The organism is Clostridioides sp. ZZV15-6597, assembly GCF_020657815.1.
Lineage (GTDB): Bacteria > Bacillota > Clostridia > Peptostreptococcales > Peptostreptococcaceae > Clostridioides.
The window spans coordinates 1-45235 of sequence record NZ_JAGWCT010000028.1 but is presented as its reverse complement, the minus strand read 5'-3'; the positions used below and the strand labels follow the sequence as shown (position 1 = coordinate 45235).

At 28.1% G+C, this 45235-nt stretch carries 42 protein-coding genes and 1 riboswitch; of the genes, 9 read left to right on the top strand and 33 right to left on the bottom strand.

Annotation, left to right across the window (positions count from 1 at the left end; genetic code table 11):
* Positions 1 to 53: 53 nt before the first annotated feature.
* Entirely contained in the window at positions 54 to 779 is a 726-nt protein-coding gene (locus KGF52_RS08645; protein WP_227839834.1) for a pentapeptide repeat-containing protein, read from the top strand.
* A gap of 174 nt (positions 780 to 953) precedes the next feature.
* Here the strand turns inward: KGF52_RS08645 and KGF52_RS08640 are convergent, their stop codons facing one another.
* The 8 genes from KGF52_RS08640 to KGF52_RS08605 form a co-directional block, all read right to left on the bottom strand.
* Positions 954 to 2150 (bottom strand): ABC transporter ATP-binding protein, encoded by a 1197-nt coding sequence (locus KGF52_RS08640; RefSeq protein ID WP_227839833.1) that lies wholly within the window; start codon positions 2148 to 2150, stop codon positions 954 to 956.
* Between the two features lie 2 nt (positions 2151 to 2152).
* A complete protein-coding gene (locus tag KGF52_RS08635) occupies positions 2153 to 3178 on the bottom strand; it encodes an iron ABC transporter permease (protein WP_227839832.1) in 1026 nt (341 codons plus the stop codon).
* A gap of 73 nt (positions 3179 to 3251) precedes the next feature.
* A complete protein-coding gene (locus KGF52_RS08630; RefSeq protein ID WP_227839831.1) occupies positions 3252 to 4382 on the bottom strand; it encodes an ABC transporter substrate-binding protein in 1131 nt (376 codons plus the stop codon).
* A gap of 202 nt (positions 4383 to 4584) precedes the next feature.
* Positions 4585 to 4765: riboswitch (cobalamin riboswitch) on the bottom strand.
* Positions 4766 to 4887: 122 nt separating this feature from the next.
* Positions 4888 to 5781, bottom strand: a complete 894-nt coding sequence (locus KGF52_RS08625; protein ID WP_227839830.1) for a dihydrodipicolinate synthase family protein — start codon at positions 5779 to 5781, stop codon at positions 4888 to 4890.
* Between the two features lie 83 nt (positions 5782 to 5864).
* Positions 5865 to 6767 (bottom strand): fumarylacetoacetate hydrolase family protein, encoded by a 903-nt coding sequence (locus tag KGF52_RS08620; RefSeq protein ID WP_227839829.1) that lies wholly within the window; start codon positions 6765 to 6767, stop codon positions 5865 to 5867.
* Between the two features lie 52 nt (positions 6768 to 6819).
* The gene (locus KGF52_RS08615; protein ID WP_227829600.1) at positions 6820 to 7980 is read right to left on the bottom strand and encodes a UxaA family hydrolase; all 1161 of its coding nucleotides are present in this window, start codon (positions 7978 to 7980) and stop codon (positions 6820 to 6822) included.
* Between the two features lie 175 nt (positions 7981 to 8155).
* A complete protein-coding gene (locus KGF52_RS08610; RefSeq protein WP_227433922.1) occupies positions 8156 to 8461 on the bottom strand; it encodes a UxaA family hydrolase in 306 nt (101 codons plus the stop codon).
* Positions 8462 to 8538: 77 nt separating this feature from the next.
* Complete coding sequence (locus tag KGF52_RS08605) at positions 8539 to 9513, bottom strand: 2-keto-3-deoxygluconate permease (protein ID WP_227839828.1); 975 nt, start codon at positions 9511 to 9513, stop codon at positions 8539 to 8541.
* A gap of 571 nt (positions 9514 to 10084) precedes the next feature.
* Between KGF52_RS08605 and KGF52_RS08600 the strand changes: the two genes are divergently transcribed.
* Positions 10085 to 10861, top strand: coding sequence for an IclR family transcriptional regulator (locus tag KGF52_RS08600; RefSeq protein ID WP_227829603.1), 777 nt, complete (start codon positions 10085 to 10087; stop codon positions 10859 to 10861).
* A gap of 262 nt (positions 10862 to 11123) precedes the next feature.
* Positions 11124 to 12269, top strand: coding sequence for an iron-containing alcohol dehydrogenase (locus KGF52_RS08595; protein WP_227839827.1), 1146 nt, complete (start codon positions 11124 to 11126; stop codon positions 12267 to 12269).
* 143 nt (positions 12270 to 12412) lie between these two features.
* On the opposite strand, the gene KGF52_RS08590 is transcribed toward KGF52_RS08595, so the two are convergent.
* From KGF52_RS08590 to KGF52_RS08560, 7 genes are all read right to left on the bottom strand, one after another.
* On the bottom strand, positions 12413 to 13282 hold the full coding sequence (locus KGF52_RS08590; RefSeq protein WP_227829605.1) for a L,D-transpeptidase family protein: 870 nt from the start codon (positions 13280 to 13282) through the stop codon (positions 12413 to 12415).
* Positions 13283 to 13363: 81 nt separating this feature from the next.
* Entirely contained in the window at positions 13364 to 14077 is a 714-nt protein-coding gene (locus KGF52_RS08585; RefSeq protein ID WP_227839826.1) for a DUF434 domain-containing protein, read from the bottom strand.
* A 236-nt stretch (positions 14078 to 14313) separates the two neighbouring features.
* A complete protein-coding gene (locus KGF52_RS08580) occupies positions 14314 to 15696 on the bottom strand; it encodes an FAD-dependent oxidoreductase (RefSeq protein WP_227839825.1) in 1383 nt (460 codons plus the stop codon).
* 92 nt (positions 15697 to 15788) lie between these two features.
* The gene (locus KGF52_RS08575) at positions 15789 to 17087 is read right to left on the bottom strand and encodes a cytochrome c biogenesis protein/redoxin (protein WP_227839824.1); all 1299 of its coding nucleotides are present in this window, start codon (positions 17085 to 17087) and stop codon (positions 15789 to 15791) included.
* A gap of 125 nt (positions 17088 to 17212) precedes the next feature.
* On the bottom strand, positions 17213 to 17545 hold the full coding sequence (locus tag KGF52_RS08570; RefSeq protein ID WP_227829609.1) for a winged helix-turn-helix transcriptional regulator: 333 nt from the start codon (positions 17543 to 17545) through the stop codon (positions 17213 to 17215).
* A gap of 517 nt (positions 17546 to 18062) precedes the next feature.
* Complete coding sequence (locus tag KGF52_RS08565) at positions 18063 to 18758, bottom strand: flavodoxin (RefSeq protein ID WP_227839823.1); 696 nt, start codon at positions 18756 to 18758, stop codon at positions 18063 to 18065.
* A 22-nt stretch (positions 18759 to 18780) separates the two neighbouring features.
* Positions 18781 to 19641 (bottom strand): aldo/keto reductase, encoded by an 861-nt coding sequence (locus KGF52_RS08560; RefSeq protein WP_227839822.1) that lies wholly within the window; start codon positions 19639 to 19641, stop codon positions 18781 to 18783.
* A 118-nt stretch (positions 19642 to 19759) separates the two neighbouring features.
* Between KGF52_RS08560 and KGF52_RS08555 the strand changes: the two genes are divergently transcribed.
* Positions 19760 to 20155, top strand: a complete 396-nt coding sequence (locus KGF52_RS08555; protein WP_227839821.1) for a MerR family transcriptional regulator — start codon at positions 19760 to 19762, stop codon at positions 20153 to 20155.
* Between the two features lie 59 nt (positions 20156 to 20214).
* Here the strand turns inward: KGF52_RS08555 and KGF52_RS08550 are convergent, their stop codons facing one another.
* The 4 genes from KGF52_RS08550 to KGF52_RS08535 form a co-directional block, all read right to left on the bottom strand.
* Positions 20215 to 21162 (bottom strand): TDT family transporter, encoded by a 948-nt coding sequence (locus KGF52_RS08550; RefSeq protein ID WP_227839820.1) that lies wholly within the window; start codon positions 21160 to 21162, stop codon positions 20215 to 20217.
* Positions 21163 to 21386: 224 nt separating this feature from the next.
* The gene (locus KGF52_RS08545) at positions 21387 to 22337 is read right to left on the bottom strand and encodes a DUF1848 domain-containing protein (protein WP_227839819.1); all 951 of its coding nucleotides are present in this window, start codon (positions 22335 to 22337) and stop codon (positions 21387 to 21389) included.
* A gap of 122 nt (positions 22338 to 22459) precedes the next feature.
* The gene (locus KGF52_RS08540) at positions 22460 to 24034 is read right to left on the bottom strand and encodes a ClC family H(+)/Cl(-) exchange transporter (RefSeq protein WP_227839818.1); all 1575 of its coding nucleotides are present in this window, start codon (positions 24032 to 24034) and stop codon (positions 22460 to 22462) included.
* Positions 24006 to 24188, bottom strand: coding sequence for a transposase (locus tag KGF52_RS08535; protein WP_227839817.1), 183 nt, complete (start codon positions 24186 to 24188; stop codon positions 24006 to 24008). Before KGF52_RS08535 ends, KGF52_RS08540 begins: the two co-directional genes overlap by 29 nt.
* A gap of 159 nt (positions 24189 to 24347) precedes the next feature.
* On the opposite strand from KGF52_RS08535, the gene KGF52_RS08530 reads away from it, so the two are divergent.
* Together KGF52_RS08530 and KGF52_RS08525 are read left to right on the top strand one after the other, a co-directional pair.
* A complete protein-coding gene (locus KGF52_RS08530; RefSeq protein ID WP_227839816.1) occupies positions 24348 to 24794 on the top strand; it encodes a MarR family transcriptional regulator in 447 nt (148 codons plus the stop codon).
* 2 nt (positions 24795 to 24796) lie between these two features.
* Positions 24797 to 26092 (top strand): MATE family efflux transporter, encoded by a 1296-nt coding sequence (locus KGF52_RS08525; RefSeq protein WP_227839815.1) that lies wholly within the window; start codon positions 24797 to 24799, stop codon positions 26090 to 26092.
* A gap of 221 nt (positions 26093 to 26313) precedes the next feature.
* On the opposite strand, the gene KGF52_RS08520 is transcribed toward KGF52_RS08525, so the two are convergent.
* From KGF52_RS08520 to KGF52_RS08490, 7 genes are all read right to left on the bottom strand, one after another.
* A complete protein-coding gene (locus tag KGF52_RS08520; RefSeq protein ID WP_227839814.1) occupies positions 26314 to 26991 on the bottom strand; it encodes an epoxyqueuosine reductase in 678 nt (225 codons plus the stop codon).
* 67 nt (positions 26992 to 27058) lie between these two features.
* Complete coding sequence (locus KGF52_RS08515) at positions 27059 to 27805, bottom strand: DUF2087 domain-containing protein (RefSeq protein ID WP_227839813.1); 747 nt, start codon at positions 27803 to 27805, stop codon at positions 27059 to 27061.
* 369 nt (positions 27806 to 28174) lie between these two features.
* Complete coding sequence (locus tag KGF52_RS08510; protein ID WP_227839812.1) at positions 28175 to 28645, bottom strand: PTS glucose transporter subunit IIA; 471 nt, start codon at positions 28643 to 28645, stop codon at positions 28175 to 28177.
* Positions 28646 to 28668: 23 nt separating this feature from the next.
* Positions 28669 to 29268, bottom strand: coding sequence for a KpsF/GutQ family sugar-phosphate isomerase (locus KGF52_RS08505; RefSeq protein ID WP_227829622.1), 600 nt, complete (start codon positions 29266 to 29268; stop codon positions 28669 to 28671).
* A gap of 19 nt (positions 29269 to 29287) precedes the next feature.
* Positions 29288 to 30469 (bottom strand): MalY/PatB family protein, encoded by a 1182-nt coding sequence (locus KGF52_RS08500; RefSeq protein ID WP_227839811.1) that lies wholly within the window; start codon positions 30467 to 30469, stop codon positions 29288 to 29290.
* Positions 30462 to 32039: a PTS transporter subunit EIIC gene (locus KGF52_RS08495; RefSeq protein ID WP_227839810.1), complete on the bottom strand. Its 1578-nt coding sequence runs from the start codon at positions 32037 to 32039 to the stop codon at positions 30462 to 30464. The genes KGF52_RS08500 and KGF52_RS08495 overlap by 8 nt, the downstream gene beginning before the upstream one ends.
* Positions 32040 to 32472: 433 nt before the next feature.
* On the bottom strand, positions 32473 to 33309 hold the full coding sequence (locus KGF52_RS08490; RefSeq protein ID WP_227839809.1) for a PRD domain-containing protein: 837 nt from the start codon (positions 33307 to 33309) through the stop codon (positions 32473 to 32475).
* A 908-nt stretch (positions 33310 to 34217) separates the two neighbouring features.
* Here KGF52_RS08490 and KGF52_RS08485 point away from each other — a divergent pair.
* A complete protein-coding gene (locus KGF52_RS08485; protein WP_227839808.1) occupies positions 34218 to 34745 on the top strand; it encodes a GNAT family N-acetyltransferase in 528 nt (175 codons plus the stop codon).
* Positions 34746 to 35021: 276 nt separating this feature from the next.
* Here the strand turns inward: KGF52_RS08485 and KGF52_RS08480 are convergent, their stop codons facing one another.
* The 6 genes from KGF52_RS08480 to trxA form a co-directional block, all read right to left on the bottom strand.
* On the bottom strand, positions 35022 to 35702 hold the full coding sequence (locus KGF52_RS08480; protein WP_227839807.1) for an ABC transporter ATP-binding protein: 681 nt from the start codon (positions 35700 to 35702) through the stop codon (positions 35022 to 35024).
* Between the two features lie 16 nt (positions 35703 to 35718).
* Complete coding sequence (locus KGF52_RS08475) at positions 35719 to 37089, bottom strand: FtsX-like permease family protein (protein WP_227839806.1); 1371 nt, start codon at positions 37087 to 37089, stop codon at positions 35719 to 35721.
* Between the two features lie 60 nt (positions 37090 to 37149).
* Positions 37150 to 38211 carry a sensor histidine kinase gene (locus KGF52_RS08470; RefSeq protein ID WP_227839805.1) on the bottom strand — a complete coding sequence of 354 codons (1062 nt, stop codon included), beginning with the start codon at positions 38209 to 38211 and terminating at the stop codon, positions 37150 to 37152.
* Positions 38199 to 38870, bottom strand: a complete 672-nt coding sequence (locus KGF52_RS08465) for a response regulator transcription factor (protein WP_227839804.1) — start codon at positions 38868 to 38870, stop codon at positions 38199 to 38201. Before KGF52_RS08465 ends, KGF52_RS08470 begins: the two co-directional genes overlap by 13 nt.
* A gap of 763 nt (positions 38871 to 39633) precedes the next feature.
* On the bottom strand, positions 39634 to 39759 hold the full coding sequence (locus tag KGF52_RS21435) for a hypothetical protein (RefSeq protein WP_255606358.1): 126 nt from the start codon (positions 39757 to 39759) through the stop codon (positions 39634 to 39636).
* A 170-nt stretch (positions 39760 to 39929) separates the two neighbouring features.
* Positions 39930 to 40247 (bottom strand): thioredoxin, encoded by a 318-nt coding sequence (gene trxA, locus KGF52_RS08460; RefSeq protein WP_227839803.1) that lies wholly within the window; start codon positions 40245 to 40247, stop codon positions 39930 to 39932.
* Between the two features lie 430 nt (positions 40248 to 40677).
* Between trxA and KGF52_RS08455 the strand changes: the two genes are divergently transcribed.
* On the top strand, positions 40678 to 41424 hold the full coding sequence (locus KGF52_RS08455; RefSeq protein WP_227839802.1) for a helix-turn-helix domain-containing protein: 747 nt from the start codon (positions 40678 to 40680) through the stop codon (positions 41422 to 41424).
* Complete coding sequence (locus KGF52_RS08450; RefSeq protein ID WP_227839801.1) at positions 41417 to 42298, top strand: PhzF family phenazine biosynthesis protein; 882 nt, start codon at positions 41417 to 41419, stop codon at positions 42296 to 42298. The genes KGF52_RS08455 and KGF52_RS08450 overlap by 8 nt, the downstream gene beginning before the upstream one ends.
* A 203-nt stretch (positions 42299 to 42501) precedes the next feature.
* Here the strand turns inward: KGF52_RS08450 and KGF52_RS08445 are convergent, their stop codons facing one another.
* Positions 42502 to 43857, bottom strand: coding sequence for a peptide MFS transporter (locus tag KGF52_RS08445; RefSeq protein ID WP_227829633.1), 1356 nt, complete (start codon positions 43855 to 43857; stop codon positions 42502 to 42504).
* Positions 43858 to 45235 lie beyond the last annotated feature (1378 nt).

Below are 45235 nucleotides of genomic sequence, written 5' to 3'. Positions count from 1 at the left end.
TATGACTATTTTTCTACTAAATATATAAAAATAAATTAGTGAAGGTGATTTTAATGAAAACTGTTTCTAAACAAGAATTAGAAAAAATACTTGATAAACATTATTTGTGGCTTAAAAATAATAATGATGGAGAAAAGGCAGATTTAAAAGAAGTAAGATTAGAAAATATGGATTTAAGAGGATATTGTTTAAGTAATATTGACTTTTCATGGTCTGACCTAATCAATTTAAATTTAGAAAAGGCAGATTTAGAAAACTCTAGCTTTAAGAATTCTTATTTTTCAGATTGTTCATTAAAAAATTCTATATTAAAAAATGCAGACCTAGGCGGTGCCAATTTTAGATTTTGTGATTTATCTAACTCAGATATTAGAGGAACTAATTTAGAAAATTCTAATTTGGAATATGCTACATTGGATGGAGTAGTATCAGATGAAAGTACTCGTTTTTTTAAATTGTACTGTCCTGAAACAGGTGCATTTGTAGCTTATAAAAAATGTTTTAATTTTAGAATGGTACAATTATTGATACCAAGTGATGCAAAAAGAGTATCTGCTACATCAAATGCTTGTAGATGTGACAAAGCAAAAGTACTGTCAATTACAAGCATCGATGGTAAAGAATCTTTTAAAAGTGCTCGTGCATATGCTGATGAAAATTTTATATATCGAGTAGGAGAAATGGTGGTAGCTGAAGATTTTCATGAAAATAGATGGAAAGAATCAACTACAGGAATTCACTTTTTTCTAACTAGAGATGAGGCTATTGGTTATCTATAAAGTATTATTTTTTTATTTAAGTGTGTAGTTGAAAATACATAGTAAAAAAATGTATCACTAAATAAACAATTTCTAAAAAAGAGTATCTAGAGATTTTAAAAATGCACTTTAAAAATCTACTTACGATACTCTTTTATATATTTTATCATTCCTAAATATGCCATAAATTATAATTTACAGTAAATTATTTTTATCAATACTATCCACTATTTTAGAAACTTTATCTACATATTCTATATTATCACTCAAATGCTTATAATACTTATTACTCTCACTTTTAGTTCTAAATGAATAAACTTTTTTGTCCAATTTTAAAGCCTCTTTTATAATGTCTATATTTCTTTTATTTGTTTCTCCTACGCTAAATCCTGTGTCTATTATAATCTTAGAATTATTTAAATTTCTAATGGCCAAATCGAAACTTTCATCACTTATTGACTCAAATGGCTTTTCTGTAAACAACTTTATGCCCATAGTCCTACCAATTTCATAATCAACATCATTTTCATGTATTATGCCAGAATATATACCTATACCTCTTTTAGTAAAAGCTCTGTAGATTGGTGTTGCTTTGCCACCTCCACCAATTATAAAAACTTCATTTTTTGATTTATTGCTAATTTCTACTGCACCTAACAAACTGTTAAAATTTTTATCCTCTAATTCATAAAGTGAATTTATCATATTTTCATCTACCATATCTTCTGGCTGACCATACGCTATAACCTTGTTGTTTTTCACAAGAACAACCTTATCACAACTTTTTAGCGCTATATCTATTTCATGTAATGAAAGTATTACTGATATTGATTTTTCCTTACTTAGTTTTTTTAGTATATTCATAAGTTCTAATCTATGCTTTATATCCAAATGAGTTGTAGGTTCATCTAATATTATTATTTCTGGCTCTTGAACTAATGCTCTTGCAACCAATACCTTTTGTTTTTCACCATCACTAAGTTCATCAAAATATCTTTTTTTTAAATGAAGTGCATTTACAGATTCTAATGAATCATCTACCATTATTAAATCTTTTTTAGATAGATTTCCAAAAAATCCTGTATAAGGGTATCTTCCCATATTAACTACATCTTGTACAGTCATTAAATCTCCTAATAATCTATTTGTAAGTACTAAAGCCATCTTTTTAGATAATGTCTTTCTGGAGATATGATTTATATCTGCATCATTTAAATATATTTCACCTCTTATTGGTGTTATGAGTTTAGATAGAGACCTTAATATAGTAGTTTTACCAGCACCATTACTTCCCAAAAGACATAATATTTCTCCATTTTTTACCTCTATGTTTATGTCACTTACAACTACTTTTTTATCATATCCAACACTTAAATTATTAGTTCTCAACATGTCTAAGCCCTATCCTTCCTTTTCATCAATAACATTATTACAATTGGAGCACCTAATAATGAAGTTATTGCACTTATTGGTAGTTCTATTGGCGACAAAATTACTCTGGATACTAAATCACAAAGAGCTGTAACTATACTTCCTAAAAGAATTACTACTGGTATCAATACTCTATTGTCTGATGTTCTAAATATCAATTTTGCTATTTGTGGTACTGCAAGACCAATAAATCCTATAGGACCTGCAAATGCTGATACTATTGCTGCTAGTATACTAGATATAAATACTACCAAAAATCTAAAAAATTTTATATTTACACCAATACTCTTTGCATACTCTTCCCCTAGTAAAAAAGCATTTAGAGGTTTTATTATGAATATAGTCATCAAAAGACCTAATATGCTGACTAACATAAGTATTTCTACTTTTTCCCATGTAAATCCTGAGAAACTTCCCATAGACCACATAGTAAATTCTTTTAATTTTTCATTATTTGCAAATGATTGTAATATATTTGTTATTCCACTACATACATATCCAGTCATAATTCCTATAACCAAAAGCGTTGTTATATTTTTTACTTTGCTGGCAAATAGAATAACTATAGACATTACAATTAAAGCTCCTACAAAGGCTGCTATAAATATACTCATTGAATTTATACTTTCAAACCCTAATGTATATCCGCCTAAAATCATCAGTGCTACTGATAAAGTGGCACCTGAAGACACACCTAAGATATATGGTTCAACTATTGGGTTTTTGAAAAATATCTGTAGTAAAATACCAGATACTGCTAAGCAAGCACCTCCTACCATAGTTGCAAGAACTCTAGGAATCCTTATATTATAGATTATTTTATAGTGTTCTGTACTATCTATTCCTCTTAATACAACATCTATTATTTCTTTAAATTCGATTTTTACAGAACCAAATGCTACACATATCAAAAAAGTAAGTATTATGCCTACAATTAAGGTTATAAATATAGTAGTATTTTTAATTCTGCTTTTATTGATAAAGTCCATCTATATACTCCTCTTATTAAAAACTACATTAACTCAAATTTATAAAGTTTACTTGTTAATTTAATCTTATCTATTACTTATCATAATTTACATAATGCTTAATTTTTTCACCAGTAGTACCTGGGTGAAACATTTCAACCAAATCTACTATTAATTCATCTGTCCTATCCACCGATTGATAATAATCTGGAGCAAACACCCATAAATTCCCTTTTTTCACAACATCTAAATCAGATAACACTGGTGCACTAGATTTTATAGACTCTAAATTTGGTGCATAATCTGAACTTGATGAGTACACAAATATATCTGCATCTTTTGCCACTTCGTGCAATTGCTCAATACTTACTCTCCCTTCATTTGAATCTATTGAGGCACAAGCATTTATTCCACCTGCCATGTTTATCATATTATCTACATATGAATTTTTAGGTGCTATATAAGCATTACCTTCATATACAGACGCCCATACAACTTTAGGTTTACTTTTATTTTTTATTTTTTTACTAATTTCTTCTATTTTTTGTACTGTTTTATCTAATTCACTAGTAGCTATATCCTCTTTATCATAAAATGCAGCTATTAAGCTTGTCCACTCCATTCTTCCAAATGGATTTTGTTCTTTATATTCATTATCTACAACATAGTTAAGTCCCAATTCTTCTAACTTATCTATAAATTTTGTATCTGCTTCTGATAAACCACTACTTACTATAGTCAAGTCAGGATTTAAGTCTACTATTTTTTCATAGTCTGGTGCTAAATTTGAACCAACATAATGTATCTTTCCATCTTTCATTAAATTTTTAATTTCTTTGATAGTCCAATATTGTTCTTCTGTTGTTACTGCTTTTATACTATCTAACTCACCTATCGTCCTTAAAGAGCAAGCTTGTGTTGTAGATGCTATCAATACATTATCCACAGGTGTTCTAACTATATTTGCATTCTTGTATTTTTCAGGTATTTTTATCTTTTTAGGAATCAAAATTAGTTCTCTATTATCTCCATCAACAACCTTTTTAATTCCATCTTCTAAATTCTCAACACTAAACCCACTTGCATATTTTAATTCTAGTTTTTCACCACTATTAACTTGTTCATTGTTGTTATCTTTTTTGCTACAACCTACAATACCTCCTACGAAAAAAACTACCATTACAATTAAGAAAAACTGCTTTAAAACATTTGATTTAAATTTCATTACTTTCACTCCATTATTTTATTTTTTATGAGTGGCTACATATACTTTAAAAAGACATTTTACTAAAATTAATTTTATAAATATAACTTTTTAGTAAAATAAAAAACTTCTCCTAAATTAGCAAGGAGAAGCTTCTATATCAATTTTATAAAAAATGAATTGATATCTCATTTTATTATAAACTACAATCTCCACCCTAAATTGTATTTATGTAATACTGGGCAGGTCTCCTGACTCACGGCTTTTCCTCCATCAACCTTCCCAAAATTACTATGAATCTCAGTGGATTTGATTTTGTATCCGTATACAGTAGCGGGGGCTGTAGTGAATTTACATCACTTTCCCTATTAAACTAAAATAGTACCCTAGTATTATTTATATTTAATTTTTCATTAAGATAATTGTAGTTTATTGTTAATTACTTTGCAAGGTTGATTTAATATATCCACTCAAAAAGAGGGCTTAAAATGACTATAAAAATCAATTTAAAACCCTCTTTATCTTCCTAGTTTATATTTAATTCATCCATCAAATCTTTAATTTTACATACTTGATTTTCATTTGGCTTTATAAATGGAGCAGTTGCATAATCACTTATTTCTAATCCTCTAATATTCATAGCTTTCTTCATTGCTGGTATAAATGGATTTGTTATTGAATAAAAATCCATTGCTTTATTAATATATTTTTGAATTTCAATAACTTTGTCCATATCTTTATTATTATAAGCTTCAGCCCATTTAGAACATACTTCTGGAATTAGATTTGATAATCCTCCTATACATCCTGCTCCTCCAGACATTAAGTTGTGTATAAAATTTTCATCATATCCACTATATATCTTAAAATTTGGGAACTCTGTTTTCATAGTATTTATTAAATCTCTAGTATGTCCCATTAAAGTTACTGTATCTTTATATCCAACTATGTTTTTATGCTTTCTTGCAAGCTTTAATGTAAGTTCTGGACTTAAATCATAACCAGTTCTATCTGGATAATTATATAGGTATATTTCTGCATCTGTGTTTTCAGCTATCTTACTGTAAAAAAGTTCAATACTATTATCATCAAGTGAGAAATAATAAGGACTTATTATCATAACTCCATCTGCTCCACTATTATGTGCATAATTTGAAAGTTCTATAGACTCATCTGCACACATACGACTTGTACCTATAAACACTTTAACTCTCTTATCGACATGATTAACTACTAAATCTATAAGTTCTTTTTGCATATCCATAGACATATTGAAGAACTCTCCAGTACTTCCCATTATAACTAGACCATCTACTCCCCCATCTATAAGGTAATCATATACTTTTTTGTTTCCTTCTCTATCTAAATTTCCGTCTTCATCAAATATTGTAACAACTGGTGTCAAAAATTCTGCTTTCATAATTTAAACTCCTAAAATTTATTTTGATATGTTCATTTAATATGTTTATAGCCTATGTTTTAAAATTATATATAATAAAACATTTACTTAACATAATTTTTCAATATTCCAATACTTTCAATCTCACATTCAATTACATCTCCACTATTCATATATCGAGGAGGAGAAAAGCCCATCCCTACTCCAGAAGGTGTTCCAGTAGCTATAATATCTCCTGCCTCTAAAGTCATCCCTTTTGAAAGTTCTGAAATTATATCTGAGATATCTGATATGAATAACTCTGTATTAGAATTTTGTCTTTCTTCATTATTTACTCTACTATATACATTAAGTTTTACTGGAAAAGAAATTGCACTTTTATGTAAGATACATGGCCCTAAAGATGTAAATGTATCTAATCCCTTTCCCCTAAACCATTGAACATGTTCTTTTTGCAACTTTCTAGCAGAAATATCATTTATCACAGTGTAACCAAAGATATAATCTTCTACATCTTCTTTTTCTATATTAACACCTGTTTTACCTATTACTACTCCAAGTTCAACCTCATAATCCAACTGATTATTTATATCAAAATGAGCATCTATCTCGTCTTCTGGACCTATTGCCTTTGTCACACGTTTTGTAAAATATACTGTTTTCTCAGGTTCTTCAAAGCTACTATCAAAATGAGTTTGAGTTTCCTCAAGATGTTTTTTATAGTTTACTCCTACACATAAAATGTCATGTATTGGCTTTTCTATAGGAACATGTATAGTACATTTTTCTCTTTTAAAAACATTATAGTCATTAAATGATTCTTCACTTATAATATTTTTTAACTTAATAATATCATCCTGAGATACGCTTTGAATTAAATCATTTACATCTATAAAAAATTTACTAAGACTTATGGAATTGACATCGATAATAAACAATTCATCCTTTGATAGAATTCCTACCTTTTTAGATGTATCTTCAATACTACTAAAACTAACAAACTTCATACTATCACCCTTTAGTAAAATTCTAAATTCATATCTTTTTAAGTCCTATATTTTATACATAATTACACACTCTAGCTATTGCCATTTCAGTATATCCCAGTGATTCTGCTTTTGATTGCTTACCATTTGCTACATCTACAACTAGATTTAATAAATCATCTGTCAATTCTTCCATTGTCTGTGGTCCATATATAACTGGACTAGCATCAAAATCCATATTATCTTCCATATTTGCAAAAGTTATTTTATTTCCAGTTATTTTTATTACTGGAGCTATTGGATTTCCTGATGGAGTCCCTCTCCCTGTACTAAATACTACGACTTGAGCTCCTCCGGCAACCATACCTGCAACAGATGAAGCATCATTTCCTGGTGTATCCATTATTACAAGACCCTTCTTATCAATTTGCTTTGCATAATCATATACTTCACTTATTACTCTGTGCCCACCTTTGTGTATACAGCCTAGTGATTTTTCTTCCAAGCTTGTAAGCCCACCAGCTATATTTCCAGGAGATGGATTTCCTTCTCTAACTTCTTCTCCAACTAATTTTAATGAATTTTCATATCTATGTACTATATGTAGTATTTTTTCTTTTACCTCTTCATTTACTGCTCTTCTAGCTAATATATGTTCTGCTCCTATAAATTCAGTAGTTTCACTTAAAATTGAAGTAGACCCTAAATCAACAAGTCTATCACTTAATTCTCCTATTAGCGGATTAGCAGCTAGCCCACTTGTTGGGTCAGACCCTCCACATTCAGTCCCTAATATAAGTTCAGATATTGGAAATTCTTCTTTTCTAAGTAAAGAAGCTTCTTGTGCCATTTCTCTAGCATAACGAACAGCTTTTTCTATAGTTTTCAAAGTTCCATGCTCTTCTTGTATTACAAGAGTCTTTATTGGTTTATTTGTTCTCTCTTTTATTGCATCAACTACCAAGTCATTTTGACAATTTTCACAACCTAAAGATACAACTATCACACCATATACATTAGGATTTGCTGCATATCCAGCCATAACATCCATAGTTAATTGTTGGTCTGAACTTACTTGAGAACATCCATTTTGATTATTAAAAGTAACAGCCCCTTGAACTTGTGAGGCTATAATTCTCGTTGTATCTGATGCACACACACTTGTAGGTAATATTAATATGTGATTTCTTATACCAACTCTTCCATCTGGTCTTTTATATCCATAAAATTTCATATTGATTTCCTCCTAAAATAGTCTCTTTATCATACTTTATGTGATTTTCTTGTACTATAAATTTTATTTTTATTGCTAATTAGCTAACTAAAATCCTTCTTATTCAATCATTCAACACAAAATACTTTAATCATTTAATACTAAATACTACTTTGCTTGAATTATAAATGTTACTTTATATGTTCGATACAATTTGTTTATCTAAATCTTCCCTAACACTTTTAACATTGTGAATATGTACATGTTGACCAATTTTTATTTCTTGATTAGCTTCTCCGATGTGTTCTCCATATTTAGTAACTTTATCTCCCTCAGCCATATCCTTTATAGCCAATTTATGATAAATAGTTATATCATCTAAAGCTGTTATTGTCTTTATTGTTTTATCTTTTAATTTAAAATTAATTTCACTATTCTTAGATATTGCCTCAATAGCTACTGCAACATTATCTTTTTCATCAATTATCACTGCATTTATCATTATCTTTGTTCTCCTTTATAAATAATATAATTTTATTAATATACAAAATCATCTTAGTAATTATATATCTGTATTCATCAGGCTACTATTGTCCCATCATCTTTTTGTTTTGGGAATTTAGGACATCCATGCTTCTTGGCCCACCAGCTAGTTATAAGAGGAACTAATATCGCAGTAACAACTACTGCAGCTGCTACTTGAGTTGTAGCTGTTGCAACATATGGCTGCCATGTTGGGTCAACTAATGCAACAGCAGCAGGAACAGCAATTGCATTCCCTGCAGTTGTGGCTACAGCCCATCCTGCATACCCTGGACGTTTCCCTATAAATCTATCACAGAATACTATAAATATACCTCCTACAAACACAGATATTAATCCAAGCAATACTCCAGATAGACCTCCTTTTAATATACTTGCAAGATTTATACTACTTCCAAGTGCAAATCCTACAAAAGGTACTAATAAATTACATCCTGGTTCTAAAAATTCTTTCATCTTTTTGTCAAAATTACCTATTATCATACCAATAAGTATTGGCACAATTGCAGCCAATAATGACATCAATGGAACATTTGCAAGTCCTGAAGTTCCAAGAGCTATCAATGTAAAAAATGGCCCATCGTTCAAAGTAAGTAAACTCATAGTTGCACAATCTGTTTCATCTCCATATGAAGTCATTAATGAGAGATATATACTACCATTACTATTTGTAACTGCACTTATAACTGCCAAAGTTGTAAGACCTAATACTCCATCCATTCCAAATAATTTTCCTATAAGGATACCTATTAAAGCACCTATAGCAAATTTAGAGCCAAGAAGTATGCCTCCTCTTTTTAATACTTTTGGCATTTCTTTAAATTGAAGCTGAGTTCCAAGACATACTAGTTGAACCCCTATTATCGTTGCAGAGCCAACACTTGAGAATACTGCTGTTGTAAATGAACCTATTTGTACAATATCTGGGCAAAATGTATTAATGAAAGCTGCTATAAACATTGGAACTATCATCATACCTGCCGGAATTTTTTTAATAAAATCCATTATCATAAAGTTACTCCTCCTAAAACATGATATTTAATTACTCTTATTAAATTTTTTTAGCTTTAATTTTAACGGCCGTTTCGGTTCGTATTTAAGAACTAAGTTTTTATTTACGAATCTTTGAATTAATGATAGCATTTTCCTAATTATGAGTCAATAAAAAAAATAAATTTTTGTCAAAATTTTTTCAAATTATCTGATAATATATCAATAGTTATCAATTATCTTCATTATACGCAAAATATAAAAAGTAATTTTTCTCAATTCACATCTATATATCACAATTTATATAATTTAAATTCATAATATTTCGATATTTATATATAAAATACGGTTATTATTGTCTTATCTTAAATTATATAGCTAAATACAGTGCACTTTCTTCAGGTATATTTTGGAAATTATTTCAAGTTTTCAATATAAATTTTCATAAAAAAAAATCATCTACAAATATTTACAATTAAAGCTTATTTGTATATACAGTCATATATTTTATTTCTACATTGTAAATTATCATACATTATGCTAAAATCAACATATTCTAACACTTTAAATTAACAAAGATAGGGGGAAATTTATGACTTCAGATAATCATCGCCCAACAGCTAGGATATTAGATATTTTAGAAGCATTAGCTGAATCTGAGAATGGATATACTCTTACAGAAATAGCAGATGCTATCAATGCTCCAAAAAGTAGCATCTTTCCTATAGTCCATACACTTAATGCTAGAAAATACATTACTATTGATAAAAATACGTCTAAATATTCCATAGGTATACGTTCTTACACATTAGGGTCTTCGTTTTTTGAAAAAAGAACTATTTTTAACTACATAATTGACGAAATGACTAATATAGTTAATTCTTGTTCTGAAACTTGTCAACTTGGTATACTTGACAATAACGAAGTTCTTTATATTGGAAAAGTTGACTCTCCAGAGCCAATTAGACTTATTTCTTATGTTGGTAAAAAGATACCTGCTAATTGTACAGGTCTTGGAAAAGCACTTTTATGTGATTTTGATAAGGAAAAACTAATAAGTTTATATCCAGATGGGTTAAAAGGATTTACAAAAAAATCAATTACTGACTTTGATATTTTATATGACCAGCTTCTTGAAGTTCGTGAAACTCAAATAGCTTCAGAATGTGAAGAATCAATGGAATATCTAAAATGCCTTGCTGTACCAATAAGAAAAAATGGATGTATAAGAGCCGCTGTTAGTGTAACACTTCCACTTTTTAGGTCTAGTGAAGAAAAAATAGAATTGATAAAAAAATTACTTTTAAATGCACAAAAAAATATTCAATCTATGATGGAAGAACGTAATGAAGATATTATAATAAATTAGATTGATAAAAACAAAGTTGCTGACTTAATTACAGTAACTTTGTTTTTTTATGCTCTTTTTTATTTTTAATATTTTTATTGACATGATAAAAATACTATGTTAAATTCTAATCATAATCGTAATTACGAACTTAGTTCTTATATAAAAACTCACAATATATATTTTAACCTCAAAACCAATATATAATATGTGAATTAGTATAAGACTATTATAGGTATGTATATTTTACATAAAAATTAATTCAAAAAAGGAGATTTTAACTATGAGTATCTATTATGTACCACCAATAAACTTACTTGGAAAAGGGTGTCTTAGTGAAGCTAAAGATTCAATTAAATCCTTAGGCACTAAAAAAGCATTTATCGTTAGCGATAAATTTCTAACTTCAAATGGTACTGTAAAAAAAGTAACAGATATGTTATCTCAAATAGGTGTAACCTTTGCTGTTTATGATGAAGTTAAACCAAATCCAACTGTAACTAATGTTAACAATGGTCTTAAAATACTAAAATCAGAAAATTGCGACTTTGTTATAACTATAGGAGGTGGTTCTCCACAAGATTGTGGCAAAGCTATTTCTATATTAGCTACCAATGGAGGAGACATTAGAGATTATGAAGGTGTAAATAAAACTTCAAAAAAATGTCTTCCTATAGTTGCAATAACTACTACTGCTGGTACATCAGCTGAAGTTACAATAAATTATGTTATAACAGATGAAGATAGACATGTAAAAATGATAATGGTTGATACAAATGCACTAGCTACAATGACAGTAAATGACCCAGAATTAATGATTAGTAAGCCAGCTAACTTAACAGCAGCCACTGGTATGGATGCACTTACTCATGCTATAGAAGCTGTGGTGGCTAATGGAGCTTATGATGTTACAGATTCAACTGCACTATATTCTATAAAACAGATATTTGAATATCTTCCTAGAGCTGTTAAAGATGGTAATGATATAGATGCTAGAGAACAAATGTGTTATGCTTGTTTTTTAAATGGAATTGCATTTAGTAATGCAGGTCTTGGAAATGTCCATGCCATGGCTCATCAATTAGGAGGTTTATATGATTTACCTCATGGAGTATGTAATGCTATGTTACTACCAATAGTTGAAGAAGAAAATGCTAAATCTGCACCTTCTAAATTCCGTCCAATAGCTGAAATTATTGGAATGAATATACATGACAAATCAGATAAAGAATGTGTTGATTTTGTAATAGATAAAATAAAGGCTCTTTCAGAAGAGGTAGGAATACCAAGATCTTTAAAAGATGTTGGTGTTGATAATCCTAATTTTGAATTGCTTGCTGAAAATTCTATGAAAGATGCTTGTGCTGGAGCCAATCCTGTTTTCTTTGATAAAGACAAAATTATAGAATTATTTAAGAAAATCTCTTAGTATAATAATACTTATAAATTAATTATGTATATTTATAAGGGAGTGTCTCAAAATATTTTTATTTAATTATTGACACTCTCTTATTATTTAAATTCTTATCTTTAATTTTATTTTAAACTCCTTAAAACTAATAAATAATATTTTTAATGAATTATAACTGTTGTCGTGTCAGGTATATTATCATATATCCACTTAGCATTTTCTGTACTTAGTCTTATACATCCATGACTAAGAGCTTCACCAAGTCTAGCATCTATTATATAACTTCCAGTTGAATTATATAACACAGAATGATAATAATACCCTCCTTTAATACGAGTGGCATACTTAACTGAATACTCATCAGTCCCAAAAGAAGGTTTTCTACCACTTATATAAAAAATCCCTGTTATAGTTGGAGTTTCAGGTTTACCTATAGTACATTCCCATTTATATAATTGCCCCCAGCCACCATTATCTTTCTTAAAAATATAAGTGTATTTATTTTTAAGGTCTGTGGTAATTAGATAGTCACTAGTACTTTTAATATTATTTTCATTAACAAATTTAGTCATATCAGTATAAAAATACTTATAGTCTAATTCATTAGGTTTATTTCCATCATTTGACAAGAAATAATTAAAAACATATCCTGTTTTATCGTCATATACAACTTTACTCCAATCACCATCTACCTGTAGAACTTCGACTCTAGACTTTTCAGGAATTACTGTAATTATATTAGAAGTTGTAGACTTATCTTCTCTTAAATTTAAATTACTCCAAGCATATTCACTTACTGATATTAAATCCTTGTATACATACCCTTCTTGAAAATTATAAATTACTTTAATCCAATCGTCTTCTTCATCTAGAACCTCTAATTTAGAACCTTGAGGTATTACAGTTATAATACTTGAACTTGTAGATTTAGCAGACCTCAAATTTACATTTACTAAAGCATATTTATATATAGGTGCTCTGTACTTTTTAATGTTTATTTTAAATAGCTTCACACATACCCATCCTCTCATATGTCTTTTTACAATACTTTATGAAATTCGATATATATTCGTTCTTCTATTTTTAAACTTACTCTGTATAATTAAAGGTTATTATCCATTTAAATTTACAATATTGCAGTCTTTAATGTATTCTTCAATTATACTTCTAGCTACATTAAAATAGCTTATACATTTATCAACTATAACAGCATCACTACTAACTACTCTATCCAGTTTTTCTAATATAACATCTGCATTTTTTACTAGCTCTACTTCTGTTTCAATTTTCCATTCCTTGGCATGCTCTAATATCTTATACCTTAGATTTCCAGAATTAGAAACTGGTGCATCTAAGTAAAATTTAATTTTTGGAGCTTTATATTTATTAAGAAACTTTCCTATTAAATTTAAAGCTTCTTCTGTTTTATCTATAATTTTATATGTTCCTCTAAGACCTGCTAAATCTCTTATATTTCCATCTCTACCTATGACTAGAGTTCCTCCAGATAATGCTACTTCTAGAGCTATTATTAAATTAAAGCCATCTATGTATATAATTCCTTCATTTATTTTATCTAAGGAAAGTATCTTTGATTGTCTTATTCTATTTTTTTCATCAGTACATACTGCTCTTTTCAGTGCATCTCTTTGTCTTATTGAAAACTGATATCTATCTCCCACAAAAGTTACAACAGGGTCTATTTTATAATCTCTATTTATTAACCATTCTATTTCTTCTTGAGCTCTTACAAGTCTTATAAGTTCTTTCCTTGAAAACCAACGTTTGTCACTCTCATCAAATCCCCTTTTAGATATTTTATTCATAGAATATTTCACCACCTTGATATTAAGTTTGCTAATATTATCTTATCCATTTATATTACTCAATATTTAGATTATACCTTTTAATGCTCTCTTATAATACAAAATAATAACTTTCACACTATATTTATACTTTATAATGTAAAAAAAGAATACTATTAGTAAATTCTCATAGTATCCTTTCTTTAAAATTTATTTATAATGATAATTTTAGGCTTTATTTATATATTAGACTTATTCTATACTTCCTTTATCATATTAGGAGATAAAACATCATTAAGAGCCTCTGTCATAGTTGGATGTGCATAAACACGGTCTCTTAAATATGTGTATTCTACTTCTAAATCTACTGCTAACTGAATTAAATGTATAATCTCACTAGAATCTTCACATATCATGCTAGCACCAAGTATCTTATTGGAATTTTTATCTATTACGATTTTTATAAATCCATCTGTCTTTCCAATTTGTTTAGCTCTTGGAATTGCATCAACTGGCATCTTTGCTACTAATACATCATATCCTTTTTCCTTTGCTTGTTTAACATTAAGACCAACTCTTGAAAATGCTGGACTTATAAATATAGCATTTGGTATATTTTTTCTATTACTAGTTGTTCTAGTCTTATTTCCAAATAATTGATTGATTATTATACGATAGTCATCTAGTGATATATAAGTAAATTGAGGTCCTCCATTTATATCTCCTATAGCCCATATGTGTTCTTTATTAGTCTTAAGGGTATCTGATACTTTAATAAATCCTCTTTCATTTAATTCTATACCTGCATTTTCAAGTCCTAAACCTTCAGTATTTGCCTTTCTACCTGTAGCTACAAGTATTATATCACTTGTTATTTCCTTTAATTCACTATTTATCTCATATTCTACTGTAGCTAAATTAGAAACTTCCTTAATCTCTTTTACATTTGTATTATTTATAATTTTTACATTTCTCTTTTCAAGTAATTTTATTATTTCTTCTGAATCCTCAATATCTTCATTTGGTAAAATTCCATTATTTGAATTTAATATTGTGACTTCTGTTCCAAATGAACTATAGATACCTGCAAATTCTAAACCTATAAACCCAGCACCTATAATTGTCATTTTTTTAGGTAGAGTTCTCAAGTTCATAAGAGATTCACTATTATATACTATTTTATTATTTTCGATACCTTTAATATTAGGTATAAATGATTTTGAGCCAGTATTGATAAATATCTTATCTGATACTAATTCATAAACTTCATTTTCAGTTTTTACTTCTACTGTATTTTCATCAATAAAAGTACCCATTCCTGTAAATACAGTTACATTATCATTTGAATTTAACTTATTATAGTTAGCTTCTCTCAGCTTTGTAATTAAAATTTCTTTTTTATCTATAGCTTTTTCATATTCGATTTGTGCATCATTCCAAGAGTTTATATTTCTTATATTGTTTGCTGAATTTTCTAAGCTTTTAGTTGGAATACATGCTACATTTATACATGTTCCTCCATACATTTTATTTGATTTTTCTACTAAAGCTACTTTTAATCCTCTATTAGCCAAATCTCCTGCTAATGTTTTTCCGCCTTTTCCAAATCCTATTATTATTGCATCAAATGTTTTTTTCATATAATTTTCAACCCTTTCCTTCGTTATTTATACTCTTACTATAACAAGGTTTTCTAGGTGATACAATTAGGTACTTTTTTGTAACCTTATACTTAATATTTTTTATTTTTCTGATTTTCAATGAAAGACTTCATGGTCTCTTTATTCATTGCTCCTGGAATGTACTGAGTTACATATCCTTCTTTATCAATTATAAATGTAGTTGGAAAAGCATTAATTCCATATTGATATGCTAGTTCTCCATCTTCATCAAGTGCAACAGGAAAAGTATATCCTTCATCTTTTAAAAAGCTAATTACATGTTCTCTTGAACCTTCTCTTCCTAAATTTGGTGATGCTACCCCTAAAATTACTACATCTTCATTATTTTTCTTATACTCTTTATACAACTGCTCTATATGAGGCATTTCCTCTTTACATGGAGGGCACCATGTAGCCCAAAAATTTAAGAACACAACCTTACCTTCATAATCACTTAATTTGTGTGTTTTACCATATTGGTCAGTTAAAGTAAAATCAATGGATTTTATTCTTTCTTCATCATTAGAGCCGTTATCACTATTTTCATCATTAGATTCTTTTTGATTGTCTTTGTTGCTAGACTCCCCTTGTGTATTGTCATTAGAATTTTCTTGTTTATTCTCTCCTTGATTCACACTTTGATTATTTTCAACTTTATTTTTTTGTGGAATATTAAAGTGCTTGCTCACACTTTCAAATCCATTTATCATCATTAATATTCCTGATATTATAAGTATAGCCCCACCTATCTTTTTAATAATTTCCATATTAGATTTTATTTTATCGATAGTCTTAAATAGCTTACTATAGAACATAGCTGTAATTATAAATGGCAAAATAAATCCAATAGTATATACTACTATTAAAAGATTTGCATTCAAATGATTAGTTGAACTAGAAACCATTACTAATACAGATGCTAATATTGGTCCGATACAAGGAGTCCACCCAAAACTAAATGTAAATCCAAGTAAATACGCTGTTATTGCTTTCATTTCTTTAAACTTTACATTCAATCTTTTTTCTCTATTTAGTATTGAAGATTTAATTATTCCCATGTAAAACAATCCCATGATAATAATTATAATCCCACCTATAAACATTATTAAATCTTTATTCTCATTAAAAAACATACTCAATACTCTTACTGATGACCCTAGTATAAAAAAGGTTGTCGAAATTCCTAGAGTAAATAAGATAGTATTTTTAAATAGAGAACTTCTTATAAAATTCGTTTTTCCCTCTTTTAAATTTTCCACACTACTATTGGACAGTATACTTAGATAAATAGGTAGTATTGGTAATATACATGGTGAAAAAAACGATAGTATTCCTTCTATAAATACTACAAATAAATTTACATTTTCCAAATTAAAATTCCTCCTTATTCTATTTCCACTATTAAAAGAAAAAGTTATGTACTTTTTTGTTTTTACTTTTATATTCACTCATAGCTTAATTAAGTCACTGTAAATTTAAAAGCAAATTTAAAAACTTATTTATCACAATTTAAATTCTTATTGCTCCACATAATCATCTTTTCCATAACAGGAAGTAATAGTAATCCTGACTCACTTAAAAAATATGTTGATTCTACAATATTATTAACTGACTTTTTTTTGTTGATTATAATTCCTTGCTCAATTAAAAAATCTAATTGTTGAGTTAACATTTTCTTACTACATTCTGGAATAATTCTTTGTAATTCGCCAAATCTTTTTTTATCTTTTTGTAACTCCCATATTATTATAGCCACCCATTTTTTACCTAATATACTTGATAATGCCTCTACTGGACAGTCATATATCATATCATCTATATTGTACATTTTATCTCCTCTTTCTTTTTATTAATTATTAAGACATGCTTTTATTTCATTTATAAATGTGTTGATATTTACTAATTTAAGGTTTTTAATATATATTTTGGTTTTAAAATATTTCTAAGGTTTTATATAACTACTATATCAGTTTTATAAATACATCACAATTGGATACTTTTTTGTAACTACATATTTGTAACTATATAAAATTAAAGTTAATTATGTTAAATAAATTTAGTTATTATATAATAATTCTTTATCTAAGTTCTTTATCCTGTTTTAATAATTTTTATATATAACATCAAACCCATATCTTCGTACTTACCCAAATTTATACAAATTAAAAAATCTGACAGATTTTTGTCTGCCAGATTTTTAAATGATAAACTTATCTTTATAATAGTAAGAAAGATAACATGCTGATACAAGATATTATCTCTAACTCTCTGTTCACAGATTTTTCAACAATTGATTTTTGAATCTTATTATCCATTAACACCTTCATAAAGATTTTCTTTTTTATCTACTCTAACTTTAAACCATTCAGCCATGATACAATATCGTTCTTTGCCTCTTCAACATCATTTCTAGAAACGGTAAATCCATCTTTTAAAACTGTTGCTTTAGGTTCAAGCTCAGAAATTGTATTTATAGTATCTGCAAATCCACTACCACCATGAGTATTGAAAGGAATAATCGTTTTTCCAGAAAAGTCGTACTCGTCTAAAAATGAGTATAAAATCATTGGTATATCGCTCCACCAAGTAGGATAACCAATAAAGATTGTGTTATATTGGCTTATATCGTCGATATGATTTTTTAGTTCTGGTCTTATGTTATCAGATTGCTCTTTTTTTGCCACTTCCACCAGAACATCGTGTTCAGTCGGATATTGTGTTTTAGGTTCTATGCGAAATATATCTGCTTCTGTACTTTCTTGAATGACATTTGCTACATATTGAGTATTTCCTATTACTTCGCCATCAATGACAACTATACTATTTGCTTCCTCTTCTGTCATATTTTTGGGGTCAGTAGTTTCTGGCATGGAGAAATAAACTACTAATGTTTTTCCTAAATCCTCCTGTTGTCCTTGTTCATTTTGAAATGTTTGCTTTGAGACATTATTGTTTTCTTTATTTTCTGAATCAGACGCTCCACAGGCTGTCATAATAAACATAAGCATTAAACCTAGAAAAATCGTAACTGTTTTTTTCATTCTCTTCTCTTCCTTGTAATTTTTATATTTTTCCTTTTCGTTCTTCAATCATATTTACAAACATATCAACTGTTTCTGGTGTCTGATGATTGAAAAATAAACTTGTGTTTGTATCTAACATAGCGACCTTACACATATCCTCATCTGAAAGCTGAAAATCAAAGATTTCAAAATTCTCTTTCATACGTTCGATATGAGTGGATTTAGCTAATGCAACAATATCTCTTTGCATAAGCCACCTTAAAATAACTTGTGCAATGGATTTATCATGTTTATCTGCAATTTCTTTTAAAACAGGATTCTGAAACATATTGCTTTTTCCTTCTCCAAATGGTGCCCATGCTTCTATTTGTACACTTCTTTTTACCATGTTTTCTTGTGCTTTTACTTGTTGGTTAAATGGGTTTGTTTCAACTTGATTTACATGTGGTGCAATCTTGTTGAAAGACGCTATGTCCGCTAACCTATCTGGTGAAAAGTTACTAACGCCTATTGCTCTGATTTTTCCAGCTTCGTATAAATCTTCTAGTGCATGATAAGCACCATAATAATCACTGAATGGTTGGTGCAATAAAACTAAATCTATATAGTCTACTTTCATCTTTCTCATAGATTGTAAAATGGACTGCTTCGTTTTCTCATAACCATAATTATCAATCCATACTTTTGTAGTAATGAATAATTCTTCTCTTTTCAGACCACATTTGCTGATTGCATTTCCTACTTCTTCTTCATTAAAATAAGATTGAGCGGTATCAATATGTCTATAACCAACACTGATTGCCTCTAACACGCACTTTTCACATTCCTCTTTTGTTATCTGAAATACTCCAAAACCTAATTTTGGTATTTTCACGCCATTACTTAATTCAACATATTCCATTATTTATTCCTCCTTGACATTGTACATTTTTGGGATACAATAGAATTATACAAGCCGGTTGTTACTACCGGTCAATACCTAATTTTAAAAAAATTTAAATATGTTTGGAGGAACTCTTATGTATTCTATGAAAGAAGTATGTAAACAAACCAATCTAACTTATGAAACATTAAAATTTTATTGTAATGAGGGACTTATTCCCAATGTCAAAAGAGATAGCCGCAATTATAGGACTTTTGATGAAAGAGATATAGAATGGATAAAAAGTTTATCATGCTTAAAAAACTGTGGCATGAGTATCAAAGAAATGAAACATTATGTATCATTATGCTTAATGGGTCAGTCCTCAATTCCAGAAAGGAAAAAAATATTAGAAGCTAAGAAAGATATGTTACTTAGACAGTTGCAGAAATTAAATGATAGTATAGAATATATTGATAAAAAACAGCAATTTTATAATGATATTATAAATAATAAAATAAAATATACAAGCAACCTAATCAACGTGAGATAAATTATCCAATTACTATCTTTATGGAGTATCAATTCAAACTGTGAAATCTGTGACGCTTTTTACCATAATAAAAAGGGTTCACATATCAATCCTTCATCCTCTTGGTTATCGAGTACAAGAAATAAAATCAACACATATAAAACCATAATAGTAGCTATTATTTCTTCTAATTTTGACGCATATGCAATCCAACTTACAGAACTTCCAGATTTGACTAGATACCCATTCATTAATTTTATACTAGTTTCGCTTATTGCCATAGGAAATGTAAATGCAGCAAAGCTTGGATAAAAAGGTAATCTTAATAATTTTGGTAAGTATCCCAAAACTACAATGTAAAATACAATTGACGATACAAATAATAAGTATAATATAACACTATTTTTATTTGAAAAAGAATTGATGTAACCAGACAATAATAATGAGCCTGGTGCGGCTAATATGGCTAAAGTCGGTAAAGATGGTTCAGGCATCTCCTTGATTATCCATACTCTCTTTAAAACTATTGGTATAAGAACTATATAAGATATAAACCCTATCCAAAAAGCAATTTTACCAATTAAAAGTTGATTAAATACTGGTGCTGTCACACTAGCTGTAACTACTCCAACATAAACTATATACCAAGATGGAAATACTGTCTTTATTGAAAAATTAACTAAAAACTTCTTACTAAACAATACTACTAATACCATATGTCCCACAATTCCTATACCCCAAATTACAATACCTAATTCTGGAGATAAAGGTTTTACATATATAGCAAATATCATTGTAGCCATTGTTATAGTTGGAAATGTACTTAAAACTAAGGGATTTTCTAGTTGTTCTTTTACACTTTTTCTAAGCAATATTATTTTAACTATATAAATTGCATATAAAGTAAATCCTATAAATCCAATTACATTATGTAATGATTCACTATAGGATTGTAATAAGTTGCCTAGAGCAAATATTGATAGAATCAAACTTGCAATAGGTATAGGATATTTCTTTAATAAATTCAAAATATACCTCCTTTTCACCAATCTATCTATATTTTCAATATATCAAGATTTTGGTCAAATTGACATATTGTAGTGATTCCTATCTTATAGAAAGTATCTATTTATACTTATTTTACTATTACAATTTTCTATATTTTTTAACACATTAAAATAGTGTTTATTTTACATTTACTTTTTTCTATATTTTTTTACATATTAAAATAGTCCCCATTTTATGTTTACTTTTAATCAAATATACTAATCTGATTATTATTGTCTTTATCTATTTTAATAGTCTTCATATCTCTAACAGTTATTTTTGCATCTTCTCTTATAGCACCCACAAGTACTCTATTCTCTTCATTGTATAGTCTACAATTTTTTTCTACTTGTGTATAATTAAAATTAGCATAACAATATAAACAATAATGTCTACAAGTATTGTACTGTCCTATGTCAACACTCTTAATACATCCACAAATGTCCCTTTGTGTATCATCCTTTTTGACTTTCACTTCACTACCTATAATCTTTGATATTAACTTATCATCAATACACTTACTGTTTCCAATGCCAAACTTACTTAAATTATATTCATCACAGCATATTTCAAGTGTTATATTATACTTATGAGATATTCTAAAAAGTTCCTTCGACAACATTTCTATTTCTTTAATTTGTATAGGTTTTATATGTAATGATTTTGTATTAAATTTTGTTTTCTTGTATAAATCTATAAAACTTATTATACATTTTTCTGTAAATCCATTAAGTTGGCTACATAATCTATCAAATGCTTTTATATGATAATCTAAGTTATACTTTTCACTTAGAAAAATTGGGTCATATCTCAAAATTACTCTTTCTTTTCCTATGCTTCTAGACAATTCTTTAAATGACTCTATTATCTTCTTTTTATCCAAAATTCGTGTTTCTACATCTTTACCATATGGAGTTATAGTATAGTGAAAATAATATTTGTAGTCTTTTAATTTATTCAAATCACATATCATTGGAGTTGCATCTTTGGTCCAAAATACAAAGCAATCAACAGTATGCGGATTTAACTCTATCTTACTGACTTGTTTTGAATTCATCGGATTAACAACATACACAAAACCCTCTTTAAGTCTGTTAAAAAACCACTTACTATAAAAAGCAGGTATATCAGTTCTTCTACTTACACTTACTATCATAATTTAGCCTCCATCCAAAAGTATAGTTGTTGTCACTCTTAGAATTGTCCAGAACACATTCTACACACATTATTTACTAATTTTTCTTAACACAGTAACATACTTTTTATATCCTATTATCCCTAGACAATATAGGATGTATTTTCTTTGCAGAGTTTTTTCATTTTATCATACACAACGCCACTGTCTCTCTCATCTGTCATGGTCACAATTATATCACTTGCCTTGAGAATTGTTTTTCCTTTTGGAATAATTTCTTCTCCTCCTCTTTGAATGGCTACCAAAAGACAATTTTCTGGCCATTGAATATCCTGAATTGCTTTGTTGGCAACAGGAGAACCAAACATAACAGAAAACTGATCTAGTATTTTCTCTCCCCTCTCTCTATGAACAGGTTCTCCATTGTTCTCAAGTAATCTCTCCAGAAGACTTTCATAAATCGGCTTAGATTTCAGAAGTGTAGCCACAATATATGCTACAATTGAAATAACGGATAGGGAAAGCATCTGACTAACAGAACCTGTCATTTCAAAAATCAATATAATTCCAGTCAAAGGCGCACGTACAATGGCAGTAAAATACCCTGCCATAGCCAGAAGTACAAAATTATTGACATAGTCTAGGTTCATTCCAAAAAACTGTACACCTACCATTCCGAACATGCCCCCAATAAAGGCTCCTAAAACAAGTAGTGGAAAAAATATTCCTCCTGGAGCACCAGACCCAAAACTGACAGCCGAAAATACAAAACGGATGACAAAAATCAAAGCTACCATTCCCAGCAGATATTCATGGCTTGTAAGTGCTTCCACCAGATTATGCCCACTTCCCAGCACTTCAGGCATCAAAAGACCCAAAATACCAGCCATTAAAAATGGAATCAATATTTTTCCAAATGTACCTATTTTGGGAATCTTTTTATACAGAGACTGAACAAATAAGGTAAACCAATTATAAAATGCCCCCATAACTCCAAGCACAACACCTAGAATCAGTATCAACCAATAATAACTCTGTGGTAACACATTTCCAATGTCAAACTGGAATACTGATTCCACTCCTAGAAAATTAGCTGATATATAGTCCGCTGTTAGAGATGCTGTCATTACAGAAATCAAAACAGACACTGAAAAGTTTTTATGTACTTCTTCCAGTGAAAACATGACGCCTGCCAGTGGTGCATGGAAGGCTGCTGATAATCCTGCACTTGCACCACAAGTGAGCAAGAACTTTTCCTCTGTTTTTCCTCTATCAAGAGCTCTGGAAATACCCTTTCCTGCCATAGCACCAAGCTGGATAGAAGGTCCTTCTCTTCCTAAGGCAAGACCACCCATAAGCGATAAGAATCCTCCAACAAATTTAGCTGGCAACACACGCCACCATACTTGCTTGATTTTCCCTGTCATCTCTCCTTCTAGCTGAGGAATACCACTCCCTGAAATCATTGGCTCCCAATTTACTAGCCTTGATACAATCCACGCAAGCAGTGCAAGCACTGCAAACCAGACTGCTATTTTCACATTTGAACCTTTTACAAAATTTAATATTTGGTTGAGCCAAGTACCAGCCTGCCCCAAAAGTATCCTATATAAAAGTACAATCAAACCAGCTATAGCACCTACAAGAAGCCCTTCTCCAATCAAAATAACTTGAAATCGCTCGGCCCGCTTAATTACATGAGATGTATCTTTTTTCATAATCTTTCTCCTCCACTCCATAATTCGGTGCAATATGAACAAATATATTTTTTAGTTCATTTCGCACAAAATCATCTATTACTTTTCTTCTATATTTGATACACATAACCAACTTATAATGTAATGTAAATACTGAATGACTATTGTTATCCAACTTAGTTTCATCGTATTTACCACTGAATCAATAATACAATACATTTTTGGAAAAATAAAGAAGGACATATTATTTTATTTTTACTTTACTCTTGACTTTAATAAAAAACCATGATAATATTAGTCCTAAATCAGACTAATATTTTGGAGGAAAAATACCATGAAAGATGATATAAAAAAACATATTAAAGAATATTACGCTTATTGGCTTGGTCTAAATAATCTGTACGACGAATGGGCCAAATCATATAACATGAGTGTACATTCACTATTTGCACTATATGCAATATGGGAAAATCAAGAAAATTGCACCCAAAAAATTATATGTGACGAATGGCTTATGCCAAAGCAAACTATAAACTCTGTACTAAAAAGTTTTAAAGATAAAGGTTATATTGAACTATTGGTTAATGAGAATGATAGACGTAATAAAATCATTCATCTAACTCCAATAGGAAAAATTTATGCACAAGATGTTCTTCAAGATTTGCTTAAGCTTGAGGAATCTGTTATGCACAAAATGGGGCAAACAAATAGAGAATCAATGACAAAAAACAATGCTCTATTTTTAGAACTATTCAAAAAAGAAATGGAGACTAAAAAATAACTATGGTAAAGAAACAATTCTTAAAAAATGTACTACCCTCTATGTTAGCTTTTGCTTTTTCAGGTGTTTATGCCATTGTAGATGGATGGTTTGTGGGTAGAAATATCGGAGATGCAGGACTTGCTGCAATCAATATTGCCTATCCACTGACTGCATTAATTCAGGCAATTGGGACAGGAATTGGTATGGGTGGAGCAATTCAAATTGCTATATGTCTTGGTAGAGGTGATGAAGATGAAAATAAATATCTTGGAAATACTATTTTTATATTACTTGTGGCTTGTATAATTTCCACAATAATATTAGGTTTGACTTCTCAATCAATTTTAAGAATATTTGGAGCTGAGGGAGAAATCTTAAATCATTCAATATCTTACATAAAAATTATTATCTATGGAGCAACATTCCAAATTATTGGTACAGGTCTTATCCCAATTATTAGAAATTATAATGGTTCATTAGTGGCAATGTCTTCTATGATTGCAGGCTTCTTAACAAATGTAGTTTTGGATTGGTTGTTTGTTTCAGTATATTCATATGGATTATTAGGAGCTGCAATAGCCACAGTCATTGGTCAAATAGTTACTCTACTTCCTTGTATTTTATTTTTGACTATTAAAAAGAAGTTATTTGGATTTGCTATATTTAAACCTATGCCATACTTCTTTAAAAAAATAATCGAAGTTGCTGTTTCTCCATTTGGATTAACACTTTCTCCAAATATAGTCATTATAATTCTAAATAAAGGTGCTCTTTCATATGGTGGTGCACAAGCTGCTGCTTGTTACGCAGTTGTAAGTTATATAATTTGTATTATTCAATTACTTTTACAAGGTATTGGTGATGGATGTCAGCCATTGATTGGAAATTATTATGGTGCAAATAATTTAAAGTCTGTAAATGAAGTTAGAAAAATGGCCTATATCACAGCATTTACAACTTCAATTGTTTGTATGATTGCAATTTATCTTCTTAAAGATAAAATACCAAACTTCTTTGGAGTATCAGACATAGTAGCACAAAGCATTTCTAGTGTACTTCCAATTTTTATTTCAGGATTTTTATTTATAGCATTTTTACGTATTACAACATCATTCTTTTATGCAGTCAGAAAGAATCTGTTAGCATATATTTTAATTTATGGAGAGCCTTTACTACTTACTGCTCTAGTTGCTTTGATTTTACCAAACATACTGGGATTAAATGGTGTATGGATTTCTGTACCTTTGACACAAGCTTGTCTTGCAGTAGTTGGTTTCATTCTATTAAAAAAATATGCTAGATTAGACACATTATAGGCAAATATTTTATTGAAAATTATTTAAAAATATCCTTATAGTTTTTAGATTTTATTATTAAGCTTTTATTTGCTATTCTAGCTTATGCTGTTATTGACAATTACCTCAGTTATTGTGTTTATTCATATTAAATTTTACAAAGGGTGCAATTATTAAGCACCCTATAAATTTATTTTTAAAAAAAACTAAAAACCAATAAAAATCTCTAGCTCATATCTATATTATAATTTTTGATTTGCATATTTCAATGACCATGGGCAATTCACCATACATTTTAAAACACAAAAACATTTAGAAATATCAATTATAGACTCTCTTCCCCCTTGATGAGTCCAAGCATTTCCATGTATAGCTTTTGCAGGGCATTTTTCTACACAAACATTGCAATCACCACATTTTGAATCAATCAAAGGATGCTTTTCAACAGAAATTGGTGCATCTGTAAGTACTGTACACATGCTAAAAGCACATCCAAATTCCTCAGTGATAAATAAATTATTTTTTCCCATGAATCCAATACCACTAATATTCGCTATTGTCTTGTGTGGTAAAGGGCTAATACCTGATTGCATCTTAGGGTCAATATATCCTCTTTCAGTGTATCTATGTTCTATATTATTTTTTTCTGATTGAGCATAAGCACTATAACCTTTTGTTTGAAGATATTCAGAAATCCAATCAGCTAGTTTTTCCATCTTTTCCTCTTTTTCCAAAAACTCATCACTATCTGTAGGTAAATTATTGTATATATCTTTAATAAACTTCTTTGATAATCCTATACAAAATAAAATTGCCTTAGAAAAGCCTCGTGTTTGATTTATTGGAAATTCAGATATATCAACAAAACGAATAATGTCTACACCTTCGTTGTACAAAATAGATTTCAACTCATCATTCATTTTTGACTCCTTTCACAGTTAATCAAGTAAGAAATAGCTCTATATACTAATAGATTCTGGCGTTTTATTATGTTAACCAATACTTTGTACACTCTTTATTTCTACTCATAAAACCATATTCAATTAAATATCTTCTAATCGTTGCAAAATCATAATATATAGACTCTAAAATTTGATTAACTTCTTTTTCTGAATATTGCTTTCCTTGCTCAAATTGTTCTAAAATTTTAGACAAAATAACAACTTTTTTCTTTTCTTTTGATGAAAAAACTTTTAATTTTAGAGGGTTCATACTTTCAAATGATGTTTCTAAAATGTGTTTTCTTTCTTCTTCAGTTACTACATATCTCTCATCTACCATTTTGGCATGTTCGTGGATTGGTATTATAGTACTATCTCTATTAGATTTATCTTCAAATACAGATTCATATAAAGCCAAGTATAGCTTAGCTTGTTTTGCTTTTTCTCTAAACATAAATTTTTGATGACGTATTGTAGAGGTAGATACTCCAAGCTCTTTTGCAATTTCTTTATCTGATAAATCACTAATAAATAATTTAAATAATTGTTTTTGATTATCAGTTAATGTATTGTACTTTGAATCATTATTGACTAATTGTTCCAAATAGTCACCATGTTTTAATTCTGTATGCAATTCAATAGCTCTTGATGCTTCAAAAAATCTGTCACCAACTCTGTATATTTCTCCTACTTCATACGTTTTTCCACAAATAATGCAACTATAGCAATTTAAGTCTGCATTGAATACATAACCTTTTTTAATATCTTTAATAGAAAGATTTTCAATCTTCATATTATTCACCTCCATCATATGGTTTATCATTTTAATAAACATATAATACTAAAGTTTATTATTATTGTCAACATTTCTATTTTAAGTTTATATAAATTATGTGTATCTAACTTTTAAATTACAATGTATCTCCAAACAATATATTTAAATCTCTATTTGAACAATTACTATTTATAATTAGGTATTTTTCTATCTAAATATAAACGTACAAAACTAATTACAAAAAAATAAAAGGAACTACTCAATTTAGAATCAAGCAAATCCCTTTTTATCTAACATATTTATATTAAATTTATATTGTACAATTTTATATTAAATTTACATTGTACAACATAAGTTTATAGACAGTAATCTTTTATTTTATACTTTTTATTTAAACTCAATTACAGTATCTTTTCCACCCTCTACACTATTACCTACATTATATGTATTCATATTGTACTCTGAATAATTAGTTATTGTAACTGGAGTAATAAGTGAGATACCATTTGATTCAATTAATGAACGGTCAATTTTTAACATTGGTGCCCCCTCTTTTACTTGGTCTCCTACACTTACTAATGCTTCAAATCCTTCACCTTTTAAGTTTACAGTATCTAAACCAACATGAATAAGAAGTTCCATTCCATTTTCTAGTTCTATAACAAATGCATGTTTAGTTTCTGCTACAACTGCCACCTTACCATTAGCTGGAGCATAAACAATATCACCTGTAGAATCTATAGCTACACCTTCGCCCATAAGTTTTTGAGAAAATACAGCATCTGGTATTTTAGATAACTCTATTACCTTTCCTGATATTGGTGATTTTATTGATTTTTTCTTAAACATTTTAAACATAAAATATACTCTCCTTTTTACTTTTAACCATTATTAGCTGCCTTTAGTTTTTCACCTAGACTTCCTCCTGGATGATATTTATAAAAATCAGCTGAGTCAAAATTACTGTTTTTAGATAATGCACATGCAATAGAATCTCCTAAAACCAAAGTAATTGTAGATGATGTTGTTGGTGCTAAATTTAAGTGGTCAGCTTCATCCTTTGCAGGATATATTAAAGCATAATCGCATTCTTTTGCCAGTACTGAATTTCTATTTGAAGTAAAAGCAATCGTTTTAGAACCTATTGCTTTAACGTATTTTATACAATTTACAACTTCCATAGAATTTCCACTATTTGAGATTAAAATTGTAATATCTTGACTTTCAATCATTCCTAAATCTCCATGTACTGCTTCTGTTGCATGTACAAAAAAACTTGGTGTACCAGTACTTGCAAATGTAGCTGCCAATTTTTTACCTATATGTGCAGATTTACCTACACCCATAAAAATTACTTTACCTTTACAGTTTGCAATTTCATTAACTATATTTTCATATTCAATACCTGCTTCATCTATTAAACACTTTATAGCATTCATTTCAGTAGTCATAACATCAACCATTGTTTTTAAATAGTTCATAATCATCTCCCCTTCTATATTAAATATTTTCTGTAATATAATCTATAGTTTTTTTAATTCTATTTAAGCCATCTTCAAGTTTTTCTCTTGAACATGCAAAATTTAACCTTAAATAAAACTCACTTTCCTCTCCATATACCTTGCCTGCCATAATAGCCACTTCACCAATATCTATCAATAGCTTTTGGAATTTTTCACTGCTTATTTTAAGCTCAGAGAAATCAATCCAAGCAAAGTAACAACCTTCTGGCATAACCAATTTTAATGGCTTTAAATTATCTTCTATATAGTTAATTGTATATTGAAGATTCTCTTTAAGGTATTTCAGTAACTCATCTAGCCAATATTCACAATCATTATAACAAGTCATTGTCCCCAAAATAGCTAATATAGCTGGTGAATTTATAAAATCACGATACCTAGTTATATTTTCAAACTTAGTTCTTATCTCTTCATTTGGTATAATTACATATGACCCAGTCAATGCTGGTATATTAAAAGACTTAGATGCTGATGTACAAATAAATATAGACTCTAAATAATTGTCTGCCACATTTAAAACAGGTGTCATTTTATTATCATATACAATATCCATATGTATATCATCCGATATTATTTTTACATTATTCTCCTTACAAATCCTTACCATCTTAATAAGCTCTAATTCACTCCACACTCTACCTGTTGGATTATGAGGATTACATAAAATAAATATCTTAGAATCTTTACACTTTTTCTCAAAATCCTCAAAATCAATAGAGTAAAACCCATCCTTATTTATAAGAGGAGATTTTATAATATTGCGATTGTTATTTCCTATTACTTCATAAAAAGCATTATACGCAGGAGTGTTTATTAATACTCCATCACCTTCATCACTAAAAATTTCAATGAGTTTACTAATTGAATACATTACACTTGGACTGTAATATATCCAATTGCTATCAATACTACAATTAAATCTCTTAGAGTACCAATTTCTGATAGAATCTTTAAAATCATCGTGCTTCCATCTGCTATATCCTAATACTCTATGATTTAACCTTTCTTTCAATACTTCTGTTATCTCATTTGGAAATTCCAAATCCATATCTGATATTGTAAAAGGAAGTAATCCTTTTTTTCCAAATCTATCTTCTACATAATCCCATTGGGTACAATATGTACCCAATCGGTTTACTTTTTTATCAAAGTTAATCATTACATGCCTCCAAATGACCTTCCATCGCCTTATCCATTTGCTTTCTTAAAGAATACACTTGAGTACCTATAATTACTTGAATTGTATGTTCATCTAATTTAACAACAGCTATACCACCAGCTTCTTTAATTGCATCTTCATTTATTAGTGATACATCTTGTAATTTTAAACGTAATCTAGTTACACAATTGTCTAATGATAATATGTTAGATTTCCCTCCTAGTGCTGCTATCATTTGCTGACCTTTGTATGTAGATAGATTTTTAAAATCTGAACCATTCCCTTCAGAAACTTTTATTTCTTTATCTTCACGTCCCGGAGTTTTTATATTAAATTTAAGAATTGCCCATTTAAATACAAAGTAATATATTGCAAAGTATAAAGCTGCTACTAATACTGCTATTGGCCATCCTGTAGCTGTTCCTCTCAATACTCCAAAACTTATAAATGCTATTAAATCTCCTGTGAATCCCATCAATACACCCAAGTATGGAAGTACCATGTTTGCCAAACCATTCATAAATGTATGGAAAGCAAATAATGCTGGTGAGATAAATAAAAATAAAAACTCTATTGGTTCACTTATACCACCTATAATAACTGTCAACACTCCTGATATTAGAAGTCCTTTAAGTGCTTTTCTATTTTCTGGTTTTGCTGTACGATAGATAGCTAATGCTGCCCCAGCTAAACCATATTGAATCATTAATTTACCTTGCTCCATTTTACCAGCTAAATCAAGAGGTATAATCTGATTATTCTCCACATATGCCATAAACATGTTCAATGTTCCAAAGTATGTTTCTCCATCAATAACAGCAGTTCCACCTATTGGTGTAAAACGGAATACAGATGTTACAAGGTGGTTTAATCCAAATGGTATTGTAACCCTTTCAGCTACTGCATATGAGAAATATCCTAATGGCCCTGCTGAAGAAATCCATCTTCCTAAACTTTGGAATGCATTAAAAAATGGTGGCCAAACAATAGGTATTAATAAACCAACGATACTCATAACTATTAAACTAACAATTGGAACTAATCTTGGTCCACTGTAGAATCCTAATGATTCTGGTATTTTCAAATTACTAACTTTATCATACATTGCATAAACAATTAAACCTGCTATAATACCACCTAAAACACTTGTGTTATATGTTTGTATACCCATAATCATAGCTTGACCATTAGTTGACATTTGGTCTGCTGCTACTAATAAATCAGCTCTTGTTAAATAAAAATTTGTACCTATATGCATTGCTATAAATCCTACTAAACCTGAAAATGCACCAAACTCTTTTTCTTTTTTTAATAATCCTAGTGGAATTGCCATCGCAAATAATGCCCCCAAGTTATTAAATGCAAATAATCCTATTGTTAACATAAAATTTAAAATCATATTAACATATTCATTTCCTAGAAATGGAACCATTGCAATCATCTTAGGGTCTGTAAAACCAGCCCCAAGACCAAGCATCATACCAGAAACACTAAGTAGTGCTATTGGGAACATAAACGTTTTTCCTAACATTTGGAAGAAATTCCATAGACCTAACTTATTTTTTTTCATATTTTCACCCTCCTATTTTTATATAAAAACATAATCTAATTTATAGAAAAACCTAAATCAAAAAACTTAATCCAATAACTAAGTTCAATGATTTAGGTTTTGCCTGCTCAACCAGTTACAACCCTAAAAGCCATTGTCTGTATTTAATAAAAAAGCCTAAATCAAAAAACTTAATCTAATAACTAAGTTCAATGATTTAGGTTTTGCCTGCTTAACCAGTTACAATCCTAAAAGCCATTGTCTGTATTTAATAAAAAAACCTAAATCAAAAAACTTAATCTAATAATTAAGTTCAATGATTTAGGTTTTGCCTGCTTAACCAGTTACAATCCTAAAAGTCACTGTCTATATTCAATAAAAAAGCCTAAATCAAAAAACTTAACTAAAATTAAGTTCAATGACTTAGGTTTTGCCTGCTTTATCAGTTACAATCCTAACAACCACTGTTTGTTATTTTATTTATATGAATCATTAGATATAATTCTTCTTCTTTACTAATTTTATATTCAAATCTGTCTAATACCAATGCTGCAATTTCTTCAGTACATACTTTAGGTTTATTATAGTTTTTATTTACTAGTTTATACATATCTTCAACATCACTATCTTTGTAAGTTTCTTTTCTTAAAATTCTTTGAACGAAAAACTTTAAGTGAGTTATAAGCCTAGAGTAGTTCAGTGAATTTACATCTAATTTAAATCCATGTACTTCTTCTATTATCTGAACAACTTGTTTTGAAAACTCTAGTATATTAATACCTTCATCTTTTTGAGAATTTTCTAATCCATTGATTATATGAATAGCAATATATCCTGCTTCATCTTCAGGCAACCTTATTCCTATCTTTTTTTCAATTTCATCAATTGCCCATAATCCAAATTCAAATTCTTCTCTATAAAGTTGTTTTGTTTCATTCAGTATCAAATTTGGTAATTTTATACCCTGTTTTTCTCTTTGGACAGCGAATTCTATGTGACTAGTTAAAGCCAATATTATTGAATCATTTACTTGAGTATTTAAAACTTCATTAGCTTTTCCTATAATTTCCTCTGAAATTTTAAAATATTCAATTGAGGTTTTATTAAGTATTTGATTGTATTTGTCTTTTTGATTATCTTGAACAAAATATTTCTTAGAAATCAAACTTTCATCTATCAAATCTCCTACTTTTTTCTTAAATCCAACTCCAGCACCAGTTACAATTATCTCTGTGCCATCTTCTAGGGAGCTTACTACTACATTGTTATTAAATATTTTTTTTATATTCACTATAAATCCCCTCTGAAAAAAATGTTCCATCACACTTACATAGTATATTATATTTAATTTAATGTCAATATTTAAAATTTTACTTTCGCATATATTTTGCATTTTACCCTATAATACTACAATTGCAAAACATTTTAACTAGTTGAAATCAAATTGTCGTTTTTTGTGTTTTTTTCATTTAAATATATTTAAATATTTTATATCTATATTCAATTCTTTAAAGTTATTCAATATTTTTTATTCCAATATATATTTTCCAGTATTTTCAAGTATCTTAATTTGCATTCATTAAGTATTTATTGAAATTCAGATTATATTGTATTATAATTTTTTTTAAAATAGGTATACCCAAAAATCAGATTAATATAAAAGATTCTTTATATGAATTTTTTTCAAATATTTTTTTAATTATATTTTTATTTTATATTTACGAATAGATTTCATATTTTTTCCTAAATTGCTGTAAATACATTAATATTTTAATACCTTATATAATATTTTCCAATTATTTATAATACATTTTTTCATTAATTTTCTATAATTAAAACTTTATCACCTCTAATAATACCTAATCAATCATAACATTTAACATTTTATGTAAAATTTATAAAAAAATGTATATAATTTAAAATAAGTGACTATACTAAAAATATGATACGGATAACCAATAAGTTCAACCTATCTCCCCCAAAATAGAATGGGCTACAGTTCCCCCCAACTGTAGCTCATTTTCGTGTTATTTAGGTGTTTTTCATATAATTTCAATCTAAAACAACTTCTATAACAGTATCTTTATATTTGACAGATACATACTAAAATACTAGAATTAAAGAAACCCATGTTAGCTTTTTTATTAGGTCTTTAAAAGATTTACTATGGGTTATTACTTATAAAATAGGGGGATTTAAATGAAGACAGAACGATTAATCATTCGTCAGTTTTCACCTGACGATTGGCAAGATTTGTTTGAATATTTATCACAAGAAGATACAGTAAAGTATGAACCTTATGAGGTATTTACAGAGAATCAATCAAAGGAAGAGGCAATTAACCGTTCAAACAATCCAGACTTTTGGGCAGTTTGTCTACGAAACACAAATAAACTAATTGGGAATATTTATTTAGCAAAAAAAGACTTTGAAACATGGGAGTTAGGCTATGTTTTCAACAGCAATTATCAAGGGAATGGTTTTGCAACAGAGGCTGCGAGCGCCTTAATAAATGACTTATTTGTTCATCACAATGCTCATAGAATTATTGCCTTTTGTAATCCCCTTAATGTAGCATCTTGGAAGTTACTTGAACGATTACATATGCGTAGAGAAGGACATCTTGTCAAGAATACTTGGTTTTTCAAAGATAAAAATGGTAACCCTATATGGCAAGACACTTATGAATATGGAATTATAAAGGAAGAATGGCAATCCATCAAATAAACCTTATAAATACCTCATCCTCTTTGACTAGTATGAAAGTTTGATTATTGGTCAAGACACCTATTTTTTATATTCTAATAGTTTTATATGTTCACCATATACAAAGTAAAAATATAAATTTTTATATGTTTTTTTAAAGATAAAGAGGGGCCTGTCTCAAGATAGAGATAAGCCTCTTTTTCATTGTTGAAATGCTGAAAATATATTTGATTTCATACAAAAAAGAGTATCTCATGAACTAAAAAGCTCATTTTGAGACACCCTCCTTTATTTATTTTAATCTATATTGTTATCTTTACTTTTTATAAACATCAAGTTTCCATTATTTATTCCCCATATCTCATCAGCAAATAAAGCAACTTCCTCTGAACTTGTTGCTATTATCACACATTTATTATCTTTATGTGCCAAATTGTAAAACACATTTATTAGACTTTCTTCACTTTTATCATCCGTGCTTTCTATAATATCATCACATACTATTAATTCAGGATTATTAGATAATGACTTAGCAATACACACTTTTTGTTTATCATAATAAGATAAGTTTTCTACTCTATCCATTACTTTTTCTTTATCAATTCCTACCTTTTGTAGAATTTTATATACTATTTCCTTTTTATTCTTTTTCTTATTTTCACTAATTCTCATTGGTAAAAACATATTCTCCAAAATAGTTTCATTATTTAATAAATTATAATCTTTAAATATAGCTCCTATATCCTTATTTCTATACATATCCTTATTTATATCTCTTAAATCCTTACCCTTGTAAATAATACTTCCATCAGTATAATCATCAAGACCTGATATTATAGATAACAAAGTACTCTTTCCTGCCCGAGGCTTTCCTATAATAACATACATTTTTCCAGCTTCAAATTTGGCACTTACATCTTTTAATACATATTTATTGCTTCCCTCATATTTATAATTAACATCTATCAGTTCTAGCATTACCAATTTACATCACCTAATTTCTATCATAAATTATCTGTATTGGTTTATATACAATTGTACTATATACGGCTACTATACCAGTTAATAATATCAATATTATCGCTACAATAATTATCTTAAATATCAAATTTGGAATTAATTTATCTCTTAAACTTTTTGTTTCTTGTTTGATATCATCACTATTTATATCTATATTTTTATATTCTCTATTATTCAGTAAATCAACATTATGTATTACATTATATTGATTTTGATATTTAAAAACATAATTTGATATTTTTGAAGCTGATATACTTACAATTCCTCCTCCAAGTATAAGGCACACTAAAGTTATAATAATACTTTCACATATAAAACTCTGAACTATCTTAAATTTAGGCATTCCAATTAATATTAACACACCAATGTAATACTTTATTTTTTTTATTGCTATTATAGAATTTATCATCAATAATATCGAACCTAATATTAATATTCCAAGCGTAACTGTAAAAGCTATATTAGACAAACGTTGCATTGGTGCTATTAATTTACTGTACGCAAACTCATCTATAGTAACTTTATAAATGTCACTTAGACCTTTATCTCTTATCTCTTTCTCAAAATCTTTTCTACTATTAGAGTCTCTCAATAAAAACCTAGCATTTATATAAATTATTGGTTTTTCCGATTCAATCTTCTTTTCAAATTCTACTAAAGTATTGTACGTAGTTAATATACTATTATAGATACTTTCATCTTGAACCATTTCTATATCTTTAACATTCTTAGTATCTTTTTTCTTATATATTCCTACTATTTTTAAATTTAGTTTAGTATTAGTACTATAATCACTTAATAGAGATATAGTATCTCCAATTTTTAACTTATTAATATCAATAAATTCTTTACTTACCATACATTCATTATCTTTTTGAAATACTCTTCCTTTTACCTTCTCCAGGTTATAGTGTTTAAAACTTTCATTCTTTTCTGTATATCCTATAATTCCATAATTTTTAGTCCTCATATCATTATCTACGATTTGCCTGTCATCATTAGAATTATATTTGTTATCATCAAAGTGTGCTGTGATATTTCCAATAAAAGATACTTTTTTTACATATTTTGACTTTGCAAAATTTAAATAATCATTTACACTCAAGTTACTATATTTTATCATAGACTTTCCTGAATTATCCTGAACAAGTTTTTTACTATCAAGCTTAATTTGAACTTCTGATTCAAATTTTTTCTCATAATTTGCCTTTATCACATTAACGTTCGAATTTATTATTGAGGAAATCAATATTGCTAAGACCATCAATAACATAACAACTACACTAAATGAACTACGCAATTTATTTCTAAGTAAGTTTTTGATTGCATTATTTAAAATATACACTTCACATCTCCTCTTACCAATTCAATAATGTCTTAGAATTATTATATCTATCTTAATTTGTTACTTATATTCTTTAAATACTAGATAAAAAGTTGAACCTTTACCTTCTTCACTTTCTACCCATACAAATCCGTTACATAAATTACATACATGTTTTACTAAACTAAGACCTATACCATATCCATCTTTATTCAATTCATTTATTCTATATCTGTCATAAAATATTTTTTTCATACTATATTTATTCATTCCAATACCATTATCTTTTACTGATACAATAACACTACCTTTTTGATTTTTCACATTTACACAGATATCTTTACCTTCACCATATTTTATTGCATTGTCCAAAAGGTTAGATACACCTCTATAAATCCACTTTTCTTTCCCATAGATACTCATATTTTCATCTTCATCAAAATCAAAACTTAAATTATCATATACTTTAGAATAGTGGTCACATACTTGCGCACATATTAAAGCTATATCAACTTCATACATATCTTCATTATTTTTTGTATCACTTATTGCAAGTACATCTTCTACAGTATTTGAAACATTATTAAGAGTATTTAACAATTCTTCATTTCCACTTAACTCTAAACTTGTTCTAAGTATTGCTATGGCATTTTTTTGTTCATGAGATAAATATGAATTTAATCTTTTATAATCTTCAATATGAGAATCAAACTTATCTTTTAAATCTTTATATACTTTAGACATAATGGGGTCTATACTCAATACTTCGTCTTCATCTTCTATATTATTTATATTATTTAATATCCCCATTCTTTCTTTAAACTCTAATCTATTCAATATTGCTAAAAGGATAAAGTTAGAAGTCACTATAAAAGCAAAAAACAACATTATAATTATATTAAAATTACCATTAAGGGCAAGATTATAATCAGAAATTAATCTTTCATCTAAAGTATTATCTTCCATAGTGTTATAAGTATTATCTATATTTATTCCATAATATGAATTTGAATCACTAGCCATTAATTCTTTACTTGTATTAGATATATTTATAATATATTTCAAACCTACTGTAAAAATTATAAAGACTATAACAGAATATAAAATTAAAACTATAGTTTTTTTATCTTTTAATCCTTGCATATAGAATATCCTATCCCTCTAGTAGTTATTATTATCTCTTTTCCTGCAACTTCTCTTAATTTCTTTTTTAATCTAGCTATATGTACCCTTAATACAGATGATAATGGGTCAAAGTATTCATCATAAACATGTTCTGATATATCTATACTTGATACGATATCTGGATATCTACTTGCAATATATTCTGCTATATCAAACTCTTTAGTTCCTAGACTTACTTCTTTATCATACACGTACACTTTTCTAGATGATGGATTTATTTTGACAGGACCTGCCTCTATATTTGGATTTGTCCTACCATAAAATCTTCTTATAACTGCTTGTATCCTAGCTCTCAATTCTATAATTTGAAATGGTTTTACTATATAATCATCAGCTCCTAAATCAAGTCCTTTTGCCAATTCATTTACTTCATCTCTTGCTGTTACAATTATTATAGGTGTATTTAGATTATTACTTCTAAAAAATTCTAATATCTCTAGACCATCTCTATCTGGTAAATTTAAATCCAATAATATAGCATCATAGTCATTTATAAATGCTTTTTCTTCTCCATCTAATCCACAATTTGCTATATCTACTACTAATCCTTCATTTTCCAACCCTATCTTCATATTATAAGAAAGCTCTTTATTATCTTCTATTACCAATACTCTCATATAATCATCTCCTAAATAAAATATCAACTTATCCATTATATATAATGAATGTTTATTGAATGTTAATTATTCTTTATAATTATTTAATTCTTATATAAAACCTAACCCTATTATTATTCAAATACTCACACTTGTCAAATTTATGCTTAATTACTATTCTATTTAATATCTCTACCAATATAATTATTAACTTTTCCATCATATTTAATAAATCCAAAATATAGATTAATAAGAATTAATTAACGAAATTCTTTATAAGAACATAACCTATATTAAACAAGCTCTTAACTAAAACTTGAGTTTGTCAAATTTTAAAATACGAAAGAGAATCATTTATATGCTATTAAAAATTTGGCTTTTAAATAAAATTTTTTTATTCCTTTTTAGTAATAGCTAAAAAGACAATTTTATTGCACACTTAAAAAAAGGGGGTCTTACAATATTCTTAAATTATAAATGAGATACCCTTTTTTATTTACATATAGATTGTTTAATACTTTACAAAAAAAGTGAACTCATCTGATAGAGTCCACTTTTTGCTGTAGTCAAATCTTTATTTTGAAATAACTTCTTTTAGTGTTGGGAGTGTATTAAATAAATAATACCTGTAATTTTTATTTTATTAACTTTAAATGCCTCTTTCAATATTATATAAAACAACAATAAATACTTATAATAATTTCAAATATCTGTGAAAATTTATTAACTATATTATAATTATAAACTTATGGTTATAACTACTAGTACTACTATTTACTTTTATTTAATAAGTATCAACAAGTACAGATTTCTTTATTTTCTGTTTATCTAAATGTGAAATTGCACTAGATACAGCAGTTTGACCTTGCCCTGCTGGTCCACTTCCTATTATTGCAATGTCATATCTCATAATCTCACCTATTTTCTAATAACCTTTCTTTTTTCTTTTATATAAATAATATATCAATAGCCAACATCACTGACAATTAGGCACTTATTTGTAACTACATAAATAAATCTTATAAATAAAAAACTCACTTTATAATGAGTTTTTTTGTTTATATATATGATTTAAATTAATTATATATATGATTCAATTTTATTTTTTAAATTATCTTTAGGTATAAACCCTATTAATCTATCTATAGGTTTACCATCTTTAAATATTATTACAGTTGGTACTGTAGACACTTCAAACTTTTGAGCTAATTCCATACTTTGGTCTATATCTACTTTTAAGAAATTTGCTTTTTCAGTCATATCATTTCCTAAAGCCTCGTATACTGGTGATAACATTTTACAAGGTCCACACCATGTAGCAAAGAAATCTACGACTACTAACCCTTCTTTGTTTTCTACTTCATTTATAAATTCATTGTTATTTATTATTTTTGCCATAATATATATCTCCTTTATTATTTTTATTGTTTTCTTGATATTAATATACTACGACTTATGTACTAGTTCAATTAGTCACTTTTTTGTAACCATTCATTTTTAACACTCTTAAGATTATCATTATAGTCAAACATTAATTAAACTTATTTATGTCAATACTTTTTATACTATCCATCCTACACCTAAAGTGGTGGGGTTTCTGCACTAGGCTGTAAGTTCAGCTGTTACTTATGTAGTAATTATAAAAATCTGTAAATTTTATTTAGTTGTTAACTAAATTTGAACTTCATTTCAAAAATACACTAAAAAACTTTTCTAATTTGTAACTTAATTTTTTACTTCATATGATTGACAATTATATATATACATTATAAAATAATATTAGTACCTACTAAGGTAGTTATTATATTTTTATTAAAGGAGTTTATATATGGATGCTATAGTTAATGAACTACAAAACATAGGATTTACCAAATATGAATCACAAATCTACATATCATTACTAAAGGAAAACCCTCTAACTGGATATGAAATAAGTAAATTATCAGGTGTACCACAATCAAAAGTCTATGAAAATATAACAAAATTACTTAACAATAATATAATTATCAATATTGAAACTGACCCTATAAAATATGTACCTATAAACCCTAATGAATTACTAAAAAGTAAAAAAGAAGAATTCAATAATTCTATGGACAAACTAGAAAACAATTTACAGATATTAAATAAAGGAAAAAGTATAGAATATGTTTTAAACATAAAGGGCACTAAAAATATATTAAAAAAAGCAATCGAAATGATAAATAATGCCAAACAAGAAATTATAATTTCTTGTTCACATGAAGAAATTCTCAACCTAAAAGATGAGCTTTTAACTGCTTCTAAAAAAAATATTAATGTTGAAATACTACTTTTGGAAGATAAAAATATAGAGGGTCTAAGCAACATTCATATTCATGGAGGTAATGAAGCTACACTTAAAAATAAAAAACTTTATAAAGGTATTCTTTTAATTGTAGATGATTCTGAAATATTAACAGGAAATTTATCTGAAGGTAATGAAGCTATTTCAATTTGGACAAAAAATTCTAATATTTTATATATTGGAAATCAATACATACAACATGAAATTTATATTTCACAAAAAATAAAAGGGGGTCTTAAAGATGAATAAAGTTAAAATCAAACAAGTTGATGCATTTACAACTATACCTTTTGGAGGAAATCCTGCTGGTGTAGTCACAGATGCATCCAATATTTCTAACGAAATCAAACAGAATATAGCAAAGGAAATGAATTTATCAGAGACTGCATTTGTCTCAGAATCAGATGTAGCAGATTTCAAGGTTCAATTTTTCACACCTGGCTTAGAAGTTGACTTGTGTGGTCATGCTACAATAGGAACATTCCATGCTCTTTTAGAAGAGGAAAAACTTGATGCTAACAAGAATATCTTTTATCAAGAGACAAAAGCTGGTGTACTATCTGTAGAACTTAAAAAAATAGATAATGAAAACATATTTATGATGGAACAAAATCCTCCTAAATTCGAAAATCTAAATAGCTGTAGAAAAGAACTGGCACAAATGATAGGTGTAAAAGAAGATAGACTTCTTGAATATCCAATTATGAAAGTAAATACAGGAATTTGGTGGCTTGTCTTTGGATTAAAGTCTCTAGATGATTTAGAAAATATTTCTCCAGACTTAAATAAAATAAAAGAATTTAGTGCTGATAATAATTTAATTGGAATAACTCCATTTTGTGTAGAAACTCTAGATAAAAAATGTGACTATCATTTAAGATCTATAGCTCCATATGTAGGAGTAACAGAAGACCCTGTATGTGGAACTGGCAATGCTTGTGTATCATCTTATATAGTACAACACAGTATTTTAGATAAAACTGACTTTATTGGTGAAGAAGGAAACTTTATAAATAGACCTGGAAAGGTATATGTAAATATAGCTAAAGAAAACAATGATATCTCTTCTGTAAAAATTGGAGGAAGTGCCTATACTATTTTAAGTGGAGAAATTGTGTATTAATACTTTATCTAATTTAACAATAAATAAAAATACTAGTCTTAATTGACTAGTATTTTTATTTATATATTTTGTTTAACAAATTTATTTCACTATACATCATGTTAAAAAGTAACACTTTATATGATTATTATCAATTAGCTATATATCAATCTAATACAATATAACTATCATAGATTAATATACATAGTATAGTTATTTACTGATTATTTATCATCCTCAACAAGTTTATTTAATGTCTTGTCAAATAAGAATAATAATATAGCTGCAACAAATAGTATCACTGGAATTATAGTATATACTTTAATCATCTCAAACTTAAGAGTAAATGCATATATATATCCATATCCTTGACCAGCTATGAAAGTAGCAAATGTCCAAACCCCCATAAGAACACCTAGAAGTTTTTTAGGAGCATACTTACTTACAAAAGAGTTACCAAGTGGTGAGAATAACATTTCCCCAAAACTTAGAAGTATACCAAACATAACTATCCATATTATACTAGCTTTAGCAGTTTCAGGAGCTCCAACACCTCTTGTAAGCTCTGCTCCAACAAGCATTAAGAATGCAAGCCCTAAGAATATTAATCCAAGACCTGTCTTTTTAAATAAACTTATATCACCTTGTGGTCTACTAGCAAGCTTAAACCATAATGCTCCAAGAACTGGACCTAGTACAATACATACAAGTGCATTTAATGAGTCGAACCAAGCAAGAGGAACTTCAAACCCTCCAATAGTCATGTTTACAAATGCTGCACCATAATCATAAACTGCAAGATAAGTTAGGTACCAGAATAACCAGAAAACTACAGAGAAGAATGAAATAAGTATAATAGCCCAAATTCTCTTCTTATCCATACTTGTAAGAGGAGTATTATCTTTTTCTTTAACTTTCTCAGCTACTACACCTTCTTTAAAAGGTCTTTTCCCTGCATTTCCAAGGAATCTCCATCCATATGTGAACCAGATTGCACCGATTACACAAAGAACAGCTGCTATGAAGAAACATTGAGAGAAACCAAGTATTCCATTTTTAGCAAATGTCTTAAGATAAAGTATACCAACTGCTGTTGTTCCGATGAAAGAACCTATATTAACAAAAGAATATTGTACAGAGAATGCTGTATCAAGTTCTTCTTGATTATCAAAAAGTTGTCCATTTACTGCTGATACATTTCCTTTAAAGAATGCAGTACCAATTGAAACTAGAATTATCATTGCATTTACCATAGAAACTGTAGTTGCAATAGAACCAAGATAGTATCCTACCCCCATGATAAGCATACCTATAGGTATAGTATATCTAGCTCCTATCCATCTATCTGATATATATCCTCCAATTATTGGTGCGAAATATGTGAATGCAACAAGGTTAGCTTGCATTATAGCTGCTTGTCCTTTATCTATTCCAAGACCACCTTTAACAATAGCTGTTGTAAGGAATATATAAATTAAAAACTTTGCAGAATAATATGCTGCTCTTTCAAACGAGAAAGTTGTTGCACAGATATAAAATCCTATAGGGAATTTACCCTTTTTATTTACTGTTGTGCTCATAAGTTTAAATCCTTTCTTAATTGTATTTTTATATTTTCTACGTTTTATCCAGACTCTTTCTTTTAATGAAAGATATGGTGATATTGTTTTGTAAAACAATTCGTAATAATTATTAAGATAATTGCGTTTTTATTTGTAGAATCTAGATGTTTTCATGGCATAAAGATTAATATCTTTATTGTCAATAAATTTAAATACTATATCTATAAATTTAAATTATATAAATTCATTATTGTCAGGTATATTTATAACCTGTTATCTTTATAAATTAACACCACAAAAAACCAAACTATAAATTATTAGTTCATTAATTATTATTTAGCTTAAATACAATATTGCCATAACATAATGGATAATTTTATATCTAACTTCTAAATTCATCACTCTAGCAATTTTTTCTAATTTAACTACTCCTAATTAAATGAAAAAATCTTCACTATATGCAATTCTTATTTTTTTACTTGATAGTATTTTACAAACTAAATTCCTCCTTTTGTGGCAAATTGCGTAATCATATTACTATTGCCTTTTTAAAGGAGTTTTGAATAAAGCAACATGTATTTATTCAAATTAAATACTGTCTTTACTTGTTTTTTAAATTTCTAAATACTTCATTCAATTACTTGTCAACTTAAATAAATAAACTACTATCTATTCACAGATTAAATTTATTTCTTATTAAATATACACATGCATTCTGTGAATCTAAATATAAAAACTGTTGTTTTAAAGTGATTACCTAGATATTCGCTTTGATATTATTAATTGAGGTGATACTATTTATAATTTATTAACCATAAAATACCTCAACTTGAAAACTTTTTCACGAATATTTATTTTTCACCTCCCTTTATTTATTTCACCATGTAAATCGTACCATAAACACATACTTATATGCAACAAAAAAATAAGAAAAAAATCGAATAATCGACAGTAAATAATTAGAATAAATCAAATTATACTTGTCAAGTATATTATATAAATTTTTCGTCTGGAAATATAAGTTAAACTAAGCGTCAAAATAGTTTTTTAGAGATGAAATTTTATTGTTTTATAGATTCATATTATTTATTAGATAGGTTTTTGATATGCAACTTATACTGCTTAGACTATACGACGTCAAAGAGCATTTGTTATTTAAGAAACATTATCAATAATAAAATTAAAAAAAAGAATATTCTAATCAATTTTAACTAACTATTTTTAATTTTTAAATAATTGTTATATTTTTAATTAACTTAATAAATTTAAATTCTTCAAAATCAATTATTTTTTATCTGTTAACTCAACATTTACTTAATTAATATAGAAAAGTTTGATTAAAAACAAACTATAGTAATTATTATATATTACTCTTTTAGAAATAGTCTAAATTTTG

Excerpts from the sequence above, each read along its gene's own strand:
- KGF52_RS08645 (WP_227839834.1), top strand. The coding sequence starts at position 54 with ATGAAAACTGTTTCTAAACAAGAATTAGAAAAAATACTTGATAAACAT.
- KGF52_RS08640 (WP_227839833.1), bottom strand. The coding sequence starts at position 2,150 with ATGTTGAGAACTAATAATTTAAGTGTTGGATATGATAAAAAAGTAGTT.
- KGF52_RS08635 (WP_227839832.1), bottom strand. The coding sequence starts at position 3,178 with ATGGACTTTATCAATAAAAGCAGAATTAAAAATACTACTATATTTATA.
- KGF52_RS08630 (WP_227839831.1), bottom strand. The coding sequence starts at position 4,382 with ATGAAATTTAAATCAAATGTTTTAAAGCAGTTTTTCTTAATTGTAATG.
- KGF52_RS08625 (WP_227839830.1), bottom strand. The coding sequence starts at position 5,781 with ATGAAAGCAGAATTTTTGACACCAGTTGTTACAATATTTGATGAAGAC.
- KGF52_RS08620 (WP_227839829.1), bottom strand. The coding sequence starts at position 6,767 with ATGAAGTTTGTTAGTTTTAGTAGTATTGAAGATACATCTAAAAAGGTA.
- KGF52_RS08615 (WP_227829600.1), bottom strand. The coding sequence starts at position 7,980 with ATGAAATTTTATGGATATAAAAGACCAGATGGAAGAGTTGGTATAAGA.
- KGF52_RS08610 (WP_227433922.1), bottom strand. The coding sequence starts at position 8,461 with ATGATAAATGCAGTGATAATTGATGAAAAAGATAATGTTGCAGTAGCT.
- KGF52_RS08605 (WP_227839828.1), bottom strand. The coding sequence starts at position 9,513 with ATGATAATGGATTTTATTAAAAAAATTCCGGCAGGTATGATGATAGTT.
- KGF52_RS08600 (WP_227829603.1), top strand. The coding sequence starts at position 10,085 with ATGACTTCAGATAATCATCGCCCAACAGCTAGGATATTAGATATTTTA.
- KGF52_RS08595 (WP_227839827.1), top strand. The coding sequence starts at position 11,124 with ATGAGTATCTATTATGTACCACCAATAAACTTACTTGGAAAAGGGTGT.
- KGF52_RS08590 (WP_227829605.1), bottom strand. The coding sequence starts at position 13,282 with ATGAGAGGATGGGTATGTGTGAAGCTATTTAAAATAAACATTAAAAAG.
- KGF52_RS08585 (WP_227839826.1), bottom strand. The coding sequence starts at position 14,077 with ATGAATAAAATATCTAAAAGGGGATTTGATGAGAGTGACAAACGTTGG.
- KGF52_RS08580 (WP_227839825.1), bottom strand. The coding sequence starts at position 15,696 with ATGAAAAAAACATTTGATGCAATAATAATAGGATTTGGAAAAGGCGGA.
- KGF52_RS08570 (WP_227829609.1), bottom strand. The coding sequence starts at position 17,545 with ATGTACAATATAGATGATATGATATATGACTGTCCAGTAGAGGCATTA.
- KGF52_RS08565 (WP_227839823.1), bottom strand. The coding sequence starts at position 18,758 with ATGAAAAAAACAGTTACGATTTTTCTAGGTTTAATGCTTATGTTTATT.
- KGF52_RS08560 (WP_227839822.1), bottom strand. The coding sequence starts at position 19,641 with ATGGAATATGTTGAATTAAGTAATGGCGTGAAAATACCAAAATTAGGT.
- KGF52_RS08555 (WP_227839821.1), top strand. The coding sequence starts at position 19,760 with ATGTATTCTATGAAAGAAGTATGTAAACAAACCAATCTAACTTATGAA.
- KGF52_RS08545 (WP_227839819.1), bottom strand. The coding sequence starts at position 22,337 with ATGATAGTAAGTGTAAGTAGAAGAACTGATATACCTGCTTTTTATAGT.
- KGF52_RS08540 (WP_227839818.1), bottom strand. The coding sequence starts at position 24,034 with ATGAAAAAAGATACATCTCATGTAATTAAGCGGGCCGAGCGATTTCAA.
- KGF52_RS08530 (WP_227839816.1), top strand. The coding sequence starts at position 24,348 with ATGAAAGATGATATAAAAAAACATATTAAAGAATATTACGCTTATTGG.
- KGF52_RS08525 (WP_227839815.1), top strand. The coding sequence starts at position 24,797 with ATGGTAAAGAAACAATTCTTAAAAAATGTACTACCCTCTATGTTAGCT.
- KGF52_RS08520 (WP_227839814.1), bottom strand. The coding sequence starts at position 26,991 with ATGAATGATGAGTTGAAATCTATTTTGTACAACGAAGGTGTAGACATT.
- KGF52_RS08515 (WP_227839813.1), bottom strand. The coding sequence starts at position 27,805 with ATGAAGATTGAAAATCTTTCTATTAAAGATATTAAAAAAGGTTATGTA.
- KGF52_RS08510 (WP_227839812.1), bottom strand. The coding sequence starts at position 28,645 with ATGTTTAAAATGTTTAAGAAAAAATCAATAAAATCACCAATATCAGGA.
- KGF52_RS08505 (WP_227829622.1), bottom strand. The coding sequence starts at position 29,268 with ATGAACTATTTAAAAACAATGGTTGATGTTATGACTACTGAAATGAAT.
- KGF52_RS08500 (WP_227839811.1), bottom strand. The coding sequence starts at position 30,469 with ATGATTAACTTTGATAAAAAAGTAAACCGATTGGGTACATATTGTACC.
- KGF52_RS08495 (WP_227839810.1), bottom strand. The coding sequence starts at position 32,039 with ATGAAAAAAAATAAGTTAGGTCTATGGAATTTCTTCCAAATGTTAGGA.
- KGF52_RS08485 (WP_227839808.1), top strand. The coding sequence starts at position 34,218 with ATGAAGACAGAACGATTAATCATTCGTCAGTTTTCACCTGACGATTGG.
- KGF52_RS08480 (WP_227839807.1), bottom strand. The coding sequence starts at position 35,702 with ATGCTAGAACTGATAGATGTTAATTATAAATATGAGGGAAGCAATAAA.
- KGF52_RS08470 (WP_227839805.1), bottom strand. The coding sequence starts at position 38,211 with ATGCAAGGATTAAAAGATAAAAAAACTATAGTTTTAATTTTATATTCT.
- KGF52_RS08465 (WP_227839804.1), bottom strand. The coding sequence starts at position 38,870 with ATGAGAGTATTGGTAATAGAAGATAATAAAGAGCTTTCTTATAATATG.
- KGF52_RS21435 (WP_255606358.1), bottom strand. The coding sequence starts at position 39,759 with ATGAGATATGACATTGCAATAATAGGAAGTGGACCAGCAGGGCAAGGT.
- trxA (WP_227839803.1), bottom strand. The coding sequence starts at position 40,247 with ATGGCAAAAATAATAAATAACAATGAATTTATAAATGAAGTAGAAAAC.
- KGF52_RS08455 (WP_227839802.1), top strand. The coding sequence starts at position 40,678 with ATGGATGCTATAGTTAATGAACTACAAAACATAGGATTTACCAAATAT.
- KGF52_RS08450 (WP_227839801.1), top strand. The coding sequence starts at position 41,417 with ATGAATAAAGTTAAAATCAAACAAGTTGATGCATTTACAACTATACCT.
- KGF52_RS08445 (WP_227829633.1), bottom strand. The coding sequence starts at position 43,857 with ATGAGCACAACAGTAAATAAAAAGGGTAAATTCCCTATAGGATTTTAT.